Origin of the sequence: Rhodococcus sp. Q1 (genome assembly GCF_004153645.1) — a bacterium.
GTDB lineage: Bacteria > Actinomycetota > Actinomycetes > Mycobacteriales > Mycobacteriaceae > Rhodococcus > Rhodococcus gordoniae.
The window spans coordinates 1-46,928 of record NZ_SDMJ01000016.1 but is presented as its reverse complement, the minus strand read 5'-3'; the positions used below and the strand labels follow the sequence as shown (position 1 = coordinate 46,928).

Here is a 46,928-nt window from a genome sequence, read left to right as displayed (position 1 = left end):
GTGCGGCACCGCCACACCCTTCGGCCGGCCCGTCGAACCCGACGTGAAGATCACATACGCCGTATTCGACGCACGCAACGGCGCGACCCGTTCGCCGTCTGCGATGGATGCATCCGAGACGTCCGAGAGATCGAGCGTGTCGATCGCCAGGCTCGGGACAGACCTCTCCCCCGGCACGACGAAATCGTCGCGTTCGGTCGACAGCACGACCACCGGCGCTGCGGCGTCGAGAATGTACGCGTTGCGCTCGTCCGGCTGATCCGGATCCACCGGCACATACGCACCACCGGCCTTGGCCACCGCATACATACCGACCAGCAACTCGACCGAGCGACGCATCGCCAGCGCCACCGTCGACTCCGGACCCACACCCTCCGAGATCAACCTGCGCGCAAGACGATTGACCCGCGCATCGAACTCCGCATAGGTCAGCGACTCACCCTCGAACACCAACGCCGTCGCATCCGGCACCCGCGAAACCTGCTCGTCGAACAGATCGACCAGGGTCGACGTCTGCTCCACCGCACGGTCGGTGGCGTTCCACGACTCGAGGATCTCGACCCGCTCGGATCCGTCGAGCATGTCGATGTCGCCGACGGCCGTGGCCGGGTCGGTGACGATCGCTTCGAGGACACGCACGAAGCGCTGTGCGAAGCCCGCGACCGTCGACTCGTCGAACAGATCGGTCGCATACGTGAAGGTGGCATCGATGACGTCGGGCGCACCGTCGTCGTCGTAATGGTCGAACACCGTGAGCTGCAGGTCGGTCTTGGCGAGCTGCAGTTCGAAATCGGTGGAGCTCACCGTCAGCCCGGGCAGTTCGAGCTGGGTGCGCGCCAGATTCTGGAACGACAGACCCACCTGGAAGAGCGGGTTGCGGGCGGTCGAGCGCACCGGGTTCAGCACTTCCACCAGGCGTTCGAACGGCACATCGGCGTTCGCGAACGCGCCGAGGTCGGTCTCACGGGTGCCTTCGAGGAGTCGCTCGAAGGACTGGGCCGGATCGACGTCGCTGCGGAAGACCAGCGTGTTGACGAACATGCCGATCAGATCGTCGAGCTCGCGCTCGCCGCGACCGGCGATCGGGGTGCCGATCGCGATGTCGCGCGTGCCCGAGAGTCGGGCGAGCACGGTCGCGAAGGCCGCGTTGACGACCATGAACAACGTCGCGTTCTTCGACCGCGCAAGTTCCTGCAGACCGCGGTGCAATTCGGGCGAGATCGTGAATTGCAACGATTCGCCGCGGAAGCTCTGACTCGGCGGACGCTGACGATCGGACGGGAGGTCGAGCTGGTCGGGCAGGCCGGCGAGCGCCTGCTTCCAGTACGCGACCTGCTTCGCGGCCAACGATTCGGGGTCGTCCTCGCGGCCGAGCACCTCGCGCTGCCACAACGCGTAGTCGGCGTACTGCACGGGCAACGGCTCCCACGCCGGCGCGTCGCCCCGCGACCGTGCCACGTAGGCCGTCATCAGGTCTCGGGTCAGCGGGCCGACCGACGCGCCGTCGGCCGACACGTGGTGTACGACCAGCGCGAGAATGTGCTCGTCGTCGCTGACGCGGAAGATGCGCACCGCGACCGGCACCTCGGCGGTCACATCGAAGGTCGTCGACATGAAGGCCACGATCTCGGGTTCGAGTTCGGCCTCCGCGACGTCGCGCACGACGAGTTCGGGCAGCGCACCGTCGAGCGGGAGCACCACCTGGTGCGGTCCGTCGGGCGAGTCCGGGTAGATGGTGCGGAGCGATTCGTGCCGGGCGATGACGTCGCGTGCTGCCGCGCGGAGCGCGTCGACATCGAGGTCGCCGACGAGCCGCACAGCGATCGGGATGTTGTCGACCGCCGAGGACGCCGTGTCGAACTGGTTGAGGAACCAGTAGCGCTGCTGCGCGAGCGACAGCGGAACCCGGTCGGGTCGTTCGCCGGCGACGAGGGGACGGCGCGGGCCACCCGACACTCCGTGTTCGAGGCGCGCCGCAAGGTCTTCGACGGTCGCGGCCTCGAACAACAGTCGCAGGGGCACGGTGGCATTCAGCGCGGCACCGATGCGGGAGACCACTCGGGTGGCGATGAGCGAGTTTCCGCCGAGCGCGAAGAAGTCGTCGTCGAGACCGACGCGGTCGACGCCGAGAACCTCGGAGTAGGTCGACGCCACGACCTGTTCCGTGGAGGTGGTGGGAGCGCGGAACGCCCTGACCTCGAAGACGGGATCGGGCAGTGCCTTGCGGTCGAGCTTGCCGGACGCACCCAGCGGCATGGCGTCGAGGAGCACGTAGGTGGCGGGGACCATGTAGGCCGGCAACTGCGCGGACAGTGCCGCACCGGCCACCGCCTGATCGAAGGTCGCTCCGGGCTGCGGGACGACGTAGGCGACGAGCTGGTCCTGCCGGACGAGCACCACGGCCTGGTCGACCTCGTCGAGGTCGAGCAGCGCGGTTTCGATCTCCCCGAGTTCGATGCGCAGACCGCGGAGCTTGACCTGGAAGTCGGTGCGGCCGATGTAGTCCAGTTCACCCGTCTCGTCCGGCCGGCGCACGAGGTCGCCGGTGCGGTACAGACGCTCACCGTCGCCGAAGGGCGAGGCGACGAAGCGTTCGGCAGTGAGATCGGGGCGCTGCACGTAGCCGCGCGCGAGCTGGACGCCCGCGAGATAGAGCTCTCCCGCGACCCCTACGGGGACGGGCGCGAGACGCTCGTCGAGGACGTAGACGCGGGTGTTCCACACGGGCGCACCGATCGGCACGGACACCGTGTCGGCGTCGGTGGCCTCGTGATAGGTCACGTCCACGGCCGCCTCGGTGGGACCGTAGAGGTTGTGCAGACCGGCGTCGGTCAGCAGTGCGCGTGTGCGGGCGGCCAGTGCGGGCGGCAGGGCCTCGCCGGAGGCGAAGACGTGGCGGAGCGAGGTGAGTTGGTCGACCGAGGCCTCGGCGACGAACACCGCCAGCATCGACGGCACGAAGTGCACGACCGTCACGGCACGCCGGTCGATCACCGACGCCAGGTACCGCGGATCCCGATGGCCGTCGGGTACGGCGACCACGAGACGGGCACCGATCTGCAAGGGCCAGAAGAATTCCCACACCGACACATCGAACGTGAACGGGGTCTTCTGCAGTACCCTGTCGGCCTCGGTCAGGGGGTATTCGTGCTGCATCCAGCGCAGGCGGTTGACGATCGCGCCGTGCGGCACCGCCACACCCTTGGGCCGGCCCGTCGAACCCGACGTGAAGATCACGTAGGCCGTGTTCGACGCCCGCAACGGGGACGTCCGCTCCGCGTCGGTGACCGGTTCGGCCGACGTCGCGGACAGATCGAGGGAGTCGACGAGCAGGCTCGGGACAGACCTCTCCCCCGGGACACGGAATCCGTCGCGTGCGGTGGTCAGCACCACCACCGGCGCCGCGGTGTCGAGGATGTAGCCGTTGCGATCGTCCGGCTGATCCGGATCGATCGGCACGTAGGCACCACCGGCAACGACGACGGCGTACATACCGACCAGCAGATCCAGCGAGCGACGCATGGCCAGACCCACCCGCGCATCGGGGCCGACGCCGAGCGAGATCAGGTGCCGTGCAAGGCGGTTCACACGCTCGGAGAAATCGCCGTAGGTCGACGACTCACCCTCGAACTCCACCGCGACCGCATCCGGCGACCGCCGGACCTGTTCGGCGAACAGATCCACGAGGGTGGAGGTGCCGTCGAGCACACGGTCGGTGTCGTTCCACCGCTCGAGCAGATGCACGCGTTCGGCGTCGTCGAGCAGATCGACATCGCCCACCGTGACCGAGAGGTCGCCGGTGACGGCATCCAGCAGACGGACGAAGCGGTCGGCGACACGTTCGACGGTGCGGGCATCGAACAGATCGATGGCGTAGGTCAGGCCCACCGAGTACTCGGCCGCACCGCTCGCAGTGGGCGTCTCGGTGACGACGAACTGCAGGTCGAACTTGGCGGTCGTGATGTCGAGGTCGACGGCCCCGACGGTCAGACGGGGCAGCTCGAGCGTGCCGGTCTCGAGGTTCTGGAACGACAGCATCACCTGGAACAGCGGATGACGTGCCGTGGACCGTTCGGGGTTGAGCACCTCGACGAGTCGTTCGAACGGCAGGTCGGCGTGGCCGAACGCTTCGAGGTCGGCGCCGCGCACCTGTCCGAGCACCTGCTCGAACGACTCGCCGCTGTCCACCCGGGTGCGCAGCACCAGGGTGTTGACGAACATGCCCACCAGGTCGTCGAGCGCCGCGTCGCCACGGCCGGCCACCGGAGTGCCGATCGCGATGTCGTCGGTACCCGACAACCGCGCCAGCAGCACCGCCAGCGCCGCGTGCACCACCATGAAGGGAGTCGCGTTGCGTTCGCGGGCGAGCGTGACGATGCGATCGTGGAGCGTCTCGTCGAGCGTGAACTCGTACAGGGCGCCCCGGTTGGTGGCGACCGCGGGGCGGGGGTGGTCGGCCGGCAGGTCGAGTTGCTCGGGCAGACCCGCGAGCGTCTGCCGCCAGAAGCCGACCTGCGACGAGATCACCGACTCCGGATCGTCCTCCGAGCCGAGCACCTCCCGCTGCCAGATGGCGAAGTCGGCGTACTGCACCGGCAGCGGTTCCCAGCCCGGCTCCCCTCCGGCCGCCCGGGCCGCGTAGGCGGAGACGATGTCGCGGGTGAGCGGACCCATCGAGAAGCCGTCGGCTGCGATGTGGTGCACGACCAGCGCCAGCACGTGTTCGGTCGCCGACACCGCAAAGAGCTGCGCCCGGAAGGGTGCCTGCGTGGAGACGTCGAAACCGGACGAGACGAGATCCGTGATGCTCTGCACCAGCTGCGTCTCGGTGACATCGATCGGTGACAGGTCGGGTTCGACCTCGGACACCGGCAGCACCTGCTGGTAGCCCACACCGTCGACGTCCGGGTAGATCGTCCGCAAGGATTCGTGCCGGCCCAGCACGTCGGCCACCGCGGAGCGCAGCGCCTCGACGTCCAGCGCGCCGGTCAACCGGACCGCGACCGGAATGTTGTTGACCGCCGATTCCGGTTCGAACCGGTTGAGGAACCACATCCGCTGCTGCGCGAGCGACAGCGGCACACGCTCCGGACGCTCCTGCACCACGAGCGGCGTGCGGCCCTGCGCGTCGCTCTGCTCGACGCGGGCGGCGAGCGCGGCCACACCGGGCGCCTCGAACAGCACACGAACGGGCACAACGGTTCCCAGTTCCGAACCGAGACGCGCGACGACCTGCGTGGCGATGAGGGAGTTGCCGCCGAGCGCGAAGAAGTCGTCGTCGAGTCCGACGCGATCGACGCCGAGGACGCCGGCGAACACGCCGGCGACGACCTCTTCGACCGGGGTCGTGGGTGCACGGAAACCGCGGGTCTCGAAGACCGGATCGGGCAGCGCCTTCCGGTCGACCTTGCCCGAACTTCCGAGCGGCATCTCGTCGAGGACCGTGAACTGCGACGGCACCATGTAGGCCGGGAGCACCGTGCTCAGTGCGGCCTGCGCGGCGTCGCGGTCGAAGGTCGTGTTCGGGGCCGGGACCACGTAGGCGACGAGTTGTTCGTGCCGCACCTGGGCGGCGGCCTGCGAGACCCCGGTGTGGTCGAGCAGCGCGGTCTCGATCTCCCCGAGCTCGATGCGCAGACCGCGGAGCTTGACCTGGAAGTCGGTGCGGCCGAGGTACTCGAGGTCGCCGCTGTGGTCGTTGCGCCGGCGCACGAGGTCGCCTGTGCGGTACAGGCGCTCACCGTCGCCGAAGGGCGAGGCGACGAAACGCTCGGCGGTGAGATCGGGGCGGCCGACGTAGCCGCGCGCCACCTGCGCGCCCGCGAGGTACAGCTCGCCCACGACCCCGGCGGGAACCGGCGACAGTCGCGCGTCGAGCACGTAGGCGCGGGTGTTCCACACCGGAGCGCCCATCGCGACGGAACCACCGGTCGTGCCCGCGACGGGGCGGGCGGTGGCGTGCACCGTGGCCTCGGTGGGGCCGTAGAGGTTGTGGAGTTCGGCGGCGCTGATCCGGGAGAACTGCTCGGCCACCGACAGGGGGAAGGCCTCACCCGCGACGAGCACGGTGCGCAGCGACGCGCAGTCGTCCGGCGACACCGACGCGGCGAAGACCGCGAGCATCGACGGGACGAAGGAGGTGATCGTCACCGCGCGCTCGCGGATGACCGTGCCGAGGTAGGCGGTGTCGCGGTGACCGTCCGGGGCTGCGATCACCATGCGTGCACCGACGGTGAGGGTGCCGAACAGTTCCCAGACCGACACGTCGAAGGTGAACGGGGTCTTCTGCAGCACCACGTCGTTGGGGCCGATCCCGTATGCGGTGGTGATCCACCGAATCTGGTTGACCACGGAGGCGTGGGCGACGGCCACACCCTTCGGGCGGCCGGTCGAACCCGAGGTGAAGATCGTGTACGCGGTGTTCGACGGACGCAACGGCGCGATGCGATCGGCGTCGGTGATCGGTTCGGCCGGTGTCGCGGCCAGGTCGAGGCTGTCGATCGCGAGCGACGGCGCCGATGCCGTGGCCGGCACGCGGTATCCGTCGCGCTCGGTGGTCAGCACCACCACGGGTGCCGCGGTGTCGAGGATGTAGCCGTTGCGATCGTCCGGCTGATCCGGATCGATCGGCACGTACGCACCACCGGCCGCGACGACCGCGTACATACCCACCAGCAGATCCGGCGAGCGACGCATCGCCAGACCCGCCGACGTCTCCGGCCCGACACCGAGCGAGATCAGGTGCCGCGCAAGACGATTCACACGCTCGGCGAACTCGCCGTAGGTCAGCGACTCGCCCTCGAACTCCACCGCGACCGCATCCGGCGACCGCCGGACCTGCTCGGCGAACAGATCCGCCAGGGTTCGGGCGTCGCCGAGTTCGTGCTCGGTGGCGTTCCACGTGGCGAGCACATCGGTGCGCTCGGCGTCGTCGAGCAGCGCGACATCACCGACCGGGAGTGCGGGCTCGGTCGCGACCGCGGTGAGGATCCGGGTCAGGCGCTCGGCGAAGGACTCCATCGTCCGGGCGTCGAACAGATCGGTGGCGTAGGTGAGGTCGACGAGATAGCCCTCTGCGGTGGCGTCGTCCGAGACGGTGACCTGCAGGTCGAACTTCGCGAGTGCCGCGTCGACGTCGAGCGCCGAGACGGTCAGGCCGGGCAGCTCGAGAGAGTCGGCGTCGAGGTTCTGGAACGCGAGCAGTACCTGGAACAGCGGGTGGCGGGCGGTCGACCGTTCGGGGTCGATGAGCTCGACGAGCCGTTCGAACGGCAGGTCGGCGTGGCCGAACGCTTCGAGGTCGGCGCCGCGCACCTGTCCGAGCACCTGCTCGAACGACTCGCCGCCGTCCACCCGGGTGCGCAGCACCAGGGTGTTGACGAACATGCCCACCAGGTCGTCGAGCGCCGCGTCGCCACGGCCGGCCACCGGAGTGCCGATCGCGATGTCGTCGGTACCCGACAACCGCGCCAGCAGCACCGCCAGCGCCGCGTGCACCACCATGAACTCGGTGGTGGAGGTGCGGCGAGCCAGATCGCGTACGGCGGAACGGAGTTCGGATCTCAGGACGAACCGGTGCGAGGCGCCGCGGTAGCTCGCGACCGCCGGTCGCGGACGGTCGGCCGGCAGGTCGAGCTGCTCGGGCAGACCCGCGAGCCTTTCCCGCCAGAACGCGACCTGCGACGAGATCACCGACTCCGGATCGTCCTCCGAGCCGAGCACCTCCCGCTGCCAGATCGCGAAGTCGGCGTACTGCACCGCGAGCGGTTCCCACTGCGGGGCGTCGCCCGAGACGCGTGCGGCGTAGGCGGTGACGACGTCGCGGGTGAGCGGACCCATCGAGAAGCCGTCGGACGCGATGTGGTGTACGACCAGCACCAGCACGTGCTCGGTGTCGGAGACCGCGAACAGGCGTGCCCGGAAGGGGACCTGCGAGGTCACGTCGAAGCCGGTACCGACGATCTCGGTGGCCCGGGCGATCAGATCGGACTCGGCCACCGGGACCGGCGTCAGATCGGGCACCACCTCGTCCACCGGCAGCACCTGCTGATAGCCCACACCGTCGACATCCGGGTAGACCGTCCGCAGCGACTCGTGCCTGCCGAGCACGTCGGCGACCGCCGCCTGCAGAGCCGCCGCGTCGAGTGCACCCGACAGGCGGATCGCCACCGGGATGTTGTCGACCGCCGATTCGGGTTCGAATCGGTTGAGGAACCACATCCGCTGCTGCGCGAGCGACAACGGCACCAGTTCCGGGCGCACCTGCGGAACCAGCGGTGCTCGCCCGTCGGCACCGGAAGCCATGGCGGCGTCGACGAGCGAGGCCAGCTCGGCCGCGGTCGGGGCGTCGAAGAACTCGCGGACGTCGATGCGGACCTTGTGGTCGGAGCCGAGCCGCGCGACGACCCGCGTCGCACTCAGGGAGTTGCCGCCGAGTTCGAAGAAGTCGTCGTCGACGCCGAGCCGCTCGATGCCGAGGATCTGCTCGAACGCCGAGACGACGGCGTGCTCGGTGGCCGTCGACGGTGCGCGGTACTCGCGTTGCAAAGAGCTGAAATCCGGTGCGGGCAGCGCCTTCCGGTCGAGCTTGCCACTGCCGCCGAGCGGGAACTCGTCGAGTTCGACGAACAGCGACGGCACCATGTAGTCGGGCAGACGCCGGCGCACGGCGTCGGCGAGCTCGGACCGTTCGATGTCGCGGCCGTCGGTGACGAGATAGGCGACGAGGTGATCGCCGAGCGCGGGGTCGGAGTGCACGACGACGACCGACTGCCGCACGCCCGGATGGTCGAGCAGCGCCGATTCGATCTCGCCGAGTTCGATGCGCAGACCGCGCAGCTTCACCTGGAAGTCGGTACGGCCGATGTACTCGATCTGCCCGTCCTCGTTCGTCTTCACGAGGTCGCCGGTGCGGTACATGCGGTCGCCGGGCTCCCCGAACGGGTCGGCGACGAAACGATCGGAGGTCAGATCGGGGCGACGGAGGTAACCGCGCGCGAGCTGGACGCCCGCGAGATACAGCTCGCCCTCGACACCGTCGGGGACGGGGCGCAGGCCCTCGTCGAGGACGTAGAGACCGGTGTCGGCCACGGCGGCACCGATGGGCACGACGGTGTCGTCGGCCGAGGTCGCGAAATAGGTGACGTCGACCGCGGCCTCGGTGGGCCCGTACAGATTGTGCAGACGCGCCGAGGAGATCTCGTAGAAACGGGCGACCGTCTGCGGCGGCAGCGCCTCACCGGACGCGAAGACGTAGCGGAGGGTGCTCACCGACGCGGCGGTGGGCTCGGCGAGGTAGACGGCGAGCATCGACGGCACGAAGTGCGCGATCGTCACGCCACGCTCGATCATCGTCTGCGCGAGATAGGCCGGGTCGCGGTGCCCGTCGGGCACGGCGATCGTGAGGCGGGCACCCACCTGCAGGGGCCAGAAGAACTCCCAGACCGACACGTCGAAGGTGAACGGTGTCTTCTGCAGCACGACGTCGTCGGCGCGCATCCCGTACTCCGCCTGGCGCCAGTCGATGTTCGCGACGATCGCCCGGTGCTCGACGGCGACGCCCTTCGGCCGTCCCGTCGAACCCGACGTGAAGATGACGTACGCGAGGTGATCGGCCGTGAGCGCGCCGCGGCGCTCCTCCGGGGTGATGGGATCGCCGGAGATCTCGGACAGCTCGAGGGTGTCGATCGTCAGCGCCGGGACGGAACCGGGAAGATCGACGGCGTCGCGTTCGGTGGTGACGACCGCGACCGGCTCGGCGATCTCGAGGACGTAGGCGAGGCGGTCGGCCGGATGGTCGGGATCGAGCGGCACGTAGGCGCCGCCGGCCTTGACGATCGCATACATGCCGACCAGCAGGTCGAACGATCGACGGACCGCGAGACCGACGCGTGCGTCGGGGCCCACACCGAGACCGATGAGGTGACGGGCGAGACGGTTGACGCGGGCGTCGAACTCCCGGTAGGTCAGGCTCTGTCCGTCGAACTCGAGAGCGACGGCATCGGGTGTCCGGGCCACCTGGGCGTCGAAACGCGCCGCGAGCGTGCCGGGATCGACCGTGGCCGGTGCCGCCGCATCGTCGCCGAGCACCTCGACGGCGTCGGCCAGCAGCGCGTCGACCACCCCCGCGAGACCCGGGACACCGAGCAGAGCGGGCGCGATGTTCGACAGGACGACCGGGAACAGCGCGTCGAAACCGAGCGCACCGCCCATGGCGGTGTCGAGTGTGGCGATCTCGTCGCGCAGGCGCGCGTAGCCGATACGGGTGTCACCGTCGGAGAGGGCGACACGGTCGGGTTCGATGTCCGCGACGGCGGCGAGCAACCGGGGAAGGTCCTCGATCGCCAGCGCCGGCTTGCCCGCCATGTCACCCGTCATCTACGTCAGCCTCCTGAAATAACCTGCGCTCGGCACTGCGCTGTGCGCGCGCCACCGCCCCCCGCTGCCACCCGGCACCGTACTGGCCGGGCAGTCGAACGACAGCCGATCTTCCATTATCCCGAAGTGTCCGACACAGGACTAATCCGCGTCGCCCGCCGGGGCGGCGTCCACGCCGTCTGCCGGGCCGGCGTCGACGCCTTCCGCGACGGCGATCACGTCGCGCACCAGCTGTGCGAGACCGTCGGCGCCGAGTTCGGGCAGCATCCCCGGTACGAGGCCGTTCAGGACCACGGACACGAGCGCTTCGGCGGTGAGCGCGCCGCCCGTCGTGGTGGCCATGGTGTCCAGACGCTGGGCGAACTCACCGAGTGTGACCTCGCGCTCGCCGTGCCGGAAGGCGACCGTGCCCGGGGCCACGGCGGCCGCCGCGGCCACGAGTGCAGGCAGATCTGCGACGGTACGCGCCTTCTTCGGCCGGACCGCCCGCGCCCGCTCCGCATCCGTGCGGATGTCGATCGAACGGAGAACGACCTGCGGGTCGGCGCTGACGGTCTCGAGGATCCGGACGAAGCGATCGCCGAAGGTCTCGACCGTCGCGGCGTCGAACAGCGCCGTGGCGTAGGTGAAGGTCACCTCGAGCGCGGTCAGCGCTCCCGACTCGGAGAACCGTTCGACCACCGTGCACTGCAGGTCGAACTTCGCCTGATCGGCGCCCGTCTCGAGCGCGGTCACCTCGAGTCCCGGCAGGGCGAAGGTGCCCGTGTCGATGTTCTGGAAGGTGAGCATCGCCTGGAACAGAGGGGTGTACGCGCTGTTGCGGCGCACACCGAGCCGTTCGACGACCCGCTCGAACGGCACGTCGGCGTTGCCGAACGCCGCGAGGTCCTTCTCCTTGGCCTGCGCGAGCAGCTCCGCGAAGGTCGCCGAACCGGCCACCCGGGTACGGAGCACGAGGGTGTTGACGAACATGCCGACGAGGTCGTCGAGCGCCTCCTCACCACGACCGGCGGTCGGTGTTCCCACCGCGATGTCCTCGCTGCCGGACAGGCGGGCGAGCAGCACCGCGAAGGTGGCGTGCATCGCCATGAAGACCGTCGCGTTGTGCTCACGGGCGGTCTTCTCGATCCGCTGCGCGAGTTCCTCACCGATCGTGAAGGTGAACGACTCCCCCACCGTGGACTGGCGGGCGGGTCGCGGGCGATCCGTGGGCAGGGCGAGTACCTCCGGCACACCGGAGAGTTCGCCGGCCCAGTAGTCGAGCTGGCGCGACAGCTCGCTCTCCGGATCGTCCTCGGAGCCGAGAACGCTCTGCTGCCACAGCGTGTAGTCGGCGTACTGCACCTCGAGCGGTTCCCATCCCGGGGTCTCCCCCGCGGCGTGCGCGAGATAGGCGGTCATCACGTCGCGCACGAGCGGACGCATCGAATACCCGTCGGCGCTGATGTGGTGCGCGACGACCGCGAGGACGTGTTCGTCCGCGGCGAGACGCAACAGCGCGACCCGCACCGGCGGGACCGATGCCGTCACGTCGAATCCGCTGCCGAGGATCTCGGTGAGACGGTCGACGAGCTCGTCGGCGGTCACGTCCACCGGGGCGAGTTCGGGCACGGCCTGCGCGACCGGCAGCACGATCTGCACCGGACCGTCACCGCGGTCCGGGTAGACGGTGCGCAGCACCTCATGTCGTGCGAACAGGTCGGCGACCGCTGCACGCAGGGCGTCCACGTCGAGCGCACCGGTCAGGCGCACGGCGACGGGGATGTTGTAGACACCCGATTCGGGATCGACCCGGTTCAGGGTCCACATGCGCTGCTGCGCGAGCGACAGCGGCACCTGCTCGGGACGCGGGACGGTCGTGAGTGCCGGACGGGCACCCTCGCCCACCGACGGCCGGATGCGGGCGGCGAGCGCGACCACCGTCGACGACTCGAAGACGGTCCGGACCGGCACGCGGGTGTCGAGTGCGGCACCGAGCCGGGCGGCGAGCTGCGTCGCGAGCAGCGAGTTGCCGCCGAGTTCGAAGAAGTCGTCGTCGAGACCGGCCCGTTCGACACCGAGCAGTTCGGCGACGGTCGCAGCCACGATCTCCTCGACGGGATCGGTCGGGGCGCGGAACGCCCCCGCGTCGAGTTCGGGATCGGGCAGGGCACGCCGGTCGAGCTTGCCGTTGGTGTTCAGCGGCAACACGTCGAGTTCGACGAAGGCCGACGGCACCATGTACGACGGCAGCCGCTCCGCCAGCGCCGTCCGTGTCGCATCGGCGTCGAACGCCTCTGCGGCCGGCACGACGTACGCGACGAGACGGTCGCCGAGGTGAGCGGTGCTGCGCACCAGGACGGCGACGTCCTTCACGTCCGGCAGCTCGCGCAGGACGGTCTCGACCTCGCCGAGTTCGATGCGGTAACCGCGCACCTTGACCTGGAAGTCGGCCCGATCGAGATATTCGAGGCGACCGGCACGGTTCCACCGGACGATGTCGCCGGTGCGATACATGCGTCCGCTCCCGGACGGGTCGGCGACGAACCGGTCGGCGGTGAGGTCGGGACGGTCGTGGTAGCCCCGCGCGAGCTGGGCACCCGCAAGGTACAGCTCGCCGGCGACGCCCGGGGGTACCGGCCGCAGCCGGTCGTCGAGGACGTAGACGGCGGTGTTCCACTCGGGCACACCGATCGGGACGACGATCCGGTCGGCGTCGTCGACCTCGTGGACGGTGACCGAGACCGCGGCCTCGGTCGGTCCGTAGAGGTTGTACAACCTCGCGGTGTTGTCGGCACGGAACTGCTGGGCCACCGCCGCGGGCAGGGCCTCACCGATCGCGAGGATCCGGCGCAGCGACGGCGCCACCGGACCGGCTGCGACCGTCATCAGCATCGACAGCATCGACGGAACGGTGTGCAGCGTGGTCACCTGCTCGTCGCGCAGCAGTGCGAGCAGGTGGTCGGGATCGCGGTGTCCGTCGGCGGTGGCGATCACCAGGCGAGCACCGCTGGTGAGCGCCGACCAGAACTCCCACACCGACAGGTCGAACGTCGCGACGGTCTTGAGCAGCACCGCGTCGTCGGACCCGAGGCCGAAATGCTCACGCTTCCACAGCAGCTGGTTGACGATCGCGGCGTGCGAGACCGCGACACCCTTGGGGCGGCCGGTCGAACCCGACGTGAAGATCACGTACGCCGTGTTGCCCGGCCGCAGTGGAGCGGACCGGTCGGTGTCGACGATCGGTCCGTCCGCGACCCCGACGAGGTCGAGGCGGTCGAGTTCGACGACCGGCGCGATGCCGTGCTCCACACGGTCGCCGCTCGTCGTGACGATCGCGACGGGTGCGGCCGTGTCGAGGATGTAGGTGTTGCGCTCGGCGGGCTGGTCCGGGTCGACCGGCACGTAGGCCGCACCGGTCTTCGCGATCGCGTACATGCCCACGAGCAGCTCGGGCGAACGGCGAATCGCCAACGCGACCCGATCCTCCGGTCCCACACCGAGACCCAGCAGATGCCGGGCGAGACGGTTGACCGCCGAATCGAACTCGCCGTAGGTCCACCGCCGGCCCTCGTACACGAGCGCGACGGCATCGCGGTGCGCGGCGACCTGCTCGTCGAACAGGTCGACGAGAGTCGCTCGCGTGTCGGTCCCGTGAGCAGTGTCGTTCCACTCCCCCAGCACGGTGCCGCGTTCCTCCGGCAGCAGCACGGCGTGGTCGCCCACGGGCAGCGACGGCATCTCGACGAGCGCTGCGAGCAACTGCTCGAAACGGGCCGCGACGGTCTCCGCCGTCTCGCGGTCGAACAGATCCGTCGCGTACGTGAGGATCGCGTCGATGCCCTGCGGCGCGCCGTCGTCGCCGTAACGGTCGGCGACGATCAGGTGCATGTCGAACTGGGCGGTGCCGCCCTCGAGGTCGACCGGTTCGATGTCGAGGCCGGGCAGGGCGAGTTCGGATCGGCTCTGGTTCTGGAACGAGAAGCCGACCTGGAACAGCGGATGCCGAGCCGTCGACCGGGCCGGATTCAGGATCTCGACGAGACGCTCGAACGGCACGTCCGCGTGTGCGAAGGCCTGCAGATCGGTTTCCCGTGCCGCCGAGAGCAGTTCGTCGAAGGACGCGTCGCCGTCCACCTGCAGCCGGAGCACCAGCGTGTTGACGAACATGCCGATGAGGTCCTCGGTGGCCTGCTCGGTGCGACCCGCGATGGGGGTGCCCACCGCGATGTCCGTCGAGCCGGACAGGCGCGCGAGCAGTGCCGCGAAGGCGGCGTGCACGGCCATGAACACGGTCGCGTTCCGGTTGCGTGCCAGATCGCGCAGCTCGCGGTGCAGATCCGCGCCGAGGGTGAACTCCACGCGGTCGCCGCGGAAGCTCTGCTGCGCGGGCCGCGGACGGTCGAGCGGCAGGTCGAGCTGGTCGGGCAGGTCGGCGAGCGCGGTGCGCCAGTAGCCGAGCTGCTCGGCGGCGGTCGAATCCGGATCGTCCTCGGAGCCGAGAACCTCCCGCTGCCACAGCGCGAAGTCGGCGTACTGCACCTCGAGCGGCGCCCACGCCGGTTCGGTCTCGGCGGAGCGGGCGGCGTAGGCCGTCATGACGTCGCGGACCAGCGGCACCATCGACGAACCGTCGGCGCTGATGTGGTGGACCACGGTGACGAGGACGTGATCGTCGTCGGCCACACGGAGCAGATGCATCCGCACCGGCACATCGACGGTGACGTCGAAGCCTGCCGCAGCGATCTCCCGCATGCGTGCCTCGAGATCGGCGACGGCGACGTCGACCGGTTCGAGCCCGGGCCGGATCCGAGAGGCCGGCAGGATGCGCTGGATCGGGCCGGAGTCCGTCTCGGGATAGACGGTGCGCAGCGACTCGTGCCGTGCGACGAGGTCGGCGACCGCGGCACGCAACGCGTCGACGTCCAGTACGCCCTTCATCCGCAACGCGAACGGGATGTTGTAGGCCGTCGAGTCGGGATCGAACCGGTTGAGGAACCACATCCGCTGCTGTGCGGGAGACAGCGGGATCGACTCCGGCCGGGTCCGGGCCGCCAGCGGCACTCGCCCACCGCGACCGGATTCGTGTTCGACCCGGGTGGCGAGTTCCGCGACGGTGGACGCCTCGAACAACGCCCGCACCGGCACCTGCGCGTCGAGCGCGGCACCGAGCCGGGAAACGACCTGCGTCGCGATCAGAGAGTTGCCGCCGAGCGCGAAGAAGTCATCGTCGGCGCCGATACGGTCGACACCGAGCACATCGGCGAACACGCCTGCCACGATCTCCTCGAGCGGAGTGCTCGGCGCGCGGAAACCACGTGTCTCGAACACCGGCTCGGGCAGCGCCCGGCGGTCGAGCTTGCCGTTGACCGTCAGCGGGATCGCCTCGATCACCACGAACGCCGAGGGCACCATGTACTCCGGCAGGACCACGGCGACACTGCTGCGCAGCGCTTCGGTGTCGATCGACATGCCCTCGCGCGCAACCACATAGGCGACGATCCGGACCGCTCCCGGGGTGTCCTCGCGCACGATCACCGCGGCGTGCGCGACGTCGTCCTGCGCGAGCACCGCAGCCTCGACCTCGCCGAGTTCGATGCGGAAACCGCGGATCTTCACCTGGTCGTCGGCGCGGCCGAGATATTCGAGATCGCCCGAGACGACCCAGCGGGCGACGTCGCCCGTCCGGTACAGCAGCGCACCGTCGGACGAGAACGGATCGGCGACGAAACGTGCCGCAGACAGCTCGGGGCGACGCAGGTAACCACGCGCCAACTGGCCACCGCCGACGTACATCTCGCCGGCCACACCCACCGGTACCGGCTTCAGGCGACGATCCAGCACATACACCCGCAGACCTGCGATCGGAACACCGACCACGCTCGCGGACGCACCCTGCGCCAGATCGGCACCGATCTCCCGGTACGACACATGCACGGTCGTCTCCGTGATGCCGTACATGTTCACCAGGCGCGGGGCTGTGCCGATCCCCCGTTGCTGCGCTCGTCCCGCCTCTCCATGGCGCTCGAACCACCCGGCGAGACGGCGCGGCTCGAGCGCCTCACCACCGAAGATCACGTACCGCAACGACAACTGCGCCTCGTCGACCGCGACCCGGTCGGCCTCGACCAGCTGGTAGAAGGCCGACGGCGTCTGGTTGAGCACGGTGACGCGTTCGCGGATCAGCAACTCGCGGAAGGCTTCCGGCGAACGCGACGTGAAGTAGTCGACGACCACGAGGGTTCCGCCGTAGAGCAACGGCCCCCACAGCTCCCATACCGAGAAGTCGAAGGCGTAGCTGTGGAACATCGTCCACACGTCCGACGAGTCGAAGCCGTACACCGATTCGGTGTTGACCATCAGCCGCACCACAGTGCGATGCGGGATCAGCACACCCTTCGGGCGCCCGGTCGATCCCGACGTGTAGATCACGTACGCCAGGTTCGTCGATGTCAGCGGGGCACGGCGCTCCGCGTCGAGGATCGGTGCGTCGTCGACGTCCGACAGATCCAGACGGTCGATCTCGACGATCGGCACCGAGTCCGGGAACGGCACCTCGGCATCCGAGGTGGTCACCACCGCCACCGGCGTCGCGTCCGAGACCAGGAACTCGATCCGGTCGGCCGGCGAGTTCGGATCGATCGGCAGGTATCCGGCACCGGCTTCGAGCACTGCGAGCAGCGCGACGATCAGATCGAGCGAGCGCGGCATCGCGACCGCGACGAGATCCTCGGGGCCTGCCCCGACGTCGATGAGATGACGTGCCAGGCGGTGCACCCGCGCACCGAGTTCGCGGTAGGACAACTGCTCGTTTCCGAACCGCACCGCGACCGCGTCGCCGCGCTCGGCGACGCGCGCCTCGAACATGTCCACGAGCGTCGCCCCGGCCGGCGCGACGTCGTCGCCCAGCGAGTTCCAGCGCGAGACGACCAGTTCCCGCTCGAAATCGTCGAGGATCTCGATGTCCCCGACCACGGCCGAAGGGTCCTCCACGACCGCACGCAGAATCCGGAGCAACTGCTCCGCGAACGCCGCGACCCTCAGGTCGTCGAACAGGTCCGTCGCGTAGGTGACGGCGAACTCCATACCCGCGTCCGCATCGTCCTCACCCTTCCTCTCCGCAAACGTGAACTGCAGGTCGAACTTGGCGGTATCCGCGTCGTAGTGGAGGGCCCGGGCGGTGACGCCGTCGAGAGCGAACTCGACCTCACCGGTGTTCTGGAACGTGAGCGCCACCTGGAACAGCGGGTGACGGGCCTGTGACCGCTGAGGATCGAGGATCTCGACGAGCCGCTCGAAGGGGACGTCGGCGTGCGCGAAGGCGTCGAGATCGGTCTCCCGCACCTGCCCGAGCAGGTCGTGGAAGGGGCGATCGTTCCGCACGTCGACGCGGAGCACGAGCGTGTTGACGAACATGCCCACGAGGTCGTCCAGTGCACGCTCGCCGCGACCGGCGATCGGGGTGCCGATGGCGATGTCCTCCGAGCCGGACACCCGGGCCAGCAACACTGCGAGTGCCGCATGCACGACCATGAACAGCGTCGTGTTCCGTTGCCTGGCCAGCTCTTCCAACGAAGCGTGCAGCTGTGGCTCGATCCGGAACCGGCTCGTCCGGCCGGCGTTGGACGCCACCTCCGGGCGAGCACGATCGGACGGCAGATCGAGCTGGTCGGGCAGGTCCGCCAGCCGATCGGTCCAGTACTTCGTCTGCCGGGAGAAGACCGAGTCCGGATCACTGTCCGAACCGAGGACCTCGCGCTGCCAGAGGGCATAGTCGGCGTACTGCACTTCCAGCGGCGCCCACGCGGGAGCTTCCCCACGCGAGCGGTTGGCGTACGCGAGCATGATGTCGCGCGCGAGCGGTCGCAGGGAGAAACCGTCGGCTGCGATGTGGTGCACCACGAGGAACAGCACATGTTCGCGGGCACCGAGAGTGAACAGCACGACCCGCAGCGGCACCTCGCGCGTGACGTCGAAACCCTCCGAGGTGAGCTGTTCGGCCCGATCGAACAGGGCGCTCTCGTCGACACGCTCGACGGGCAACTCCACTGTGTAGGGCGGCAGGATCGACTGGTGTCCTGCGCCGTCGACGTCGGGATAGACGGTGCGCAGCGACTCGTGTCGTTCGACGACGTCGCGCAGCGCGGTACGCAGTGCCTTCACGTCGAGGTCACCGGTCAGACGCACCCCTACCGGGATGTTGTTCGCGCCGGATTCGGGATCGAACCGGTTGAGAAACCACATGCGCTGCTGCGCCGGCGACAACGGAATACGTTCGGGGCGCATCGTCCTGGCGAGCGGGACGCGTTCACCTCGGCCGGCCTCCCGTTCGACGCGCACCGCGAGTGCGGCAACGGTGCCGGCATCGAAGAGTGCACGTACCGGCACTTGCGTGTCCAGGATCGCACCGAGGCGGGAGACGACCTGGGTCGCGAGGAGCGAGTTCCCTCCGAGCTCGAAGAAGTCGTCGTCGAGCCCGACATCCTGTACGCCCAGCACATCGGCGAACACTCGCGCGACGGATTCTTCGACCGGGGTGGTGGGTGCACGGAATTCGCGGTAACGGAGGCCGAACTCCGGTTCGGGTAGCGCGCTGCGGTCGAGTTTGCCCACGGGCGTCAACGGCACCTCGTCGAGCACGATGATCTGCGAGGGGACCATGTACGAGGGCAGCGAGCGTGCGACGTGCTCGGAGAGTTCGGCAGGGACGAGCCCCGCACCGCCCTGCACGTATGCGACGAGAGCCGTTTGCCCCGAGGGCATCTCGTGGCCGACGGTGCTGGCGAACACGACGAGCGGGTGTGTCAGGAGCACGGCGTCGATCTCACCGAGTTCGATCCGGTATCCGCGGATCTTGACCTGGAAGTCCGAGCGGCCCACGAACACCAGACGACGCTCGGCGTCCCAGCGCACGATGTCGCCGGTGCGGTACATCCGAGCGCCCGGCACGCCGAACAGGGCCGCGACGAACCGCCCTGCGGTGAGACCGGGACGATGATGGTATCCCCGGGCGAGTACGTCACCCGCCAGATAGAGCTCGCCGGGTACCCCTGTGGGAACCGGTCGCATCCGGCCGTCGAGAACGAGAGCGTGCACACCCGCGGTGGGTGCGCCGATCGTGATCGGCCCGTCGGCCTCGAGCTGTTCGCGAGTCGAAACGATCGTGGTCTCGGTCGGCCCGTAGGCGTTGAAGAATCGCCGGCCGGGAGCCCAGCGCGCTACGAGGTCCGGAGTGGACGCGTCGCCACCGACGTTGAGGGTGTGCAGCGAGTCCAGGTCGCCGGGATCCACCGAACCGAGTACCGCCGGGGTGATCACGGCGTGCGTGACCTTCGTCTGCGCGATGAGTGCCCGCAGTTCGGCACCACCGTAGATCGACGGCGGCGTGATGACGAGTTCGGCGCCCGTCGAACCCGCCATCGTCCAGTCCAGCACGGAGGGATCGAAACTCGGCGAACAGATGTGCAGGATCCGGGACCGGGCGGTCACCCCGTACAGTTCGACGGTTTCCCGGACCAGACCGGCCAGGCCGCGGTGGGTGACCCCGACGCCCTTCGGGCGACCCGTCGAACCCGAGGTGTAGATGACGTACGCGAGATGGTCGACTCGCAGCGACGCCGTGCGGTCGGCATCCGTGATCGGGGCCGCCGACCGGGCGGAGTAGTCGGCGACGAACGCATCGTCGTCGAGCCGAACCCATTCGGTCCGGGAGGGCAGCTTCGCCGCGTGCGCCGTCGCGGTCAGCCCGAGCAGGGCTCCCGAGTCGTCGAGCATGTGGGCGACGCGTTCGATCGGGTATTCCGGGTCGATCGGCACATAGGCCGCACCCGTCTTCGCGACCGACCACACCCCCAGCACCATTTCCCACGAACGAGGGAAGGCGAGTGCAACGAGCTCGTCGGGACCGGCACCGCGTCCGATCAGATACCGTGCGATCCGGTTGGACCGTTCGTCGAGGTCCCGGTAGGTCAGGACGGTGTCGCCCGCCCGGACGGCAATGCGATCGGGATGGTCGGATACCGCGGAGGTGAGCAGTTCCACGAGCGTCGCCGTCCGCGCGACCGCCCGTCCACGGACGGAGAGCAAGTGCTGCGCCTCTCCGTCCGAGAGGATCTCGAGATCACCGACTGCAGTCGACGCATCGGCGACGACCTCTTCGAGCATCCGGACGAATCGCGCACCGAAATCGGAAACGGTGTCCGCGTCGAACAAGTCCGTGGCATAGGACAATTCGACGACGTAACCACCGTCCGTCCCGGCGCTGTCCTCGTCGAGGACGGTGACGGCGAGATCGAACTTCGACAGGTCGCTGTCGAACGCCAGATTCGAAACCGACAGTTCCGGCAGCTCGAACGAGACCGGGCCGATGTTCTGGAAGGCGAGCATCACCTGGAACAGCGGATTGTGCGCCTGGGTGCGCACGGGAGCCAGGACGTCGACGAGCCTCTCGAACGGAACATCCGCGTGTGCGAACGCCCCCAGGTCCACGTCGCGTACGTGGCCGAGAAGTTCCTCGAACGGAGCCGAGACGTCGACCTGTGTACGCAGCACGAGCGTGTTGACGAACATGCCGACGAGCTCGTCGAGGACACGTTCACCGCGGCCGGCGATCGGGGTGCCGATCGCGATGTCGTCCGACGCGCTCATGCGTGCGAGGAGCGCTGCGAGCACCGCGTGCACGACCATGAAGTCCGTCGTCCGATGTTCCTTCGCGAGGCGTCCGATCGCGGCCCGCAGCTCTGCGCTGATGGTGAATCGCGACGTCGCTCCACGGTAGGAGGCGACGGCGGGCCGAGGGCGGTCGACCGGGAGGTCCAGGCTGTCCGGCAGATCCTCCAGCGTTTCGATCCAGTAAGCGATCTGCTGCGCTACCAGGGAATCCGGGTCTTCCTCGGAGCCGAGGACATCGCGCTGCCAGAGGGTGTAGTCGGCGTACTGGATGTCGAGCGGTTCCCAGCCGGGCGCCTCCCCGGTGGACCGAGCGGCGTAGGCGATCATGATGTCGCGCGTGAGCGGTCCCATCGAGAACCCGTCCGCCGCGATGTGGTGCAGCACGGCTACGAGCACGTGCTCGCCCGGAGCCGACTCGAAGAGCCGGACGATCAGAGGGACGTCGCGAGCAAGGTCGAACGGGGTCGCGGCGAGCTGTCGGAGTTCGGCAGGAAGATTCTCCGGGTCGATCGACCGCGCTTCGAGTCGGATCGTGACATCGGCCGGGGCGAGCACCTTCTGGTATCCGTAGCCGTCGATGTCGGGGTAGACGGTGCGTAGCGACTCGTGACGCGAGATCACGTCGTGGAGCGCGGCTTCGAGGGCCTCGACGTCCAGCTTGCCCGACAGATGCACGGCGACGGGGATGTTGTTCACCGCCGATTCGGGGTCGAAGCGGTTGAGGAACCACATGCGCTGCTGGGCGAGCGACAGCGGCACCCGTGCGGGTCGCGGACCGGCGACGAGCGGGATCCGGTCGATGCCGGACGACGCTGCCTCCACGGCCGCGGCGAGACCTTCGACGGTGGACGACTCGAAGATCGCACGCAGCGCCGTCCGGACGCCGAGGGCTTCGCCGATGCGGGAGACGGCCTGCGTCGCGATCAGCGAGTTGCCACCGAGCGCGAAGAAGTCGTCGTCGAGACCGACGCGGTCGAGTCCGAGGACATCGGCGAAGACCGACGCGACGATCTGTTCGACCGGGGTCGTCGGTGCGCGGAACTCCTTGACCTCGAAGACCGGAGCCGGCAGGGCCTTGCGATCGAGCTTGCCCGACGATCCGAGCGGGAACTCGTCGAGCACGACGTAGACCGCCGGCACCATGTAGGCCGGCAGCGAGCCGGTGAGACGGCGCGAGACGGAGGCGGTGTCGAGCGACCGCCCGTCGGCGGCGACGAGGTAGGCGACGAGATGCTCACCGGAGTGGGCGTCCGAGCGCACCAGCACGACGGCCCGGTCGACGTCGTCGAGCGCGAGCAGAGCCGTCTCGATCTCGCCGAGTTCGATGCGCAGACCGCGCAGCTTGATCTGGAAGTCGGTCCGGCCGATGTATTCGAGTTCGGCACGTGCTGCGCCTGCGTCGGAGACCTCCCGGGCGGCCCATCGCACGAGATCGCCCGTGCGATAGAGCCTCTCCCCCGCCTCGAACGGCGAGGCGACGAAGCGCTCCGCAGTCAGGTCCGGCCGCGCCACGTAGCCCCGTGCCAGCTGGACACCCGACAGGTAGAGCTCACCCGCGACACCGACCGGCACCGGGTGCAACCGGCCGTCGAGGACGTGGACACCGGTGTTCCAGACCGGGACACCGATGGGCACCGACACGGTGTCGGCCGCGGTGACCTCGTGGTAGGTCACATCGACGGCCGCTTCGGTCGGGCCGTACAGGTTGTGCAGGCGAGCGCCCGGCAGGATCGTCCGCAGACGTGCGGCGACCGATGCGGACAGCGCCTCGCCCGACGCGAAGACCATCCGCAGCGACGACGCCGACGCGGCGGCGTTCTCGGCGACGAAGACCGCGAGCATGGACGGCACGAAGTGCGCGACCGTGACGCCGCGTTCCGCCATCACCCGCGCGAGATAGGCCGGATCCCGATGCCCCTCGGGCAGCGCGATCTCGAGCCGTGCACCGATCTGCAGGGGCCAGAAGAACTCCCACACCGACACGTCGAAGGTGAACGGCGTCTTCTGCAGCACCACGTCGTCGTGGGTGATTCCGTACTCGTCCTGCATCCACAGCAGGCGGTTGACGATCGCACCGTGCGGAACCGCCACGCCCTTGGGCCGTCCCGTCGAGCCGGACGTGAAGATGACGTACGCGGTGTTCGCGGGGGTGAGCGCGGCGGTGCGCTCGGCGTCGGTGACCGGGCCGGACGGCAGGCCCGACAGCTCGAGCGTGTCGATCTCGATCGTGGGCACCGCAGCGTTCGCCTCGAACGCGTCGCGGGTGGTGGTCAGCACCGCCACGGGCGCCGCCGTCGCGAGGATGTACGCGTTGCGTTCGGCGGGCTGATCGGGATCGAGCGGAAGGTAGGCACCGCCGGCCTCGACGATCGCATACATGCCGACGAGGAGGTCGAGGGAGCGGCGCACCGCGAGTCCGACGGTCGACTCCGGGCCGACCCCCTGCGAGATCAGGTGGCGGGCAAGTCGGTTCGCGCGCGCAGCGAATTCCGCGTAGGTGAGTTGTTCGCCCTCGAAGGCCACGGCCACGGCGTCCGGATCCGTCGCCACCCGGGTGTCGAACAGATCGACGAGAGTGGCCGGTTCCAGTGCGTGCGCGGTGTCGTTCCACAACTCGAGGACCGCGTGACGCTCGTCGCCGCCGAGCAGGTCGATATCCCCGACGGCGACCTCCGGCTCACGCACCACGGCCTCGAGGACGCGGACGAAGCGATCTGCGAAGCCGCGCACCGTCGCACGATCGAAGAGATCGGTCGCGTAGGTGAACGCCGCTCCGAGACCGTCGGGCGTGCCGTCCTCCGCGAAGTCCTCGGTGAGGGTCAGCTGCAGGTCGAACTTGGCGACCGCCGTGTCGATGTCGAGCACGTCGAGGGTGAGTCCGCGCAGTTCGACGTGCGCGGCCCGCAGGTTCTCGAACGAGAGCATGACCTGGAAGAGGGGATGCCGGGCGGTGGACCGGGCCGGGTTGAGCACCTCGACGAGTCGTTCGAAGGGCACATCGGCGTGGCCGAAGGCACCGAGCGCCGCGTCGCGTGCCCGCGCCAGATGCGAGGTGAACGGCGTACCCGAATCGACCTCCGTGCGCAGCACGAGGGTGTTGACGAACATGCCGATGAGGTCGTCGAGCGCCTGCTCACCGCGACCGGCGACGGGTGTGCCGATCGCGATGTCGTCCTGGCCGGACATCCGCGCGAGCAGCACGCTCAGGGCGGCGTGCACCACCATGAACAGCGACGCGTTGCGGGTGCGCGCCAGCGCCACGAGCTCGCGGTGCAGCTCCGGGTCGATCGAGAAGTCCACGGTGGCACCGGAATAGGACTGCATGGCCGGCCGCGGGCGGTCGGCGGGCAGATCGAGCTGATCGGGGACGCCGGCGAGGGTGCGACGCCAGTAGTCGAGCTGACGGGAGATCAGCGACTGCGGATCGTCCTCGGATCCGAGTACCTGCCGCTGCCACAGCGTGTAGTCGGCGTACTGCACCGGGAGCGGCGCCCACGACGGCTCCTCCCAATCGGTGCGCGCCGTGTAGGCGACCATGATGTCGCGCGCCATCGGACCGGTGGACCAGCCGTCCGCCGAGATGTGGTGCACGACGAGCGCGAGCACGTGTTCCTCGTCGCCGAGTTCGAACAGCTCTGCGCGGATGGGCACGTCCGACGTCACGTCCAGTCCGGTGAAGACCAGGCGACGCACCGCCGCGGGCAGCTCCCCGGGGGTGATCCGGGTGGGGGTCAGGTCGGGCACGACCTCCGCTGCGGCACGGACGACCTGATGCGGTCCGTCCGGCGAGTCGGGGAAGACGGTGCGCAGCGACTCGTGCCGGTCGATGACGTCCATGATCGACACCTGTAGTGCCGCGACGTCCAGTTCGCCGGTCAGACGCAGCGCCATCGGGAGATTGTAGGTGGCCGAGCGCGGATCGAAACGGTTGAGGAACCACATCCGCTGCTGCGCCAGCGACAGCGGAACCCGTGCGGGCCGCGGCAGTTTCGTCAGCGCGACGCGCGCGCCACGACCCGCCTCCTGCTCGACGCGCACCGCCAGCGCCGCCACCGAGCTGGATTCGAACAGCGCCCGTACCGGCACCTGTGCGTCGAGCGCGACACCGAGCCGGGAGACCACCTGCGTGGCGAGCAGCGAGTTGCCGCCGAGTTCGAAGAAGTCGTCGTCGAGACCGACTCCCTGTACGCCGAGAACTTCGGCGAAGACGTTCGCGACCGTCTCCTCGATGGGAGTCGTCGGGGCGCGGAACTCGCGGTAGCTGATGCCGAGCTCGGGTTCGGGCAGGGCACGGCGATCGAGCTTGCCGACGGGGTTGAGCGGCACCTCGTCGAGCACGATGATCTGCGAGGGCACCATGTACGAGGGCAGCGACCGGCCGACGTGATCGGCCAGCACGGCAGGATCGATCTGCTGATCTCCGTGCACGTACGCGACGAGCGCCGTCTGGCCCGACGGCATCTCGTGCCCGACGGTGGTCGCGAAGTCGACGAGGGGGTGGGTCAGCAGCGCCGCGTCGATCTCACCGAGTTCGATGCGGTAACCGCGGACCTTGACCTGGAAGTCGGAGCGACCCGCGAACTCGATGCGTCCCTGCTCGTCCCAGCGAACGACGTCGCCGGTCCGGTACATACGCGTTCCGGCCGAACCGAACGGGTTCGCCACGAACCGGTCGGCGGTGAGCGACGGACGGCGGTGATAACCCCGGGCGAGCACGTCGCCTGCGAGATACAGCTCTCCCGCGACACCGGCGGGGACGGGACGGAGCCGGCTGTCGAGGACCAGGGCGTGCACCCCGGCGACGGGACGGCCGATGGTGATCGGTCCGGACGGCTCGAGGAGGCCTCGCGTCGAGACGATCGTGGTCTCCGTCGGACCGTAGGCATTGTAGAACCGGCGGCCGGGCGCCCAGCGGGACACGAGGTCGGCGGTGGACACGTCACCACCGACGTTCACGAGACGCAGGGTGTCGAGCCCGCTCGGGTCGACGGAACCGAGTACCGCCGGGGTGATGACCGCGTGGGTGACCCCGGTGCGTTCGATGAGCGCGCGCAGTTCGGCGCCGCCGTAGATCGTCGGCGGTGTCACGACGAGTTCGGCGCCGGTGGACCCGGCCAGCGTCCAGTCGAGGACCGACGGATCGAAGCTCGGAGAGCAGACGTGCAGGAGTTTCGATTCCTCTGTCACGCCGTACAGTTCGACGCTCTCGCAGACGAGGCCGGCGAGACCGCGGTGGGTGACCGCGACGCCCTTGGGCCTGCCCGTGGAGCCGGAGGTGTAGATGACGTACGCGGTGTGGTCGAGCCGCAGCGGCGCCGCGCGATCGGCGTCGGTGAGCGGACCGTCCGGGTAGGACGCGCAGGACGCGACGAACTCGGGGTCGTCGAGCCGGATCCACTCGGTGCCCGAAGGCAGACCGGTGGCATATTCCCCGGTCGTCAGACCGAAGACGGCCGACGAGTCGTCGAGCATGTGGGTGACACGTTCGGCCGGGTATTCGGGGTCGACGGGTGTGTAGCCGGCGCCGGTCTTGGCGACCGACCACACGGCGAGGACCATCTCCCACGACCGCGGGAAGGCGAGGGCGACGATGCCGTCGGGACGAGCACCGCGCGCGACGAGGTTCCGGGCGATGCGGTTCGACCAGGTGTCGAGTTCGCGGTAGGTCAGGACGGTGTCGCGGTCGCGGACGGCGACACGATCGGGATGGTCGACGGCGCCGGTGGTCAGCAACTCCACGAGGGTGCGGGCTTCGGCCGGCTCGGGCCCCTTCGCGGTGAGGAGGCGATCGGCTTCTCCGGGCGAGAGGATCGCGAGGTCGCCCACGCAGGTCGACGGGTCGGCGACGATCCCGGCGAGGATCCGGGCGAAGCGTTCGGCGAAGACGGCGACCGTCTCGGCATCGAACAGATCGGTGGCATATTCGAACAGCGCGTCGAGACCGGCGGGTTCGCCGTCGTCGCCGGCCTTCTCGGTGACCCAGAGCTGGATGTCGAACTTCGAGATCGGCACGTCGAGTTCGGCACCGACGGCGTGCACCCCCGCGAACGAGATGTCGCGTGCGGTTCCGGGTTCGAGGGACAGCGCGGCCTGGAACAGCGGATGGCGCGCGGTGGACCGGGGCGGATTGAGTACCTCGACGAGTCGCTCGAAGGGGACGTCGGCGTTCGAGAAGGCTGTCAGGTCGGTTTCCCGGACACTGCCGAGATACTCCTCGAACGACACGCCGGGATCGATCCGGGTGCGCAGGACGAGGGTGTTGACGAACATGCCGATCAGGTCGTCGAGGTCCTTCTCCCCGCGACCCGCGACCGCGGTACCGATGGCGATGTCGTCGGACCCGCTGAGCCGGGACAGCAGCGCCGCGTAGGCCGCGTGGACGACCATGAACAGCGATGCCTGTTGTTTACGGGCGAGGTCGACGAGACCGCGGTGGGTCTCGGCATCGATCTCGAAGCGGTGCTTGTCGCCACTGTAGGACGAGACGGCGGGCCGGCTCCGATCGGCGGGCAGATCGAGCTGGTCGGGCAGACCGTCGAGTTCGTTCACCCAGTAGTCGAGTTGCTGCGCGGCAACGGAATTCGGGTCGGCTTCGTCACCGAGGGCCTCGCGTTGCCAGACCGCATAGTCGGCGTACTGGACGGGAAGCGGCGTCCAGTTCGGCTTGTCCCCCTCGACGCGGGCGCTGTATGCCGTGACGACGTCGCGGGCGAACGGGCCGAACGAGGAGCCGTCGGCGGCGATGTGGTGCAGCACCATCGCCAGGACGTAGCGGTCGGGGGCGAGCCGGTAGAGCGCGACCCGGAAGGGGACGTCGCGGACGACGTCGAAACCGCGACTCGCGAGATCGACGACGGCGTCGCGCAGATCCTGCTCGTCGACGTCGATCGGCTCGAGCGGGACGACGACCTGCTCGACCGGAAGGATCACCTGCTGCGGTTCGCCGTCCCTCTCGGGGTAGACGGTCCGCAACGTCTCGTGTCGCGCCACCACGTCGGCGAAGGCGTCGGACACCGCACCGGGATCGACGGCGCCGGTGAGCTGCACCGTGAACGGAAGGTTGTAGGCGGCGGTGCTGACGTCGAAGCGGTTGAGGAACCAGATCCGTTGCTGCGCAGTCGACAACGGGAGTACGTCGGGTCGGGGGCGGGCGACGAGCGGCGATCGCGCGCCGGTACCGATCTGCTTGGCGAGCCGCGTCGCGAGACCCACGACGGTGGACGCCTCGAACAGCACACGCACGGGCACCTGGGTGTCGAGCGCGGCCCCGATCCGGGAGACCACCTGGGTGGCCACGAGGGAGTTGCCGCCGAGTTCGAAGAAGTCGTCGTCGAGACCCACACGGTCGATGCCGAGGACCTCCCCGAACGCTTCGGCGACGGCACGTTCGGCAGGCGTGCGCGGCTCACGGAAGATGCGGGTACTGCTGAAGACCGGCTCCGGCAGCGCCTTCCGGTCGAGCTTGCCGCTCGTGTTGAGCGGCAGTGCGTCGAGCACCATGAGCGACGCCGGGACCATGTACGACGGCAGGGAACGGCCGGCGTGGTCGGCGAGATCGGAGGTGTCGATCGTGCGGCCGGGGGCGGCCACGACGTACCCGACGAGCTGATCGCCGGTGGGAGTCGCCACCACGAGCACGACGGCCTGCGAGACGGCGGGATGCGTGAGGAGCACCGTTTCGATCTCGCCGAGCTCGATGCGCTGGCCGCGGAACTTGACCTGGAAGTCGGTGCGCCCGATGTACTCGAGCAGACCCGCACCGTCGTCCGTGGTCTCCCACCGCACCAGGTCGCCGGTGCGGTACATGCGCTCGCCCGGCCCGCCGAACGGGTCGGCGAGAAAACGATCCGAGGTCAGGTCGGGACGATCGAGATAACCACGCGCGAGCTGGATACCGGCGAGGTACAGCTCGCCGGGACGCCCCACCGGCACCGGGCGCAACCGCCGGTCGAGGACGTACGCGCGGCTGTTCCACTGCGGAATGCCGATCGGGACGCTGTGCACGTCGCCGGGGGCGGCCCGATGGTAGGTGATGGACACCGCGGCTTCGGTGGGGCCGTACAGGTTGTGGAGCCCGGCCGGGCACATCCGCGCGAAGTCCGCGGCGGTCCCGGACGGTAGCGCCTCACCGATGACGAAGACGTGCCGCAACGAATCACATGTTCCGGCAGGCGCATTGGCGACGAAGACGGTGAGCATCGACGGCACGAAGTCGGTGATCGTGACCCCGTGCTCGGCGATCTTGTCCGCCACGTAGACCGGGTCGCGGTGCCCGTCGGGCGTCGCGACCACGAGGGTCGCGCCGACGCGCAGGGGCATGAAGAAACCCCACAGCGACACGTCGAAGGTCGTCGCGGTCTTCTGCAGGTACACATCGGAGGACGTCAGGCCGTACTGGTCGTTCATCCACTGGATCTGGTTGTCGATCGCGACGTGGCTCACCGCCACGCCCTTCGGCCGTCCCGTCGAGCCCGAAGTGAAGATGACGTAGGCGGTCGTGTCCGGCAGGATCGGGCCGCGCCGTTCGGCGTCGGTGAGCGGCGTCGCGTCGAACCGCGAGTGGTCGAAGGTGTCGACCTCGATCGTGGGGATGCCCTCGGGCAGCGTCACGTCGTCGCGTGCCGTGGTGAGCACCGCCGCGGGGTGGGCGGTCTCGAGGATGTAGGCGGTGCGATCGGCCGGGTGGTCGGGGTCGATCGGCACCCAGGCGCCACCCGCCTCGACGATCGCGTACATGCCGACGACGAGGTCGAACGAGCGGCGGACACACAGTCCGACGAGCGATTCGGGTCCGACACCGAGGTCGACCAGGGCGCGGGCGAGGCTGTTCACCCGTGCCGCGAACTCGGCGTAGGTGAGCGACTCGCCCTCGAAGACCAGTGCGGTCGCGTCGGGAGCGACGGCGACCCGCTCGTGGAACTCCGCGAGCAGGTCGCGGCGCTGCACAGGGTGATCGGTGCGGTTCCAGTCGCGGACGACGTGTTCGAGTTCGGTGCGGCCGGCGAGCGGGATGTCCCAGACGGGCCGATCCGAAGCCGAGCCGACGAACCGGTCGAAGAACTCGACGAACCGTCCGTGATCGGCGGCGGACCGGTCGGGTCCGTAGAGGTTCGGGTTCGACTCGAAGTCGATATGGGTGCTGTCGCCGCTGGTGTAGATGTTGACGCCGAGGTCCTCGATCAGACCGGTCGACAGGATGTTGATCCGCCCGACCATGTCGCCGAGGCGGACCTCGTTGTCGAACAGCATGATGTTGACCCACGGACCGAAGAAGGTGGATTGTGCTCCACCCGCGGAGGTCGCGTCGCGGTCGCGGACGATGTCCTCGTGCCGGTAGCGCTGGTGCCGCAGGGCACCCGAGACGGCGGCTCCCGACGCCACGATCAGATCGTGCACGGTGGTCTCGTCGGTCACGCTCAGGCGGAGCGGCACGACGTTCGAGACCATGCTGCCGGAGCGGCGCAGCAGCGCGGTGGTGCGCGCCGCGACAGGCAGGCTCAGGACGACGTCGGTCTGTCCGGTCATCTGGGCGACGTAGGCCGCGAACGCCGCGATGACCGCGGTGGCCAGGCTCGTGTTCTCCCGCTCGGCCAGTTCGGCGACGCGCCGTTCGGTGTCGTCGGACAGCGCGGCGCTGTCGATGCGGCTGACCGGGGCGGGCGCCGCGGTGCGGCCGGCGAGGCTCGTGGCCTCCTCGATGCCCTCGATCTGTCGTGCCCAGTACTCGCGGTCGTCGGCGAACCGCTTCGACCCGCGGTACTCCATCTCGATCTCGTAGACCTTGCGCAGATCGGACGCGAGACTCGGGGGCGGTTCGACACCGTCGACCGCGGCCGTGTAGAGCTCGGCGATGCGGGTCATGAACGTCGCGGCGGCGAAACCGTCGAGCGCGAGATGATGAACGCGGTTGTACCAGAAGTAACGACGGTCACCGATGCGCAGCACCGTCGCGGAGATCAGCCGGTCGCGGAGGACGTCGACGGGACGGCTGCGATCGTTGCGCATCCAGTCGAGCGCGGCCTGGCGGGGATCGGGCTCGCCCCGAAGATCCTCGTACCCGACGGACTCTTCGAGAGTGGGGTCGACGAGCTGGTAGGGCTGGGCGTCGACCTCGATGAACCGGAGGAAACCCGATCCCATCTCGTGGGCGGCGCGGACACTCGCGGCACGCAGCAGGTCGCGGTCGACGTCCCCGTCGAGTTCGACGTACTGAGCGATGTTGGCGGGCACCGTCGGATCGACGTGCTGAGCGAACCACATGCCCAGCTGTGCCGGCGAGAGCGGAAAGGCCCCGGGCGGCACGATGCCCTGCGCGTTCGCCGCTTCCGATCCGCCGCTACCCAGCGAGTCCAATCCCCAACCTCTCTCTCACCGTCGCGCAACCCCCATCGGCGGCAGCTTGCGCAGCGCACAACCTTCTCGGTTTATCTGCTGACCAGGTGGGAATCGTTACGGCGCGGCCGGGCGGTAGGACTCTCCGCAGGACCGGACGCAGCAACGAATCCCCGGCCTTTCGGCCGAGGCGCCCGAAGCAGGTTACCCGCCGGTCATCACCGGAGCCCATGACATACGCACCGGGACCAATCTACAGGGTGCCCACCCGGCGCCGACCGGCTGTCACCCGAGTGCGGACGATCACGTCCACGCCACGGCGATGATCACATTGAGAATGCCCAGACCACCGGCGACGTGGGCGAGGGTCGCGGTCGAGCCGGGGTTCTGCTTCTCCTTCTTCATGCCGACGATCGCGACGACGAGGATGGCGAGGGCGACCAGCAGCTTGATGCCGATCTTCATGTGGTCGAGGTCCGCGTCGTTCGCTTCGTTCAGTCCGACCAGCGCCAGACCCGAGACGACCTGCAGGATGGCGCCGTGCAGCATGCCCGCGACGACACGCGGATCCTTGATGACCGCGAGCCACGAGCCGATGATGCCGGCGAGACCGATGAAGTGCAGGATCAGGAAGATCTTGATAGCGATGTCCATGGGCGCAATCCGACCATTCGGGACGGGGACTGTCCAGTTAGGCGACACTCATGGTGTGCCCTGGATCACGCCTGGTCGCGGTACCAGTCGAGCAGGTCGGGTTCGTCGATCGCGGTGCGGTCGACGACGCGGCCGGGATCGGCTCCCTGCAGGATTCGTTTGAGCGGCACCTCGAGTTTCTTTCCGGTGCGGGTGTGCGGTACGCCGGGTGCGGCGACGATCTCGTCCGGTACGTGCCGCGGGGAGGCGTGTTCGCGCACGGCCGTGCGGATACGTTCCTTCAGATCTTCGGTGAGTGCGGCGCCGTCGGCAAGGACGACGAACAGCGGCATGCGGTACGTGCCGTCGGGTTGTTCGATGCCGAGGACGAGCGACTCGACGACCTCGGGCAGGTTCTCCACGGCCTGGTAGATATCGGCACTGCCCATCCGCACACCGTGGCGGTTGAGGGTGGAGTCGGACCTGCCGTGCATCTCGAAGGTTCCGCGCTCGGTGATCGTGATCCAGTCGCCGTGGCGCCACACGCCCGGATAGACGGAGAAGTAGGCGTCGCGGTAGCGACTGCCGTCCGGGTCGTTCCAGAACCGCACGGGCATGGACGGCATGGGGACGGTCACCACGAGTTCTCCGACCTCTCCGCGCACCGGCCGGCCCCCTTCGTCGAACGCGTCGACGGCCACACCGAGGCAGGGCACCGAGATCTCCCCCGGCCACACGGGCACCGTGGGGACGGCGCCGACGAAGGCCGTCACGACGTCGGTCCCGCCGGAGATCGACATCACCTGCACGTGCTCGCCGGCGTTGTCCGACAGCCACGCCGACGACGAGGCGGGCAGCGTCGCCCCGGTGACCCCGACCGCGCGGAGGGCCGACAGATCGTGGTCCGCCTGCGGGACGACACCGGCCTTGATACACGCCAGCACGTAGCCGGGGCTCGTCCCCAGCACCGTGACGTGTTCGTCGGCGGCGATCCGCCACAGGCGGTCGACCTCGGGGTGGGACGGGGCGCCGTCGTAGGTGACGACGGTGCACCCCACGAGCAGCCCCGACAGCAGGAAGTTCCACATCATCCAACTCGGGCCGGTGTACCAGAAGAAGCGGTCGCCGGGTCGGAGATCGAGGTGCAGCGACAACGCCTTCAGGTGCTCGAGCAGCACACCACCGTGGCCGTGCACCAAGCCTTTCGGTGGGCCGGTGGTGCCGGAGGAGAAGACCACCCACAACGGATGGTCGAAGGGAACGGGCAGGGGTTCGAGAGCGGCGTCGCCGGAGACGGCGTCCCGCCAGTCCAGAACGGTCCCGGTCTGCCCGGACGTGTCGAACCCGGACGTGTCGAACGATGTCTCACCCTCCGACACGACGACCGTCAGGGCGAGGCCGGGCATCGCGGCGCGGAGTACGTCCACCTCGTCGACGCGGTCGTACCGGCGACCTGCATACCGGTAACCGGTCGCCGTGACGAGTGCTCGTGGTTCGAGCCGGCCCAGACGGTCGATCGCCGCGGGTGCGGCGTAGTCCTGTCCGCATCCGGCCCAGACCGCACCGATACTCGCCGTGGCGAGCAGGGCGACGATCGCTTCGGGGATGTTGGGCAGGTAACCGACGACACGATCACCCTCCCCCACCCCGTGCGCGCGGAGCGTCGCGGCGAGCGCGGCCGTCCGGCGTTCGAGTTCGGACCAGCAGACCTCGCGGCGGTGTCCCTCCTCGTCGAGGTGGACGACGGCGGCCTCGTCGGGCGGACGCTCACGGAAGACGTACTCGGCGAAGTTCAGTCGCGCTCCCGGGAACCACATGGCGCCGGGCATGGAGGCGTCCGCGAGAGCAGGGCCGGGGTCGGTGTGGGAGACGACGTCGAAGGCGTCCCACACGGCCTGCCAGAATGCGCCGGGCTCGTCGACGGACCACTGCCACAACGCCCGGTAGCCGGGCAGGTCGAGCCCGTGTCTGCCCTCCACGAACCGGGTGAACCCGGTGACGTTCGCCTCCTCGACGTCGACGTCGCTCGGGATCCATTGCGGTTCCACCACTGTTCACCTCCCCGTCCGGGACCACCTCTGCGCACGTGGTCCGGGAGCGCATCCAGGCACGGCCGGAGGCTCCGCCCGGACCGGCCGAGGACCGTCGTGCACGGGCGACTGCCGGTACACGACGTTCGCGGCGTCCGAGCGGAGCCCCGCGCGACGACTCGCAGCTATCGCCGCTCGCGCGTCGCAGACGTGTAGATGAGGGTGAGCACCACAGCGACGGCGATGGAGATGATCCAGCGGATCCAGTCGATGCCGGAGGTGTTCTCGTTACCTTCGGACGAGATCAGACCCCAGATCCAGTAACCGATCAGCGCACCGATGATGCCGATGACGATGGTGATGAGCATCCCCATCGCCTGCTTACCGGGGATCACCAACCGGGCGAGGATACCGATGACTGCGCCGAAGATGATCGTGCCGATGATCTGTCCCATGGTGAGCCTCTCTGTTCGGCGCCGCACCCGGGGCGGCGCAACCTCGACGACCATGTACCCCATCAGTGTCGATCATGAACGTCTCACACGAGGCGGATTCGACGTGCCTTTCGAGTGAACATCCTTCTCCGGCAGGGCCGTGGTCTCACCGGCCCCCGTCCGCTCGTGTCGCCTCGAGCAAGGCGATCGCCTGCTCGCGCATCTCCACCTTGCGGACCTTCCCGGTCACCGTCATCGGGAACTCCTCGACCACGTGCACATAGCGCGGGATCTTGTAGTGGGCGAGCTTTCCGGTGCAGAACGTCCGGAGCGAATCGGCATCGAGCGGTTCGGCGCCCTCGCGCATCCGGATCCACGCCATGAGTTCCTCGCCGTACTTCGTGTCGGGCACGCCGACTACCTGGGCGTCGAGGATGTCCGGATGGGTGTAGAGGAATTCCTCGATCTCGCGGGGATAGATGTTCTCGCCTCCCCTGATGACCATGTCCTTGATCCGGCCGGTCACCGAGACGTATCCGTCCTCGTCCATGACGCCGATGTCACCGGTGTGCATCCATCGGCCCGCGTCGATCGCCTCGGCGGTCTTGTCGGGCTGATCCCAGTAGCCGAGCATCACCGAATAGCCGCGAGTGCACAGTTCACCGGGCTCCCCCCGCGGCACGGTCAGCCCGGTGACCGGGTCGACGATCTTGACCTCGAGATGCGGGCCGACACGCCCGACGGTACTCACCCGCCGTTCGATGCTGTCGTCGCTGCGGGTCTGCGTGGACACCGGCGAGGTCTCGGTCATGCCGTAGCAGATGGAGACCTCGCTCATGCCCATCCGGTCGATCACCTGCTTCATCACCTCCACCGGACACGGCGATCCCGCCATGATTCCGGTCCGCAGACTCGACAGGTCGTAGTTCTCGAATCCGGGGTCGGCCAGTTCGGCGATGAACATCGTCGGCACCCCGTACAGCGACGTGCACTTCTCCGCGGCGACCGCACCGAGCGTCGCGGCGGGGTCGAATCCCGGCGCCGGCAACACGATGGTCGCGCCGTGACTCGTGCACGCGAGGTTGCCCATCGTCATCCCGAAGCAGTGGTACAGCGGCACGGGAATACACACGCGGTCGTGTTCGGTGTAGTGGCACAGCTCGCCGACGAAGAAACCGTTGTTGAGCACGTTGTGGTGACTGAGAGTGGCGCCCTTGGGGAAACCGGTGGTGCCCGAGGTGTACTGGATGTTGATGGGATCGTCGGGCGACAGGGCCGCCTGGGCCGCGTCGAGCGATGCCCGGTCCTCGGCGAGCGCAGCGCGACCGGTGTCGACGAGGTCGTCCCACCGCGGCGAGTCGAGGAGGACGACGTCCTCGAGATCGGGACAGTTGGGCCGGACGGTCTCGATCATCTGCGCGTAGTCGGAGGTCTTGAACGTCGGGGCGGACACCAGCATCCGAATGCCCGCCTGCTCGAGCACGTACTGCAGCTCGTGCGACCGGTAGGCGGGATTGATGTTGACGAGGATCGCTCCGATCTTCGCCGTCGCGTACTGCACGAGCACCCACTGCCAGCAGTTGGGCGCCCAGATGCCGACGCGGTCGCCCTTGACGATGCCCGACCGCAGCATGCCGAGCGCGAGCACGTCGACATCCTCGACGAATTCGGTGTAACTCCAGCGCTTTCCGGCGGCGGAATCGACAAGCGCCTCACGGTCGCCGAAGCGGGCGGCGGTGCGGTCGAGGTTGTCGCCGATGGTGTCGCCGAGCAACGGGACATCCCAGGCACCCTGGGTGTAGCTCGGCAGACGGTCGACGTCGAGGCCGGACATCGCATTCTCCTTCTCGAGACGGGGATACGGCTGTGGTGGCGGTCGTCGGGATGCTGCCGGACGACCGCCACCGGGGGGTGGATCGGTGGGGCGGTGGATCAGAGGGCCCGGTCGCGGGTCTCCACGAGCGCCGCGGTGCAGACCAGGCTCACGAGGCCGATTCCGGCCAGCATGATCCCGATCGCGATGCCGCCGTAGGAGGCGGCGAGCGGGGCGGCGATCATCGGCGGGATGGCGCCGCCGAGGACACCGGCGAAGTTGTAGCCGAGACCGGCACCGGTGTAGCGGTAGCGGGTCGCGAACATCTCGGGCAGCAGTGCTCCGCACGGCCCGTAGGCGACACCGAAGATCGCGAGGGTGATCATCATTCCGAGCACGAACGCGATCGGTGAACCGGTGTCGAGGAGCGGGAACAACACCAGTGCCCAGACCACGGAGAACGCGCACGAGACCATGATGACCTTCCGGCGCCCGACGCGGTCGGAATACAGCGCGGACAGCACGATCGCGAGACCGAACACCAGCGACGAGGCGATACCCACCATGAGGACGAACGGCCGGTCGAACCCGAGCTTCGAGGTTGCGTAGCTGGTCAGGTAGGCCGTGCCCATGTAGAAGAAGGCGAACATGATGGCCAGCGCACCGCCGGCGAGGAAGATCTCCTTGGCCTGGTAGCGCAGCGCGTCGAGGAAGGGCAGCCGGCGCGGGGCCTGGGCCTCCTCGCCCGGGGTGTTACGACGGGCTTCCTGTTCTGTACGGAGGCGAGCCTCCTGATCTGCGCGGAAGACGGGGGTTTCTTCGATGGCGAGGCGCATGTAGAGGCCGATGCCCACCAGAACGATGCTGAGCAGGAACGGGATCCGCCAGCCGTAGTTCAGGAAGGCGTCGTTGGTGTCGCCGAGGGCGAGACCGGTGAACAGGAAGGTGCCGCTCGACAGTGCGAAGGCGATGGCGGGACCGAGCTGCGGGAACATCGCATACAGACCGCGTTGACCCGGTGGCGCGTATTCGGCGGTGAGCAGCGTCGCGCCGGCCCACTCGCCGCCCACGGCGAATCCTTGTGCGAAGCGCAACAGCACGAGGATGATCGGGGCGGCGACACCGATGGTCTCGGCGCCGGGCAGAAGACCGATGAGCAGCGTGGAGATGCCCATCAGCAGCAGCGTGGAGATGAGTGTCTTCTTGCGGCCGATGCGATCACCGAAGTGCCCGAACAGCATTGCACCCACGGGGCGGGCGATGAACGCGACCGCGAAGGTCGCGAAGGAGGCGACGGTACCCGCGGTCGATCCGAGCGCCGGGAAGAAGACCGTCGGGAAGACGAGCGCGGCAGCGGTGCCGTAGATGAAGAAGTCGTAGAATTCGATCGTCGTGCCCATGCAACTGGCCACGGCGACGCGCCGGATACCGGGCCCGTCCTTCTTCTGCCCCGCGCGGCGGGGCGCGGTTGAGTCGGGACGGGAACGTCCCACCGGTCCGGCGACGGGGGGTTCGGCAGCCCCCGGGGTCGACACACTGGTCACGTGAGTCCTCCGTTGTCCGTTCGAACCGCGGGCGTGGTCGCCTCCGCGGATGAACGAAACGTAGTGATTCCGGTCACCCCTTCACCACCCCCGGAAGGGGGTGGGGGTGACCGGCATCACATAGTATGCCGAACGAACGACATTGTCAGCGTCCGGCGGCGCCCGCGATCTCCCGGCGCATCTCGCTCCACACGGAGGCGTAGGAGTCGATGTTGGCCGCGGTGGCCCACGCGAGCGAGCCGCCCTTGATCTTCTCCAGGGCCTCGGCGAACAGATCCTGGTAGCGCGACAGTCGCGGCACGAACGCCGATACGTCGTCGAACAGGCTCTGCGCCTGCCGGTCGAGGGCGATGAGGCCGTCGACGAATCCGTCGGAGTCCGCGTTCTCGAGGAGCGTGGCCAGTTCCTCGTCGAGGGGGAGGAACCGGTCGTAGAGATCCGAGATCGAATCCTCGTCGATGGAGACCCGCTCCGCGTCGAGCTGGTCGTTCAGCTCGGAGGAGCCCTTGTCGGTGAGACTGATGCCGCCGTCGTTCTCCGCGGCCTTGCCCTGCTCGAGGAGCGCGGTCACCGCGGCCTGGCCGGCCGCCACCGAGACACCGAGGTGCGCGGCGAGCACCTCTGCCGTGACCTGCTTCTTCAGACGCACCGTCTGCAGCAGTGCCAGTTCGTCCACGTTGCCTGCGAAGGCCATCGCCCACTCCTCGCCGCACCCACCGGGCGCCCACATCGTCATCCGGAATCCGGACGGATTCCGTCCCGATTCTGACGCACCCGGGCAGCCGGCCGGGGAGTCACCCTCCTCGGCGGGATCTCGAGGTCGGACGAGCGTGGATCACGGGGACAGGCCGGGCACCGGACACGCGTCGGCGGCCTCGGCGACCACGGTCGGCGTATCGGACGCGGCGGGCTGGTCACCGGCCTCCCGGTCGCGGCCGGTCCGCGGCCGGTCGGTTTCGAGAAGCGCCAGTTCGTCGGGGGTGAACGCGCGCCCCCTGCTGAGGAAACGCACTCCCTCCGGGCTCTCGAGACTGAACCCGGAGCCGCGTCCGGGCACCACGTCGAGGACGAGACAGGTGTGCTTCCACGCCTCGAACTGCGAACCGGAGATCCACACCGGCACAGCGTCGGCACCGACCGGCCGATCGGCGCGGGTCTCCCCCGCCCCGAGACGCAGATCGAGGACTCCGAGGAGGACGTCACGGTCGCCGACGAGGAACTCACCGTCGGGATAACACATCGGCGCGGAGCCGTCGCAGCATCCGCCGGACTGGTGCATCATGAGCGGTCCGGTGCGCTGCGCGAGGCGGCGCAGCAGTGCGACGGCGTCGACGGTCGCCACGAGGCGTGGGACGGTCACAGACATGCCCTTTCCGTTGGGTGCACGGTGCTCGGTGCGTATGGCGACGGCGCCTGCCACGTCGTGCGGACGTGACAGGCGCCGAAGTGTGCATCAGAAGAAGCCCTGTGCCTTGGGAGCGTAGGACACCAGGAGGTTCTTCGTCTGCTGGTAGTGGTCGAGCATCATGTGGTGGTTCTCGCGGCCGATGCCGGACTGCTTGTACCCACCGAAGGCCGCGTGCGCGGGGTACTGGTGGTAGGTGTTCGTCCACACCCGGCCGGCCTGGATGGCGCGACCGGCACGGTAGGCGACACCACCGTCGCGGGACCAGACGCCGGCACCGAGACCGTAAAGGGTGTCGTTGGCGATCGAGATCGCGTCGTCGAAATCACCGAAGGACGTCACGGACACGACCGGGCCGAAGATCTCCTCCTGGAAGATGCGCATCGTGTTGTCGCCCTGGAAGATCGTCGGCTGCACGTAGTAGCCGCCCGAGAGGTCGCCGCCGAGATCGGCGCGCTCACCACCGGTGATGACCTTGGCACCCTCGCTCTTGCCGATCTCGATGTACGACAGGATCTTCTCGAGCTGATCGTTCGACGCCTGGGCGCCGATCATCGTGTCGGTGTCGAGCGGGTCGCCCTGGCGGACGGCCTTGGTACGGACCGCGGCAAGCGAGAGGAAGTCGTCGAAGATGTCCTGCTGGATCAGTGCACGAGACGGGCACGTGCACACCTCGCCCTGGTTGAGGGCGAACATCGTGAAGCCTTCGAGGGCCTTGTCCTGGTAGTCGTCGTTCGCCGACAGCACGTCGGAGAAGAAGATGTTGGGGCTCTTGCCGCCGAGCTCGAGGGTCACCGGGATCAGGTTCTGCGAGGCGTACTGCATGATCAGCCGGCCCGTGGTGGTCTCACCGGTGAACGCGATCTTGCGGATGCGCGGGCTCGATGCGAGAGGCTTGCCGGCTTCGACACCGAAACCGTTGACGATGTTGATCACCCCGGGCGGCAGCAGGTCGCCGATGATCGAGATCAGGTGCAGGATCGACGCCGGGGTCTGCTCGGCCGGCTTGAGGACGACGGCGTTGCCGGCGGCCAGGGCGGGTGCCAGCTTCCACACGGCCATGAGGATCGGGAAGTTCCACGGGATGATCTGGCCGACGACACCGAGCGGCTCGTGGAAGTGGTAAGCGACCGTCTCGGAGTCGATCTCGGAGATCGACCCTTCTTGCGCGCGAATGGCTCCCGCGAAGTAACGGAAGTGGTCGATCGCGAGCGGGATGTCGGCGTTGAGAGTCTCGCGGATGGGCTTGCCGTTGTCCCACGACTCGGCGAGGGCGATCGATTCGAGGTTCTCCTCGATGCGGTCGGCGATCTTGTTGAGGATCAGCGCGCGTTCGGCGGGCGACGTCCTGCCCCAGGCCGGTGCGGCGGCATGGGCAGCGTCGAGCGCGAGTTCGATGTCTTCCTCGGTGCCGCGAGCGACCTCGGTGAACACCTGGCCGGTGACGGGGGTGACGTTCTCGAAGTACTCCCCCTTCACAGGCGGCACCCACTGGCCGCCGATCCAGTTGTCGTACCGGGACTGGAACGACATGAGGGCGTCGGGCGAACCGGGACGGGCGTACACGGTCATGTGCATCTCCTGCAGCGTCGAGCGGTCGGTATGTGATCCGGAACACTACGGACGCGAGGGTTGCAACTACGTTGCGAGCAGCCTGTCCAATCGGGTCACTGTGGCGTCGACCTGCGCGAAGCGGGGTGATCGAGGATCGATCGAGGCCCGGTAGGCCGCCCACGCGGTGATGTCCTCGCGGCCGTGGACGGACGAAGTCCACTGTGCGAGCAGGTGCTCGTCTCCGCAGCGCAGCAGTGCGGCCCGCACCCCCGTGCGGAGTTCGTCGCGGATCTCCTCGACGCCCGGCGCCACCGAGCCGGGCAGGATCTCACCGGCGCACAGACGCACCGCCGAGGCCACGTCGCCGCGGTCGAGCGCGCGGCGCACATCCGCGACGTCGGTGTCGAGCACGGTCAGCAACCGGTAGGGCCGTGAGCCGAGATGTTCCGCCCCGAGCACCTTGCGCAGACGCGACATCTCGGCGCGGATGGTCACCGAGTCCAGCTCGTTCTCGTCGAGCAGCACCGCGAGCCGGTCGGAACTCAGGCCCTCGGGATGATCGGCGAGGATCAGCAGGATCTCGGCGTGCCTGCGGGACAGGCCGACCCGTTCGCCCCCGCGGTGCAGGGCGGGACGCCCGGTGCCGATGGTCTCGATGCGCGGCGTCGCCGAGGAGAGCAGCGGGCGGCCGCTGAGGGCGTGGAGCCGCAGCTCGGCTTCTGCCGCAGCGACCGTGGCGCGGACGAGCTGCAGGACCTCGGGGGCGGCGACGCGGTGCCCGCCGGTGATGTCGATGGCACCGAGGATCCGTCCGCTGGTGGGGTCGTGCACCGGAGCGGCCGAACAACTCCATTCGTGCACCGTGCGGTTGAAATGTTCGGCGCCGAAGATCTGTACCGAATGATCCACGGCGAGAGCGGTTCCCGGCGCGTTGGTGCCGACGCGGTCCTCGCTCCAGTCGGCTCCTTCGACGAAGCTCATCGACAGGGCGCGGTCGCGGGCGGCGTGATCGCCCTCGACCCACAGCAGCCGGCCCTGCCCGTCGGTGATCGCGACCAGCAGTCCGCTGTCGGCGGCGTCCTCGACGAGGAGTTTGCGCACCACCGGGCGGATCAACGACATCGGGTGACCGGCGCGGTACTCCTCGAGTTCGCGCCCGTCGAGCAGCGCGGGTTGTTCGACGACGTCGGGATCGATGCCGCGCTGCAGGCTCCGGCTCCACGAGTCGCGGACCACCGAGCGCACCCCGTCGAGCCGATCCGTGCCGCGTGCGGAGACGAACGTGCCGTGCGCGCGCAGCACCGCACGTGCGTGCGCGGCCACGTCCGCTCCCGGACCCAGTGCCACCCAGGGGTTGGTCGTCGCGATTCCACGATCCGTCATGTACGGGCGCCTCCTCCCCCGCCACTGTAGTCGGGATCACACCGGATACGGCAGTCCGACCTTCGCAGCGGTCGCGACGCGATGGGCGAGCATCACCGCGGTCGCGTGCGGTCCCCGGCTCGGTGCCTGCGGAAACACCGAGGTGTCGACGACGCTCAACCGGTCGGTCCCGCGCACGCGGCACCACTCGTCGACCACGGCGTGCTCGTCGTCGCCCATCCGGCAGGTGCCGGACAGATGCAGCGACGTTCCGAGTCTGCCGTTGCCGGCGTCCACGCTGCCGGTCTCGACGACACCGGCGACGCCTGCGAGCAGATCGGTCGCGAGCCGGACACCCTCCTCCAGGGTCGTCCGGTCGGCCGGGTCCGTCAGGTACCGGTAGTCGAGCAGCGGTGGGCGCCTGGGGTCGCGTTCGTCGAGCACGATGCGTCCGCGGCTGCGCGGGCGGGTCAGGACGACGCCGAGGACCGGATCCGGAACGCCGCTGCCGGGGATCGCCGCGCCGAAAGACGCGGTGTACGGACGCACTTCGAGGTTCTCGGTGTGCAGGACCGTCTCGAGCAGCACCGTGTGCGGCGGGAGACCCGGGCGGAACCGGTACGGGACGGTGAACTCCGGATGGTCGGAGAATTCGCGGCCCACCCCGGGAAGGTCGTGCAGCGGGTCGATGCCGAGCCGTCGCAGTTCGTCGGCCGGGCCGATGCCGGAGAGCATCAGCAACTGGGGAGATCTCACCGCGCCCGCGGCGACGATCACGTGCCCGGCCGAGACCGTGCGCGGTCCGTCGGGTCCGGCGATCTCGACACCCCTCGCGCGATCACCGGAGATCACGACGCGGGTCGCGCTCACCCCGCCGGCGACCGTCAGATTCGGCCGGTCCAGGACGGGTTCCAGATACGCGAGGAAGGGGCTCACCCTCGTCCCGTCGCGGACGTTCGACGGGACCGCGCCGACCCCGTCGGGTCCCGGAGCGTTGAGGTCGGCGACGGAAGCGAAACCGGCGCGTTCGGCGGCGTCGGCGAAGGCCCGCGAGAGCGGATGCATCCGGTCGCGCGGTACCCGGGCGACCGGAATCGGACCGGATGCCCCGTGGAGGTCGCCGGTGAAGTCCGCGTCGGTCTCCGTGGCCCGGAAGTACGGAAGCACCTGCTCGTAGGACCACGATGCGGGCCAGGACGCGAAGTCGGCCGGTCGCGCGCGCACGAAATAGGCGCCGTTGACCGCCCCGGATCCGCCGAGCACCCTGCCGCGCGTCACGGTCGCGTCGACGTCGGGGGTCAACCGTGCGGGAAAGCTCGTCGTCCACGGGCTTTCCGGACCCACCGGAAGGACGGCGGCGTCGCGGATCTCCTTCGGAACGGCGGACACCGATCCGAAGACCGCGCCCTCCTCGAGCACCAGCACGGTGCGGTCGGGATCGTCGCTGAGCCGGGCGGCGAGAACGCACCCGCAGCTACCACCCCCGACGATCACCACATCGGCGCGCGCCGGGATCATGTCACTTCCGGATGTCGGGTACGAGCGCCGACGCCGTACGGGCGTCGAACGCACCCTTCCACAACCCTGCTCCGTATGCGAGGTCGTCGAGGCGCTTGTAGAGCAGATAGCGGACAGGATCGAGCCCGCCGCTCTCGCGGTGCGCCTTCCAGTCCCAGATACCTTCGGCCACAGCGAAGGCCAGAACCGCACGGCGAACCTTGCGGGAGAACACCGCTGCGACGACCGTCACCGGCCAGTAGTGCCGGCACACCGCCGACGCCACCTGCCACAGACCACCGGCGAATCCCTGGGCGGTGAGCAGCGCGGCGATGCGGTCGGGCCGGTCGAGTCCGGAGAACATCCGCCGCAACCGCACGAAGGTGACCACCTGCGTCAGCACGGCTGCGATCACCCCGACGCGGGTGAAGGTCGCGATCGCGACACACGCGAGGAGCGTCCAGATCGACATCACCATCGGCGGGACGGAACCCGGATGCCGATCCGCGAGCGGGGCCGCACCGGTGCCGTAGAACGCCTTGCGTGTCAACCACGTCCGGAGACGGGTGCGATGGTCGTGCGCGACCCGCGAGATGGGTTCGTACCGCAACCGCCACCCCGCACCCTGCAGTCGCCGGCACAGATCGACGTCCTCGGCCACGTGCATCGTCTCGTCGAAACCACCGCAGGCGACGAGGGCGTCGCGACGTACGAGCAATGCCGCGCTCGGCACGTACGAGACGGGACCACCCGCGACGACCGCGGACTCCCGGCTGCCGAGATCGAGCGACGACCGTGCGTGCTCGTACTTCGCCAGTGCGCTGCTGTCGGGTTCGAGGGCCACGATGCGTGGCGCGACGAGAGCGACCGCAGGATCGGTGAAATGCCCCAGCGATCGTTCGAGCCAGCCCAGCTGCGGCACCACATCGGAATCGAGGAAGGCGACGAATTCCGTTGTCACCTCCTGCAGTCCGGTGTTGCGGGCCGCCGCCGGCCCGCGTGCGGTCTCGTGCCTGATCACCCGGACTCGACCGCGGGCCGGTGGCTCGACAGGCTTGTCGGATCCGTCGTCGACGACCACGACCTCGTGCCCTTCGACAGCGGCGAGCAGACGGGCGAGGCCCGGCGCATTGTCCTTGACCGGTACGACGACGGTGACGGCGGAACTGGGCGGCAGTTTCGTCGGGCGAGGATTCCCGATACCCGAGTCGAGCAGGCGACGCGCGACCGCGGCACTCCGCGCGTCGACCACCTCGACGAAGTCCTCGTCGATCATGGCCGCGGCGGCGGGTGCGAGTGTCAGCATCCGCGTGGGTGACCCTCCGACGAGGACACGTCCTCCGGCGAAGCTGCGCACGCGAGCGTCGATCCGCACACCGAAACCGTCGGGGAGCCGGGTCGCCCGGGGCTGCGCCGCCTCCGGGGACGTCGCCTGTGGAGTAATCGCCCGACTCACCGAAGCCTTCCTTCCGTTCCCGGCTCCCACCGGGCGACCTGTGCACGCGCCCGCTCGACCAGACTCGCGAACAGGCGCGCGCCGAGTTCTGCGGTGGCCTCGGTAGGGTCTCCCAGCACTCCGTTCGCGGACACCGAGACGATACCGGCTTCGCGCAATCGAGGCATCAGTGCGCCGATCGATTCCGTCGCTCCCACCGCCGCGCGGGCCATGTCGACCGTCCCGGGTGCCAGGTGCAGCATCAGACTCGTCTCGGTGACACCGGCGTGGGCGTCGGACGCGGGCACCGCGCACGGAAGCCAGGCAGCGTCGCGGCCCTCGTAGCGCAGGAGGCTCACCGCCTCGATCAGCGGATAGGCGTTGCCACCGTGCCCGTTGACGAAGACCACCCGTTTCGCCCACCGGCACACCGACCTGCCGTATTCGACGATCAGCGCCTTCGTCACCTCGGCACCGATCGACACGGTACCGGCGAAGCCTTCGTGCTCGCCGCTCGCCCCGTAGGGCAGAGGCGGCGCAAGGACCGTCTCGGGCAGCGCGGCGGCGACAGCGGCTGCGATCCGGGTGTCGGTGTCGAGGGGAAGATGCGGGCCGTGCTGTTCGAGCGCACCGACCGGGACGGCCACCGTCACCCGGCCGGGTTCGATGTCCGTCCAGTAGGCGTCGGCGAGCTCCCGCATCACCGCTCCGATGCTAAGGGTTTCGCGGGCGTGCACGAAACCCGGAGGTCCAGGCAGGCCCGCCCGGACGCCGGGACCGGATCGGTACGCTTTCCCGGTGCTGATCGAACCTCGTCCACTGGACGATCCGGACGTGCTGGCCCTCATCGGCGAAGTTCAGCTCGAATACGTGCGGAGATACGGCGGGCCCGACGACACCGGGCTGTTGCCGCACGAATTCCGGCCCCCGCGCGGCGTGTTCCTCCTGGCGCTGACCGACGGGATCCCGGGCGGGATCGGCGGTTGGCGTGCTCCGGAGCCCTCGCATCGAGGACTGCGCGACGGGGACGCCGAGATCAAGCGGATGTACGTGCGGGCGAACGCGCGGCGCCGCGGTGTGGCCGAACGGGTGCTGGGTGCGCTCGAACGGACCGCGACCGATGCCGGTCGCCGTCGCATGGTCCTCGAGACGGGGAGCGAGCAACCCGAGGCGATCGCGCTGTACGCGAAGGCCGGGTACGTACCGATGACCGAACGGTTCGGCCTCTACGCGCACTCGCCGACGGCGATGTACTACTACAAGGATCTGCCCCCGATCCGTCTGGCCACCGACGACGACCTGCCGGTGCTGCAGGAGATCGAACGCGCAGCGGGGAAGCCCTTCGCCGAGATCGGTATGACCTTCGTGGCCGACGACGATCCCCCGTCCGTCGAGGATCTGCGCGTCCATCGGGACGCGGGTCGCTGCTGGGTGTGGTTCGACGGAGACAGGCTCCCGGTCGCGTATCTCGCGGCCGACATCGTCGACGACGGCGTCCACATCGAGCAGGTGTCGGTGCATCCCGACCACGCGCGTCGCGGTATCGGTTGCATGCTGATCGAGCACGCCGCGGGGTGGGCGCGGGACGCCGGCTTCGGATCCCTGTCGCTGACGACCTACCGCGACGTGCCGTGGAACGGCCCGTACTACGCGCGTCTCGGCTTCCGCACCGTCGCGGACGATGCCCTCTCCCCCGCCCTCGCCCGGATCCGCGCGGAGGAACGGAAACACGGTCTCGACCGCTGGCCGCGGATCGTCATGCGCCGCGAAGTGGAGGCGTAGAAGCTAGGCCGTGTTTCGAAAGTGATCTTGAACCGAGATGGTGCCAGCAGGAGTGTCGCAACAACTGAATGAGTGAAGTC

General features: G+C 68.9%; 15 protein-coding genes. 1 reads left to right on the top strand and 14 read right to left on the bottom strand.

Annotation, left to right across the window (positions count from 1 at the left end):
- The 14 genes from EQ874_RS22715 to mftE form a co-directional block, all read right to left on the bottom strand.
- The coding region (locus EQ874_RS22715; RefSeq protein WP_242496895.1) for a non-ribosomal peptide synthetase at positions 1–10,377 on the bottom strand (10,377 nt) is incomplete at its 3' end.
- A gap of 141 nt (positions 10,378–10,518) precedes the next feature.
- Positions 10,519–31,380, bottom strand: coding sequence for a non-ribosomal peptide synthase/polyketide synthase (locus EQ874_RS22710; protein WP_129978268.1), 20,862 nt, complete (start codon positions 31,378–31,380; stop codon positions 10,519–10,521).
- A 282-nt stretch (positions 31,381–31,662) separates the two neighbouring features.
- On the bottom strand, positions 31,663–32,013 hold the full coding sequence (locus tag EQ874_RS22705) for a hypothetical protein (protein WP_064062529.1): 351 nt from the start codon (positions 32,011–32,013) through the stop codon (positions 31,663–31,665).
- A gap of 65 nt (positions 32,014–32,078) precedes the next feature.
- A complete protein-coding gene (locus EQ874_RS22700; RefSeq protein ID WP_129978267.1) occupies positions 32,079–34,040 on the bottom strand; it encodes an acetoacetate--CoA ligase in 1,962 nt (653 codons plus the stop codon).
- Between the two features lie 167 nt (positions 34,041–34,207).
- Positions 34,208–34,477, bottom strand: coding sequence for a GlsB/YeaQ/YmgE family stress response membrane protein (locus EQ874_RS22695; protein WP_016932945.1), 270 nt, complete (start codon positions 34,475–34,477; stop codon positions 34,208–34,210).
- A 145-nt stretch (positions 34,478–34,622) separates the two neighbouring features.
- Positions 34,623–36,290, bottom strand: coding sequence for an AMP-binding protein (locus EQ874_RS22690; RefSeq protein ID WP_129978266.1), 1,668 nt, complete (start codon positions 36,288–36,290; stop codon positions 34,623–34,625).
- 98 nt (positions 36,291–36,388) lie between these two features.
- On the bottom strand, positions 36,389–37,696 hold the full coding sequence (locus tag EQ874_RS22685; RefSeq protein WP_242496896.1) for an MFS transporter: 1,308 nt from the start codon (positions 37,694–37,696) through the stop codon (positions 36,389–36,391).
- Between the two features lie 262 nt (positions 37,697–37,958).
- Entirely contained in the window at positions 37,959–38,507 is a 549-nt protein-coding gene (locus tag EQ874_RS22680; RefSeq protein ID WP_129978270.1) for a hypothetical protein, read from the bottom strand.
- Positions 38,508–38,648: 141 nt separating this feature from the next.
- On the bottom strand, positions 38,649–39,179 hold the full coding sequence (locus EQ874_RS22675) for a DUF779 domain-containing protein (RefSeq protein ID WP_064062532.1): 531 nt from the start codon (positions 39,177–39,179) through the stop codon (positions 38,649–38,651).
- Between the two features lie 87 nt (positions 39,180–39,266).
- Positions 39,267–40,790, bottom strand: a complete 1,524-nt coding sequence (gene adh / locus EQ874_RS22670) for an aldehyde dehydrogenase (RefSeq protein ID WP_026003462.1) — start codon at positions 40,788–40,790, stop codon at positions 39,267–39,269.
- A 66-nt stretch (positions 40,791–40,856) separates the two neighbouring features.
- On the bottom strand, positions 40,857–42,155 hold the full coding sequence (locus EQ874_RS22665; protein WP_129978264.1) for a helix-turn-helix domain-containing protein: 1,299 nt from the start codon (positions 42,153–42,155) through the stop codon (positions 40,857–40,859).
- Positions 42,156–42,191: 36 nt separating this feature from the next.
- A complete protein-coding gene (gene mftG, locus EQ874_RS22660) occupies positions 42,192–43,652 on the bottom strand; it encodes a mycofactocin system GMC family oxidoreductase MftG (protein WP_129978263.1) in 1,461 nt (486 codons plus the stop codon).
- A 1-nt stretch (position 43,653) separates the two neighbouring features.
- Positions 43,654–45,087 (bottom strand): mycofactocin biosynthesis glycosyltransferase MftF, encoded by a 1,434-nt coding sequence (gene mftF, locus EQ874_RS22655; RefSeq protein WP_129978262.1) that lies wholly within the window; start codon positions 45,085–45,087, stop codon positions 43,654–43,656.
- Positions 45,084–45,767, bottom strand: a complete 684-nt coding sequence (gene mftE, locus EQ874_RS22650) for a mycofactocin biosynthesis peptidyl-dipeptidase MftE (protein ID WP_037222272.1) — start codon at positions 45,765–45,767, stop codon at positions 45,084–45,086. The genes mftF and mftE overlap by 4 nt, the downstream gene beginning before the upstream one ends.
- A gap of 97 nt (positions 45,768–45,864) precedes the next feature.
- Between mftE and EQ874_RS22645 the strand changes: the two genes are divergently transcribed.
- Positions 45,865–46,848, top strand: a complete 984-nt coding sequence (locus tag EQ874_RS22645; RefSeq protein WP_129978261.1) for a GNAT family N-acetyltransferase — start codon at positions 45,865–45,867, stop codon at positions 46,846–46,848.
- The last annotated feature ends 80 nt before the right edge of the window (positions 46,849–46,928 follow it).

Bases quoted from the DNA above. Each gene is read 5' to 3' on its own strand.
- EQ874_RS22705 (WP_064062529.1), bottom strand. From the start codon at position 32,013: ATGGACATCGCTATCAAGATCTTCCTGATCCTGCACTTCATCGGTCTC.
- EQ874_RS22695 (WP_016932945.1), bottom strand. From the start codon at position 34,477: ATGGGACAGATCATCGGCACGATCATCTTCGGCGCAGTCATCGGTATC.
- EQ874_RS22690 (WP_129978266.1), bottom strand. From the start codon at position 36,290: ATGTCCGGCCTCGACGTCGACCGTCTGCCGAGCTACACCCAGGGTGCC.
- EQ874_RS22680 (WP_129978270.1), bottom strand. From the start codon at position 38,507: ATGGCCTTCGCAGGCAACGTGGACGAACTGGCACTGCTGCAGACGGTG.
- EQ874_RS22675 (WP_064062532.1), bottom strand. From the start codon at position 39,179: ATGTCTGTGACCGTCCCACGCCTCGTGGCGACCGTCGACGCCGTCGCA.
- adh (WP_026003462.1), bottom strand. From the start codon at position 40,790: ATGACCGTGTACGCCCGTCCCGGTTCGCCCGACGCCCTCATGTCGTTC.
- EQ874_RS22665 (WP_129978264.1), bottom strand. From the start codon at position 42,155: ATGACGGATCGTGGAATCGCGACGACCAACCCCTGGGTGGCACTGGGT.
- mftG (WP_129978263.1), bottom strand. From the start codon at position 43,652: ATGATCCCGGCGCGCGCCGATGTGGTGATCGTCGGGGGTGGTAGCTGC.
- mftE (WP_037222272.1), bottom strand. From the start codon at position 45,767: ATGCGGGAGCTCGCCGACGCCTACTGGACGGACATCGAACCCGGCCGG.